Annotated in this window: 57 protein-coding genes (2 of these 57 cut by a window edge); 27 read left to right on the forward strand and 30 right to left on the reverse strand. The window is 46.5% G+C overall.

Annotated features, from left to right (window positions below; all coding sequences use genetic code 11):
* On the forward strand, window positions 1-62 hold the end of the coding sequence (locus tag QMA41_RS21815) for a LysR family transcriptional regulator (protein ID WP_281630606.1). The gene continues 820 nt to the left of window position 1, outside the view; 62 of the gene's 882 nt are visible here — the last part of the coding sequence; its start codon lies off the left edge, out of view; the stop codon is at window positions 60-62.
* 6 nt (window positions 63-68) lie between these two features.
* Here the strand turns inward: QMA41_RS21815 and QMA41_RS21820 are convergent, their stop codons facing one another.
* Window positions 69-680, reverse strand: a complete 612-nt coding sequence (locus QMA41_RS21820; protein ID WP_171750557.1) for a LysE family translocator — start codon at window positions 678-680, stop codon at window positions 69-71.
* A gap of 103 nt (window positions 681-783) precedes the next feature.
* On the opposite strand from QMA41_RS21820, the gene QMA41_RS21825 reads away from it, so the two are divergent.
* Window positions 784-1659, forward strand: coding sequence for a LysR substrate-binding domain-containing protein (locus QMA41_RS21825; protein ID WP_281630608.1), 876 nt, complete (start codon window positions 784-786; stop codon window positions 1657-1659).
* A gap of 8 nt (window positions 1660-1667) precedes the next feature.
* Here QMA41_RS21825 and QMA41_RS21830 read toward each other — a convergent pair whose 3' ends face one another.
* Window positions 1668-2228: a TetR/AcrR family transcriptional regulator gene (locus tag QMA41_RS21830; RefSeq protein ID WP_281630609.1), complete on the reverse strand. Its 561-nt coding sequence runs from the start codon at window positions 2226-2228 to the stop codon at window positions 1668-1670.
* Window positions 2229-2319: 91 nt separating this feature from the next.
* Between QMA41_RS21830 and QMA41_RS21835 the strand changes: the two genes are divergently transcribed.
* Together QMA41_RS21835 and QMA41_RS21840 are read left to right on the forward strand one after the other, a co-directional pair.
* On the forward strand, window positions 2320-2850 hold the full coding sequence (locus QMA41_RS21835) for a dihydrofolate reductase family protein (protein WP_281630610.1): 531 nt from the start codon (window positions 2320-2322) through the stop codon (window positions 2848-2850).
* Between the two features lie 205 nt (window positions 2851-3055).
* The gene (locus tag QMA41_RS21840; protein ID WP_281630612.1) at window positions 3056-4210 is read left to right on the forward strand and encodes a histidine decarboxylase; all 1155 of its coding nucleotides are present in this window, start codon (window positions 3056-3058) and stop codon (window positions 4208-4210) included.
* A gap of 43 nt (window positions 4211-4253) precedes the next feature.
* Here QMA41_RS21840 and QMA41_RS21845 read toward each other — a convergent pair whose 3' ends face one another.
* Window positions 4254-4577 (reverse strand): HdeA/HdeB family chaperone, encoded by a 324-nt coding sequence (locus QMA41_RS21845; protein ID WP_281630613.1) that lies wholly within the window; start codon window positions 4575-4577, stop codon window positions 4254-4256.
* A gap of 157 nt (window positions 4578-4734) precedes the next feature.
* Between QMA41_RS21845 and QMA41_RS21850 the strand changes: the two genes are divergently transcribed.
* The gene (locus QMA41_RS21850) at window positions 4735-4986 is read left to right on the forward strand and encodes a hypothetical protein (RefSeq protein ID WP_006960329.1); all 252 of its coding nucleotides are present in this window, start codon (window positions 4735-4737) and stop codon (window positions 4984-4986) included.
* A gap of 96 nt (window positions 4987-5082) precedes the next feature.
* The gene (locus QMA41_RS21855) at window positions 5083-6552 is read left to right on the forward strand and encodes a winged helix-turn-helix domain-containing protein (RefSeq protein WP_281630614.1); all 1470 of its coding nucleotides are present in this window, start codon (window positions 5083-5085) and stop codon (window positions 6550-6552) included.
* A 58-nt stretch (window positions 6553-6610) separates the two neighbouring features.
* Here the strand turns inward: QMA41_RS21855 and QMA41_RS21860 are convergent, their stop codons facing one another.
* Window positions 6611-7351 (reverse strand): TerC family protein, encoded by a 741-nt coding sequence (locus tag QMA41_RS21860; RefSeq protein WP_021455996.1) that lies wholly within the window; start codon window positions 7349-7351, stop codon window positions 6611-6613.
* A 580-nt stretch (window positions 7352-7931) separates the two neighbouring features.
* On the opposite strand from QMA41_RS21860, the gene QMA41_RS21865 reads away from it, so the two are divergent.
* Window positions 7932-8468 carry a mechanosensitive ion channel family protein gene (locus QMA41_RS21865; protein WP_045985231.1) on the forward strand — a complete coding sequence of 179 codons (537 nt, stop codon included), beginning with the start codon at window positions 7932-7934 and terminating at the stop codon, window positions 8466-8468.
* 67 nt (window positions 8469-8535) lie between these two features.
* On the forward strand, window positions 8536-8916 hold the full coding sequence (locus QMA41_RS21870; RefSeq protein WP_082314786.1) for a VOC family protein: 381 nt from the start codon (window positions 8536-8538) through the stop codon (window positions 8914-8916).
* 46 nt (window positions 8917-8962) lie between these two features.
* Here the strand turns inward: QMA41_RS21870 and QMA41_RS21875 are convergent, their stop codons facing one another.
* The 5 genes from QMA41_RS21875 to QMA41_RS21895 form a co-directional block, all read right to left on the reverse strand.
* The gene (locus tag QMA41_RS21875) at window positions 8963-9640 is read right to left on the reverse strand and encodes a hypothetical protein (RefSeq protein WP_006960338.1); all 678 of its coding nucleotides are present in this window, start codon (window positions 9638-9640) and stop codon (window positions 8963-8965) included.
* Entirely contained in the window at window positions 9627-10562 is a 936-nt protein-coding gene (locus tag QMA41_RS21880; protein ID WP_281630615.1) for a hypothetical protein, read from the reverse strand. The genes QMA41_RS21875 and QMA41_RS21880 overlap by 14 nt, the downstream gene beginning before the upstream one ends.
* Window positions 10563-10569: 7 nt before the next feature.
* Window positions 10570-11247, reverse strand: a complete 678-nt coding sequence (locus QMA41_RS21885) for a hypothetical protein (RefSeq protein ID WP_006960342.1) — start codon at window positions 11245-11247, stop codon at window positions 10570-10572.
* A 93-nt stretch (window positions 11248-11340) separates the two neighbouring features.
* Window positions 11341-12642, reverse strand: a complete 1302-nt coding sequence (locus tag QMA41_RS21890) for an alpha/beta fold hydrolase (protein ID WP_281630616.1) — start codon at window positions 12640-12642, stop codon at window positions 11341-11343.
* A 92-nt stretch (window positions 12643-12734) separates the two neighbouring features.
* Window positions 12735-13679 (reverse strand): LysR substrate-binding domain-containing protein, encoded by a 945-nt coding sequence (locus QMA41_RS21895; protein WP_171341445.1) that lies wholly within the window; start codon window positions 13677-13679, stop codon window positions 12735-12737.
* A 125-nt stretch (window positions 13680-13804) separates the two neighbouring features.
* On the opposite strand from QMA41_RS21895, the gene QMA41_RS21900 reads away from it, so the two are divergent.
* The 6 genes from QMA41_RS21900 (at window position 13805) to QMA41_RS21925 (ending at window position 20840) form a co-directional block, all read left to right on the forward strand.
* The gene (locus tag QMA41_RS21900) at window positions 13805-15241 is read left to right on the forward strand and encodes a UDP-N-acetylmuramoyl-L-alanyl-D-glutamate--2,6-diaminopimelate ligase (RefSeq protein ID WP_281630617.1); all 1437 of its coding nucleotides are present in this window, start codon (window positions 13805-13807) and stop codon (window positions 15239-15241) included.
* Entirely contained in the window at window positions 15238-16422 is a 1185-nt protein-coding gene (locus tag QMA41_RS21905; protein WP_281630618.1) for a D-alanyl-D-alanine carboxypeptidase family protein, read from the forward strand. Before QMA41_RS21900 ends, QMA41_RS21905 begins: the two co-directional genes overlap by 4 nt.
* Entirely contained in the window at window positions 16422-17639 is a 1218-nt protein-coding gene (locus QMA41_RS21910) for an MFS transporter (protein ID WP_281630619.1), read from the forward strand. The genes QMA41_RS21905 and QMA41_RS21910 overlap by 1 nt, the downstream gene beginning before the upstream one ends.
* Before the next feature lie 44 nt (window positions 17640-17683).
* The gene (catB, locus tag QMA41_RS21915; protein ID WP_281630620.1) at window positions 17684-18319 is read left to right on the forward strand and encodes a type B chloramphenicol O-acetyltransferase; all 636 of its coding nucleotides are present in this window, start codon (window positions 17684-17686) and stop codon (window positions 18317-18319) included.
* 162 nt (window positions 18320-18481) lie between these two features.
* Entirely contained in the window at window positions 18482-19330 is an 849-nt protein-coding gene (locus QMA41_RS21920) for a pirin family protein (protein WP_171353645.1), read from the forward strand.
* A 277-nt stretch (window positions 19331-19607) separates the two neighbouring features.
* The gene (locus QMA41_RS21925; protein ID WP_281630621.1) at window positions 19608-20840 is read left to right on the forward strand and encodes a hypothetical protein; all 1233 of its coding nucleotides are present in this window, start codon (window positions 19608-19610) and stop codon (window positions 20838-20840) included.
* A 42-nt stretch (window positions 20841-20882) separates the two neighbouring features.
* Here the strand turns inward: QMA41_RS21925 and QMA41_RS21930 are convergent, their stop codons facing one another.
* From QMA41_RS21930 to QMA41_RS21955, 6 genes are all read right to left on the reverse strand, one after another.
* Window positions 20883-21428 carry a cupredoxin family protein gene (locus QMA41_RS21930; RefSeq protein WP_019275418.1) on the reverse strand — a complete coding sequence of 182 codons (546 nt, stop codon included), beginning with the start codon at window positions 21426-21428 and terminating at the stop codon, window positions 20883-20885.
* 62 nt (window positions 21429-21490) lie between these two features.
* Window positions 21491-24619: an efflux RND transporter permease subunit gene (locus tag QMA41_RS21935; RefSeq protein WP_281630622.1), complete on the reverse strand. Its 3129-nt coding sequence runs from the start codon at window positions 24617-24619 to the stop codon at window positions 21491-21493.
* Between the two features lie 2 nt (window positions 24620-24621).
* Entirely contained in the window at window positions 24622-26328 is a 1707-nt protein-coding gene (locus QMA41_RS21940) for an efflux RND transporter periplasmic adaptor subunit (RefSeq protein WP_281630623.1), read from the reverse strand.
* A 10-nt stretch (window positions 26329-26338) separates the two neighbouring features.
* Window positions 26339-27730, reverse strand: coding sequence for a TolC family protein (locus QMA41_RS21945; protein ID WP_281630624.1), 1392 nt, complete (start codon window positions 27728-27730; stop codon window positions 26339-26341).
* Window positions 27731-27781: 51 nt separating this feature from the next.
* Complete coding sequence (locus tag QMA41_RS21950) at window positions 27782-28159, reverse strand: hypothetical protein (protein WP_019275422.1); 378 nt, start codon at window positions 28157-28159, stop codon at window positions 27782-27784.
* A 68-nt stretch (window positions 28160-28227) separates the two neighbouring features.
* Window positions 28228-28665: a thioesterase family protein gene (locus tag QMA41_RS21955; RefSeq protein ID WP_006960370.1), complete on the reverse strand. Its 438-nt coding sequence runs from the start codon at window positions 28663-28665 to the stop codon at window positions 28228-28230.
* Window positions 28666-28835: 170 nt separating this feature from the next.
* Between QMA41_RS21955 and QMA41_RS21960 the strand changes: the two genes are divergently transcribed.
* Window positions 28836-29600, forward strand: a complete 765-nt coding sequence (locus tag QMA41_RS21960; protein ID WP_281630625.1) for a ferredoxin--NADP reductase — start codon at window positions 28836-28838, stop codon at window positions 29598-29600.
* Between the two features lie 3 nt (window positions 29601-29603).
* On the opposite strand, the gene QMA41_RS21965 is transcribed toward QMA41_RS21960, so the two are convergent.
* The 3 genes from QMA41_RS21965 to ppsA all read right to left on the reverse strand — a co-directional run bounded on the left by QMA41_RS21965 (window position 29604) and on the right by ppsA (window position 34285).
* Window positions 29604-29939 (reverse strand): hypothetical protein, encoded by a 336-nt coding sequence (locus QMA41_RS21965; protein ID WP_019275425.1) that lies wholly within the window; start codon window positions 29937-29939, stop codon window positions 29604-29606.
* A gap of 131 nt (window positions 29940-30070) precedes the next feature.
* Window positions 30071-31441 carry a YjiH family protein gene (locus tag QMA41_RS21970; RefSeq protein ID WP_019275426.1) on the reverse strand — a complete coding sequence of 457 codons (1371 nt, stop codon included), beginning with the start codon at window positions 31439-31441 and terminating at the stop codon, window positions 30071-30073.
* A 471-nt stretch (window positions 31442-31912) separates the two neighbouring features.
* Window positions 31913-34285, reverse strand: a complete 2373-nt coding sequence (ppsA, locus tag QMA41_RS21975; protein ID WP_006960378.1) for a phosphoenolpyruvate synthase — start codon at window positions 34283-34285, stop codon at window positions 31913-31915.
* Window positions 34286-34459: 174 nt separating this feature from the next.
* On the opposite strand from ppsA, the gene QMA41_RS21980 reads away from it, so the two are divergent.
* On the forward strand, window positions 34460-35293 hold the full coding sequence (locus tag QMA41_RS21980) for a pyruvate, water dikinase regulatory protein (RefSeq protein ID WP_006960380.1): 834 nt from the start codon (window positions 34460-34462) through the stop codon (window positions 35291-35293).
* Between the two features lie 43 nt (window positions 35294-35336).
* Here the strand turns inward: QMA41_RS21980 and QMA41_RS21985 are convergent, their stop codons facing one another.
* The 4 genes from QMA41_RS21985 to QMA41_RS22000 all read right to left on the reverse strand — a co-directional run bounded on the left by QMA41_RS21985 (window position 35337) and on the right by QMA41_RS22000 (window position 39473).
* Window positions 35337-35741, reverse strand: a complete 405-nt coding sequence (locus tag QMA41_RS21985) for a hypothetical protein (protein ID WP_281630626.1) — start codon at window positions 35739-35741, stop codon at window positions 35337-35339.
* A 181-nt stretch (window positions 35742-35922) separates the two neighbouring features.
* Complete coding sequence (locus QMA41_RS21990) at window positions 35923-36654, reverse strand: transporter substrate-binding domain-containing protein (protein WP_281630627.1); 732 nt, start codon at window positions 36652-36654, stop codon at window positions 35923-35925.
* A gap of 61 nt (window positions 36655-36715) precedes the next feature.
* Window positions 36716-37615, reverse strand: a complete 900-nt coding sequence (locus tag QMA41_RS21995) for a DMT family transporter (protein ID WP_006960383.1) — start codon at window positions 37613-37615, stop codon at window positions 36716-36718.
* 148 nt (window positions 37616-37763) lie between these two features.
* Window positions 37764-39473 carry a phospho-sugar mutase gene (locus tag QMA41_RS22000; protein ID WP_045985248.1) on the reverse strand — a complete coding sequence of 570 codons (1710 nt, stop codon included), beginning with the start codon at window positions 39471-39473 and terminating at the stop codon, window positions 37764-37766.
* 357 nt (window positions 39474-39830) lie between these two features.
* Between QMA41_RS22000 and coxB the strand changes: the two genes are divergently transcribed.
* The 4 genes from coxB to QMA41_RS22020 are packed head-to-tail and all read left to right on the forward strand — an operon-like array spanning window position 39831 to window position 44134.
* Window positions 39831-40985 carry a cytochrome c oxidase subunit II gene (coxB, locus tag QMA41_RS22005; RefSeq protein WP_281630628.1) on the forward strand — a complete coding sequence of 385 codons (1155 nt, stop codon included), beginning with the start codon at window positions 39831-39833 and terminating at the stop codon, window positions 40983-40985.
* Entirely contained in the window at window positions 40982-42640 is a 1659-nt protein-coding gene (gene ctaD / locus QMA41_RS22010) for a cytochrome c oxidase subunit I (protein WP_038157542.1), read from the forward strand. Before coxB ends, ctaD begins: the two co-directional genes overlap by 4 nt.
* Window positions 42641-42650: 10 nt before the next feature.
* On the forward strand, window positions 42651-43253 hold the full coding sequence (locus tag QMA41_RS22015) for a cytochrome c oxidase assembly protein (protein WP_281630629.1): 603 nt from the start codon (window positions 42651-42653) through the stop codon (window positions 43251-43253).
* Window positions 43250-44134 (forward strand): cytochrome c oxidase subunit 3, encoded by an 885-nt coding sequence (locus tag QMA41_RS22020; protein ID WP_006960388.1) that lies wholly within the window; start codon window positions 43250-43252, stop codon window positions 44132-44134. Before QMA41_RS22015 ends, QMA41_RS22020 begins: the two co-directional genes overlap by 4 nt.
* 12 nt (window positions 44135-44146) lie before the next feature.
* On the opposite strand, the gene QMA41_RS22025 is transcribed toward QMA41_RS22020, so the two are convergent.
* A complete protein-coding gene (locus QMA41_RS22025; RefSeq protein ID WP_006960389.1) occupies window positions 44147-44386 on the reverse strand; it encodes a DUF2909 domain-containing protein in 240 nt (79 codons plus the stop codon).
* Between QMA41_RS22025 and QMA41_RS22030 the strand changes: the two genes are divergently transcribed.
* From QMA41_RS22030 to cyoE, 4 genes are read left to right on the forward strand one after another with little or no spacing between them, the layout of a single operon-like run.
* Window positions 44376-45125, forward strand: coding sequence for an SURF1 family protein (locus QMA41_RS22030; protein WP_281630630.1), 750 nt, complete (start codon window positions 44376-44378; stop codon window positions 45123-45125). The genes QMA41_RS22025 and QMA41_RS22030 overlap by 11 nt on opposite strands.
* Window positions 45118-45666 (forward strand): hypothetical protein, encoded by a 549-nt coding sequence (locus QMA41_RS22035; protein ID WP_038157550.1) that lies wholly within the window; start codon window positions 45118-45120, stop codon window positions 45664-45666. The genes QMA41_RS22030 and QMA41_RS22035 overlap by 8 nt, the downstream gene beginning before the upstream one ends.
* A 21-nt stretch (window positions 45667-45687) precedes the next feature.
* Window positions 45688-46722, forward strand: a complete 1035-nt coding sequence (locus QMA41_RS22040) for a COX15/CtaA family protein (protein WP_281630631.1) — start codon at window positions 45688-45690, stop codon at window positions 46720-46722.
* The gene (cyoE, locus tag QMA41_RS22045; RefSeq protein WP_281630632.1) at window positions 46719-47615 is read left to right on the forward strand and encodes a heme o synthase; all 897 of its coding nucleotides are present in this window, start codon (window positions 46719-46721) and stop codon (window positions 47613-47615) included. Before QMA41_RS22040 ends, cyoE begins: the two co-directional genes overlap by 4 nt.
* A 13-nt stretch (window positions 47616-47628) precedes the next feature.
* Here the strand turns inward: cyoE and QMA41_RS22050 are convergent, their stop codons facing one another.
* From QMA41_RS22050 to QMA41_RS22065, 4 genes are read right to left on the reverse strand one after another with little or no spacing between them, the layout of a single operon-like run.
* A complete protein-coding gene (locus QMA41_RS22050; protein WP_281630633.1) occupies window positions 47629-48543 on the reverse strand; it encodes an amino acid ABC transporter permease in 915 nt (304 codons plus the stop codon).
* 56 nt (window positions 48544-48599) lie between these two features.
* Window positions 48600-49409, reverse strand: coding sequence for a transporter substrate-binding domain-containing protein (locus QMA41_RS22055; protein WP_031343191.1), 810 nt, complete (start codon window positions 49407-49409; stop codon window positions 48600-48602).
* Window positions 49410-49451: 42 nt separating this feature from the next.
* Complete coding sequence (locus QMA41_RS22060; protein WP_281630634.1) at window positions 49452-50249, reverse strand: amino acid ABC transporter permease; 798 nt, start codon at window positions 50247-50249, stop codon at window positions 49452-49454.
* The gene (locus QMA41_RS22065) at window positions 50246-50965 is read right to left on the reverse strand and encodes an amino acid ABC transporter ATP-binding protein (RefSeq protein WP_281630635.1); all 720 of its coding nucleotides are present in this window, start codon (window positions 50963-50965) and stop codon (window positions 50246-50248) included. Before QMA41_RS22065 ends, QMA41_RS22060 begins: the two co-directional genes overlap by 4 nt.
* A 307-nt stretch (window positions 50966-51272) precedes the next feature.
* On the opposite strand from QMA41_RS22065, the gene aroG reads away from it, so the two are divergent.
* Together aroG and QMA41_RS22075 are read left to right on the forward strand one after the other, a co-directional pair.
* Window positions 51273-52325, forward strand: a complete 1053-nt coding sequence (gene aroG / locus QMA41_RS22070; RefSeq protein WP_006960398.1) for a 3-deoxy-7-phosphoheptulonate synthase AroG — start codon at window positions 51273-51275, stop codon at window positions 52323-52325.
* A gap of 202 nt (window positions 52326-52527) precedes the next feature.
* Complete coding sequence (locus QMA41_RS22075; protein ID WP_231115564.1) at window positions 52528-52767, forward strand: hypothetical protein; 240 nt, start codon at window positions 52528-52530, stop codon at window positions 52765-52767.
* Between the two features lie 46 nt (window positions 52768-52813).
* Here QMA41_RS22075 and QMA41_RS22080 read toward each other — a convergent pair whose 3' ends face one another.
* Both QMA41_RS22080 and QMA41_RS22085 read right to left on the reverse strand, forming a co-directional pair.
* Window positions 52814-54871: an alpha-amylase gene (locus tag QMA41_RS22080; protein ID WP_281630636.1), complete on the reverse strand. Its 2058-nt coding sequence runs from the start codon at window positions 54869-54871 to the stop codon at window positions 52814-52816.
* Between the two features lie 130 nt (window positions 54872-55001).
* Entirely contained in the window at window positions 55002-55400 is a 399-nt protein-coding gene (locus QMA41_RS22085; RefSeq protein WP_031343192.1) for a helix-turn-helix transcriptional regulator, read from the reverse strand.
* 95 nt (window positions 55401-55495) lie between these two features.
* On the opposite strand from QMA41_RS22085, the gene QMA41_RS22090 reads away from it, so the two are divergent.
* Window positions 55496-56404 (forward strand): aldo/keto reductase family oxidoreductase, encoded by a 909-nt coding sequence (locus QMA41_RS22090; RefSeq protein ID WP_038157571.1) that lies wholly within the window; start codon window positions 55496-55498, stop codon window positions 56402-56404.
* A gap of 47 nt (window positions 56405-56451) precedes the next feature.
* On the opposite strand, the gene QMA41_RS22095 is transcribed toward QMA41_RS22090, so the two are convergent.
* A protein-coding gene (locus QMA41_RS22095) for an EAL domain-containing protein (RefSeq protein WP_281630637.1) crosses the window boundary here: on the reverse strand, window positions 56452-57671 show its 3' portion. The gene runs 370 nt beyond the window's last position; only the last 1220 of its 1590 coding nucleotides appear in the window; the start codon falls outside the window, past its right edge — the gene reads right to left on this strand; it ends in the stop codon at window positions 56452-56454.

Genomic DNA, 57671 nt, shown 5'->3' on the forward strand with positions numbered 1-57671 from the left:
GTTCAGGTAAGGGGCCGGCACTCTTATGGTTGGAAGAGCACCTCAAGCAACTGCTTGACTGATTCTTATCACGCTTTGGTTGCCAATAAGGCGCCGAAAGAGACAAGCGCAATGCCGCAGGCTTGTTCTAGCCTTTTCTTCAATTTCAGCAAGCGCGTTTGAAGGGTTGGCGAGGTCAGCAGGACGGCCACTAAACCAAACCACAGCCCGTGGAGCAGAATCATATAGCCACCGTAAAACAGCGCTAGAGTCATTTCTTCGCCGTTGGGAGAAATGACTTGGCTAAAGATACTGACAAAGAACAACATGGTTTTTGGGTTCAATGCGTTACATAGCCAGCCTTGCAATGCATAGCGCCACTGAGCTTGATGGCTTTCCATACCTGCTTGTTGCTCTAGTTCGTGGCTGCTGGATAAAAATCCTTTTATACCTAGATAAATCAGATACGCAGCGCCGAGATATTTCAGGCATTGGAAAAGAAAAAGGTTTTGTGAAATTAAGTAACCAATACCTAGAATAGAGTAGGCGATGTGAACCGTAATCGCGGTACTAATGCCAATGGCTGTCCAAACACCTGCCGCTCTTCCTTGTTGAATACTGTTCCTCAACACTAAGACAAAATCCGCCCCGGGACTAATGACAATAAAGAAGCCGAGCACGGCTAAGCTAACAAATTCCATTGTAAACCTTTGTATATTGTTTATAAGATGCAGCTATTGTAGGAAGCTTTCCTCCTTTCTATAATCGAAACTATTGCCAAATAATTGTGAGATAATTTCACATATGCGCCACCTTAAAGCGTTTCACGCATTCCACATCGCCGCCTCGTCCAACAGTTATACGCAGGCTGCAGAGCAGCTCAATCTGACTCATGGGGCCGTCAGTAAGCAAATCAAGGCATTAGAGCAGTATTTGGATAAGCGCCTGTTTCATAAACAAGGCCGCAATGTGGTGCTAACGGAAGAAGGGCAACTGCTCAAGAGCTATACCGAGCAGGCGTTTGGCGCTTTATCGGCAGGTGTTGCCAAGCTCAACAGCCTCGATGCTCACTCTTTGGAAGTGTCTTGTGAACCCACGCTCACCATGCGCTGGCTGATGCCCAAGCTGGACGAATTCTATTCTCAAACAGGGACGGATGTCCGTTTATCCACGGCAGGCGGCCTAATCAATCTCGTCAATGCGGGGCTGGATGTCGCGATTCGTCGTGATGATTTCCCGATCCCGTCGCACTATCAGATAACTTCTCTGGTGGAAGAGTGGGCGGGGCCAGTGTGCACCAAAGAATACTGGGAGAGCATTCAAGGTGATATACAAAATGCCAAGGTGCTGCATTCTCAAACGCGTTTAACAGCGTGGCAAGAGTGGTTAAATGCTTCGTCTCTCTCAGGAGTCACAACAAAATCCCAGCAAAGCTTTGCTCATTTCTATTTTTGTTTGCAGGCGGCCAGTGACGGGCTTGGGATCGCTATAGGTTCTTACCCACTGGTACACCATGACATTCAGCAAGGGCGGTTAATTGCACCTATGGGGTTTTCTCTCACTGGGCACAATTATGTTGCCATCCAAACCGCCGATCATCATTCGCCACTGAGTACACCATTCGTCAGTTGGCTTAAATCGGAAATGAGTAACTGCTTACCCTGCCACTACGCAGCATAGCCCTTACGTTATTGACCAGACATTAAAGCTCGGCAATAGAGTGAAAGCGGCCCTTGCATCATGTTTTCATCGAGTTGGTCGGTGTTAGGGTTGCAGTTAAGGGCTAAAGCAAACCCGTGCAGGTAGTCCGCCAAAAGATCAATGGCATTACGCTCTTCCGCTTCGCTTAAAGACAATGGCGCGATAATAGATTTGAAACGCTCAATGAAGACCATCGCTGGGCTGACAGATTCCATGCTGAGCAACGTGGTCAATAAGCCTGGATAGCTCTTCAACAACTGGACATAGCTGGTTGCTAACTGCATGAGCTCATGCTGCCAGTTTTCGTTAGTTTTAGGCAGATAGATGTCTTCAATCAAGGAAACCGTGATGGCTTCCAGCAGCGCGTCTTTGTTTTTGAAATAGTAATAGATGGCCATCGCGTCGACATCTAACTCGCTGGCAAGTGCCCGTATGCTGGGAACTTTTCCTTGCTCTTTCATCATTGATTTTGCAACCGAAAGAATGCGTTCCTCACCTAATTGAGCTTTTTCTCCTGCTGGTCTTCCGCGTTTCTTCTTGACAGTCATTTTGTTATCTCGTTATAGTATTTTCATTAATTCTACATTGTAGAATTAATGGTGTCGAGTTCGTTTTACCTATAACTATCGGAGCTGTTTTATGTCTAACATCGTGTTTATTGCTACTAGTCTAGACGGGTATATCGCGGATAAAGAAGGTGGCCTTGATTGGCTGAATTCGGTCCCGAACCCAGACAATCATGACATGGGGTTCTCTGCAATCATGGAACGCGTCGATGCACTCGTGATGGGGCGAAACACATTGGATGTAGTTTTAGGCTTTGGCGGCGAGTGGCCTTATTCGAAACCTGTTTTTGTATTGAGCAATACAATGGACAAGGTGCCTGAAGGTTATGAAAACAAGGTCTTTCTGGCCAAAGGTGAGCTGAAGGATGTATTGAATGAACTGAATGCTCAGGGCTACAAAGATCTCTACATTGATGGTGGAAAAACAGTACAGAGCTTCCTCCAGCAAGACCTGATTGATGAGATGGTCCTAACTACCATTCCAGTATTACTTGGTGGTGGCGCGCCGCTGTTTGGTGACTTAGTGAAGCCATTGAATTTCCAGCTGCATAAGAGTGAAACTCATCTGGGCGCTATTGTTCAAAGTCACTATTTAAGAGCCTGAAAAAGCGCAGATACATCAATGCTTTTAACTAGAAATAATTGATATATATAATATTTTAACAACTACTCTCTTAGTCTTTCATCAGCTAAATATAGTGGTTTTCTATCGCCAGTCACACATCCGAATTTAGCGTTCGATTTAATGTTGTAATTGCTTGTCGAAAAGGGCATTTAGACGTCGATAAATCGGACGTAAAGGATTGAATATGCCACTTTCTTATGAAGATACTCAAAGACTTAGGGAGTTTTACAAAGTTTGCCTCGACAGCCAACATCAGATGTTGGGATATCCAGTTGCGACAGATTACGACTATCAGGACTTATCGTCTTTCTTCCAGTTTTCCATTAACAACGTTGGTGACTGGGCGGAAACGTCGAACTACCCAATGAATACCTTTCAGTTTGAACAAGATGTTGTTGAGTACTTTTGTCAGCTGTTTCATACCAATACAGAAAAAGCTTGGGGCTATGTCACCAATGGTGGCACTGAAGGCAATATGTACGGATGCTACCTAGCACGTGAACGCTTCCCTGACGGTGTAGTGTATTTCTCTAAGGATACTCACTATTCGGTGATGAAGATTGTTCGCTTTCTCAACGTCGAGCACTGTGTTGTAGAGTCTCAGGTGAATGGCGAAATGGATTATGACGCGCTAGAGTCCGCTCTTAAGGAAAATCCGAATAAACCACCAATTATCTTCGCCAATATTGGCACAACCATGTCCGGAGCAATAGATAACTTAGAGCAGATTCAGGCTCGATTGTATAACGCAGGTTTTAGCCGCGATCAGTACTACTTACATGCTGATGCCGCGTTTCACGGCATGATCATTCCTTACGTAGACAACCCGCCCAAGTTTTCATTCAGAGACGGCATTGACTCAATATCTGTGTCTGGCCATAAGATGCTGGGGTCACCGATTCCGTGTGGCATGGTGCTGGCCCTGAAAGAGCACACTGATAAGATTAGCCATCAGATTGAATACATTGCTGCACCAGATAAAACGCTGACGGGCTCGCGTAATGGCTTAACGCCTTTGTTTCTGTGGAAGTTTATTCGAAGCACCAGCGAACAAGAAAAAAGAGAGCGAATTCAAAGCTGTCTTGAACTGGCAGAAGAAACGGTTCAGGTACTTAACAAGCATAATATTCCAGCCTGGCGAAACGCCAATTCAACCATCGTAGTATTCCCTAAGCCTTCTGAAGCCATTTGGAGAAAGCACCATCTTGCCGTTGCAAATGGTATGGCTCACATCATTATCGCAGGTCAGACGGTGAGAAATCGAAGTAAGCTGAATCAGGTTTTGGATGACTTGATGAGTGAGCAAGCTTATACAGAGATGACACTCTCCGAAGAGTAAAAAATGAAAAGGGCCTGAGCGCCCTTTTCTGATAGCGGATAATCTATGAGTGATGCTCGTCGACAACAATATCATGCAACATGATATCTGGTGTGTCTCGGCATTGCTGCGCCAGTTCATCGATATACGCTTCAATTCCGTTGCTTTCAATAATAACGGCGACTTCATCCGCGTTGTAATTCCATGACAAGAGATATTCCATCACGACAGGTTGAGTCTGCATTTCCAGTTCGTTGAACTGCTCACAGGTCATTTTATCGACGGAGAGTATCTCCTGATCCTCGCACTCGGCATAGCTTTTCACGCTGCTGTAGCCAACAACACCGAATACCGCTGCAAGTATGAGAACGGTGAAAGGCTTTTTCACATCTATCTCCTTAGGACTATTTAATTAAGGCAACAGACTAGCGTGTAACAAGATAAAAAAGATAAAGCTAAGATAAACAAAACATCCAATTTTCGTCATATCCTTATGAATTATTTAATTATTCTATTTTTATGACATGCGTTAGTGGATGAATAGAATGCTTTCTCTTTTCGGTATTCGTGGAGCTTTGGTTCCGAACTTCGATGGTAATGAGATGCTAAATTTAACCGCTAAAACCTTGTCTGTTGTCGTTCTTGCCTTTGGTGTGAACGATGTTGGGCTGACCAGTGAACAGGATGAATTACTGAAGCTACCAAAACCTATTTATGGACTGGATATAGAAGATCTTCACATAGAATTGATTCGATCAGAGTCTGCTTTTGTGAGCCATTGGGTAGAACGACAATGAAGTCGATAAGAATTGATAATAAATCCAACAAAATCATCTAATTGTATACTATCTTTAATCTGAATTAACGAAACAATAGGGGCGAGATTTCCAAATATGTTAGAGAAAGGTACCTGTTTTATTGTTGATGAATGGCGCTTTGTTCCAAACGAAGGGCAGATTTTTTTTGCTGACGAAACGGTTAATATTGATAGAAGGCTATCTAAGTTGCTTGAGTTCTTTTGTCAGTATCCGGGGCAGACACATACTCGTGATGAATTGATCGAGCATGTCTGGAATGGAACAATCCTGACGGATCAGGTCGTGACCCAAGCAGTATTTGAGCTGCGTAAGGTCCTTAAAAACAAAACGGAATCTCACAAAAATTATGTTGTGACTGTGCCAAAGCGCGGTTACAAGTTTGACGCTGAAGTGACAGTCGAAAAGCTGGAAGTATCGTCGCCTTCAACAGCTAGTGACTTGGTAGAATCAGACGAAGAAGTTGTGGCACCGACGACTTTCGTCGCTGACAAACCTGCACGCTCCAAGCGTAGCTATCTTACCTGGGCTTTAGGTGTGGTTGTGGTGCTGCAAGCCGGCTTCATCGCAAATCACTGGGCAAACTCCAGTTCAGAAGCTGACCATCAACATCAAGCGGTCGATAACATTCAGCATTACGAATCACGTTATGTGGTGCTTAATCTCAGCCCTGAAATTGAAGAATCTCCGGAGCTTTATGGCATGGTCACCAAGTTCATGGAGTATCTCGACTATTACAGCAATATTCGTATTGTGAACGAAGAGCCTCATTCCAAACTGGCTGCGGTTGAACTGAGCTTCAAGTTAAAACAAGGTAAAGATGGCAAACAAAAGCTGGCGATGAAGTATTACAATCGCGTATCTCAGCAAACACATTTAAATCGACGCTATTCCACTGACCTATCTCTATTTCATGCGACCTTTTTGGCAATGCTGGATGACGTACTGAGCTCGATGTTCATTGAGGTGCCTAAGCGCGATATTTTACTCACTTTAGAAGAAATGCCACGTGACCCACAGACGCTCGAAAATATGATGAATGGCATTGGTTTGTTGTACAAAAATTTCGACTTTATGGGGTCTTTGAACCGATTCAGAGCCGCGAAAGAAACGTCACCTGATAGTTCTATGGTGATTGCGGTGAACTACATTGGTGAAGTTATGAATGTATTTTTTACCGATGTGGAAAACAAAAGTGCCAAAATTGTACAGCTCAATCAGCTTTATGAACCTGCATTGACGGAGAGACTTCAGGAAGGTGCTTCACCAAGAGTTTATGAAGCTAACGCGATTATGGCGCTCACTAAAGATGACCCTAGGCTGGCCTCGCGCATTTTGTTGTCTATGCCTTATCAGCAGCAATCCAATCTGACCTACATTTTGCTGGCAAAAGCAGAAGAAGCGAGAGGAAACATTGGAGGTGCGAGAGAGCTGTACTTGAAAGCGACCCAGGGTAATTCATCTATGAGAGCTCTCAACCTAGCAGGGCCACTGTTTTTTGACAGTAACTTAGACCCGATTCTCGAAGATATAAGCCCAGAGCAGTAAATGAAAAAACGCCGGAGTGATTCCGGCGTTTTTTTGTTTCTGTTCGATAGTCGAGGGCTTAGCCTAACTGATTCAAATCATTTGCACCATTAACCTGACTGTTGCTCGCTTTACGCTTGCTCAGCAAGATATGGCAACCTTCCAGAATCAATCCGAATGCCATCGCGACATAGACATAGCCTTTGTTGACCATAATACCTACCCCCTCGGCAATCAATAACCCACCAAGAAGTACCAAGAACAACAGCGCTAAAGTTTTTAGCCCAGGGTACTTCGATATTGCTCCCTGAATCTTATCGGCGAATACCATCATGATTAGTGCTGAGATGATGATTGCTGCGATCATGATATTGATGTCGTTAGTCAAGCCTACCGCGGTTATGATTGAGTCGATAGAGAATACGGCATCCACCGCAATGATTTGTAGAATGATGACGGCCACACCAGTGCTTAACGTACGCGAATGGGTTTGGGTCTTTGCCCCCAACCAGTGCCACAATTCGTGCAAACTTTTAAGCAGCAAAAACAGCCCACCTAACAGCAATATAAGCGCCTTACCTGTGAAGTCATATTCACTGATGGTGAGCAAAGGTTCTGTCAAAGACATCAACCAGCTGATTGAGAACACCAAGCCGATTCGTGAAACCACGGCGAGGCCGATACCAAGGTTTCGCACACGCCTGCGAAGGTGGATCGGGAGTCGTTCACACAAGATGGAAATGAAAACGATGTTGTCGACACCGAGGATAATTTCCAGTGCCAGCAAAGTGCCGAAGATAACGGCAATGTCTAAATTCATAGTGATAACCAGTTAACGATTAGTTAGAGGAGGTAGCAAACGTACGCAGCCCAATCAGAAGCATTACAACGTCAACAACCTAGTTGTTGTTGGCTGTGATATGTAGATCAGGACGGTACCGATAGGGTCGACGATTGCCCAGAGCATAAGAAATTGGGTGATCAAAAGGCTGAGCATTGTCGATTAAGCTTGCACGCGGCTAGCTCGATATTTTTTACGTAGCTGTGCGGCAAGGACAAAAAGCAATTTAATAGCGATAAAGGTCATAATAGATTCCTGATGTAGGTTGAACAGGAGTGCATTATTTCCTAATCCGAACGGGTTTTAATTACCGAATCGTTAGCAATATCTCATCAAGCTATTTGCTGGGAATAAAAATATAAATTCTTATATATCAGTGTTTTGACATTTATTTTATCGATGCTTTATCTGTTTAACCGACCTAAAGGTGGGCGCATTGAGCTTATGTGGGAGTCTTTGTTCCTCTTAGATAGTGATTTTATTAAATGGCTATCCGCCGTTGATAAATTTTCAGTGCAGTTCCGGCATGATTGAACCCAGAAATCGAGAGGAGATCATCATGCTGGAAAATGTGGCGAGGTTTTTTGCGGTGCTTAAGGAGTACGATATTCTGCTCGCACTGACATTTATCATTATCTATTGGATCATGGTTCGTTTTACGGACAAAGCGATTACGACGCTGGCGGTTGCTAAGAAAGTTGGCATGAGTCGTACCCTGTTTATTAAACGTTGCTTCAGCCTGATCTACTTCGGTTTCCTATTCGCTGTTTATCTAATTGCTAGTGGGATTGGCTATGGAAGTTTTTCAATTTTTCTTTCGTCTGTATTTACTGTTCTTGGTGTTGGCTTTATTGCTCAGTGGTCTATCTTGAGCAACATTACAGCCAGCTTTCTGATTTTCTTTGTTTTTCCATATCGGATTGGCGATGTGATTAAAATTGCCGACGGGGAAGATATTGAGGGGACCATTCTTGATATACGTATGTTCCATACCCTGATTAAACACCCTGAAGGCAACGTAATTACCTACCCTAACTCCCTCTTGCTGCAAAAGAGCGTCACTAAATGTTTCGATTGTGTGAATGAATCGTCGTAAGTCCACGCTATCAACTGGGATGGTCTACTTTTAACTGACCGGGCGGCGCACAAAAGGAGAACAGGCTATGCAAACAAATCCGGTAGGTTGGTTTGAGATTTATGTTGATGACATGGATCGAGCGAAGGCGTTTTATCAAACGGTTTTTGATGTCACGCTGGAGGAGATGAACGATGATGCCAAAATGGGTGTGGAGATGTGGCTATTTCCTGCTGTGATGGAACAGTATGGTGCGGCAGGCGCATTGGCGAAGATGGACGGTGTTTCAGCAGGCGGCAACAGCACCATGGTGTATTTCTCGTGCCAAGATTGCAGCGTTGAAGAGGCCAGAGTCGCTGGCGCTGGTGGGAAAGTTGAACACTCTAAATTTTCTATCGGTCCTCATGGCTTTATCGCCGTAGTGTCGGACACAGAAGGGAATATGATTGGCCTTCACTCAATGGCTTGATTGTCATTTGCTTCCCTCCGTTTTGCAGTGAGGGAAGCAAACCACCTTATTCCCATGAGTAAGTCGTTTTCTTGTTAGGCTTACGCTTCTTTTCAACCTCTGTTGCACAGAGGTAATCTTCACGGAAATCAGGGTTGTCTTTCATCTCCAATGGGACAAATAGTCGGATCTTCGTCCCTGCGACGACGACGGTTCGATTTCCCATCACGGCGATATCACCACGATGTAACCTGATGCCTTTCATGGTTTTCACCGATGCGCTAGATGAGGAAAGCACCACCGGATAGCCAAACAAGGTCAGTTCTTGATTGGTCAGAGTGACGGTCTCTTTGAATGTCACCTCAAAATACTGTTCTTCAGAACGGATAATACTTTCCAGTTCACGCACTTTATCTTCAACTGACGCGGAAAATACCCACTGACCGAGAATCGTTTCCCATTTGCCGCCGAGTCGCAGACATTTCTTGTAAAGAAATTGATTCTTACGGCCACTGCTGAGCGTGCAAATATCGATACTGCTTTGCTCTTCAAGGGGCAGTGTGAGCTTAAAAATGGCTTCGTTGGAGTAGTACTTGTATTTGTTCGAGACTTCTTCAACATGCAGCTCAACTTCACCGAGCGGCAAGTCACGACTGTAATCGTCAATGATGATTTTACAATGCGAACGCCCAGTGGAAGCGAGAAAGAAATCTCGCTCTTTCTTCAGAATATTAAAGGTTCTCATTGTCGCCGTTTGTTTTTCGTAGAATCTGTTCCATCAAAGCTTGTTGCTCACGATCGATCGTGTCTTGTTTAACTGGTTTCGCAGGTTCTGTCACCTCTTCCCATGTTGCTTCCGACGCGTTTTCTGCGGACGTGCTTTCACCCGCCCCACGCAGTTTATCAATACGAGAAAGAATGCTTCCGACTTTTCCGCTCGGCCTTATACCTTGCGTCATTCGACGCTCAATTTCACGATCAGTTTCTGTTGGCTCCACTTTGAGCACGTTCTGTTCGACGTCTTTTTCTCTTTGGTCGAGTGTCTGATCGAGGTTGTTCTGCACTTCTTGATACGCGTTGATGTATAGCACTTTGAATTCTTCTGCGAGATTTTTCTCAGACAGTGATTTCAGGTAGCTGTTCTTACGGTTAAAGATGTACTTTTCAACGCGAGTTTGCGGATCTTTTTTGATCAGGATGCGATGGCGAGCTTCAAGAATTTCGTTGTTGAGCGGAAGGTCTTTCAGCATAGAGAGCAGAGCCAATGCGGGTGGCCACTCTTTACCTGCCACCAAACGCTCACGTAGATGATGAACAATACGCTCAACATCATCGATGGAAAGCTCAGAGGCAAACGCCGCAAATTCATCATCCGGCTCTGAGCCGTACATGTGAGTGAACTGGGTGGAGAAGTTCTCCTGCATCTTGCCAAAGAAACCCATGATGTGCTTGCGTTGCTCTACAGAGTAAGGGCGAAGCACATCCTTCAAATCCTGATTGAACTCGCTGCTGACTTGCATTTGGTTCGAAGTAGTTGCAGGTGCAGCAGGCGTTTGAGTTTGCTGAACAACGGGGATGCTAGGTTTGGTAACCTGTTGAGTTGTTTGAGCGGGCTTATCCTGACTTTTTTGCTTCCAAGAAGAGGCGATCTCGTTGATATCTTTCATCTTTTACCTAGTCGTCAAAATCAAAGTTGAAGTTCGCCATCTTTTTCTTGAAGGCTTGGTTGGGTGACATTTTGGTCGCTGCAGGTTTTTTATTACTAAAGCCTTTACCTTGTCCGTAACTCTTTTCCGTGTGCAGGTGTGCGTGGAGGCGACTGTTAAGGTCGTCCTGACTCATCAGAGGCTGACCAATGGCCTGAACTTTTTCCACAAAGCTTGCCCAGACGTTGGTCTGATTGGCGAAACCCGTGCGGAACATAATGACTTCTGCCCACGACTCGATCACATTAGGTGACAGTTCAGCAAGATTGATCATTTTGCCATTGGAAGCCGATGGATTGAGTGGCTTCACCTGCGTTTTATGGAATTGTGGCACTTTGGCAATCGGCTCTGAGGTGGCATACACAGGAATAGAGTGCTGGTTGCCAACGTTGATTTTGCACTTGATGTTCCCCTGCTTACGGGTATACGTCTTACTTAGTGAGATAATGGCTTGCTCAACCGCCAGTTTGCCAAGGACATGGTCAATCGTGGATTCGGAACCGTTGGTCATTTCCTGCAACTCCGCCATGGTGGTAATCACTGCACCGCTGCGATCGGACAATTCTGCCAGAGCGAGCAAGATGAGCTTTTCTTCCATAGTGACACAAGCATGAGACCAAACTCGTTCAATAAATTTTGAAGACATGTTCTGAATCCAGAAATAACAGACTAATAAGGAAATTATACGATTTGACAGGGCGAACACCAACAATTGATCTCAGTGTTCGCCTTGATTTCGTTAAACCAGCGTGAGATTGGCGGCAGTTTGTTCACCCATCTCGAACAGTTTGTCGAAAATACGTTCGCCATCGGCTCTAAGACCGTTGTGCTCGTATTCGTTTGTTATCCACGCTTTAGCGTTGGGCATCATTGCCAGAGTTTCGCGACTGATGTCCATTTCAACAAACATATCATCGGCGTAAACCGCGCAGCTGACCGGTACTTTGTTGTTTGAAAGCTGCTCAGCACTGTATAGCGGTGCCCAGTCTTGCTTATCTGCCAGTAGGTCTGCGGCTTGCTTGAGCGGTTTTAACGTTACATATTGGTCAAACATCCAAGGGAATACCATTTCGCCAGTAAAGTAAAATGGCTGCCCCGACTGATAATTAAACGCCTGATGATCTTGACGAACGCGGTGCGCACTCCATTCTGAAGCAAAACCCTGACAGTAGATAGACTCGTGCAAAATGGCATAAATCGGATTGGTCTGGAAGTTCTGTTCCATCAGCATACTATTGAGGAATTCATAACGAAGCTGAGGCTTACCGTTCACTGTAATGAACGCGTTTTCAAGCAAGTAGTAAGTGGGTAGGAAAGTATCACTAACGCCAAAGTTAATCCCAATTTGCTGGAATTGTTCGACGGTAAAACGCTGGCCATTGGGCAGAAACTCTTCATTTTGCAAAAGATGATCAGCAATCTGCTGACATAGCTGCTGAGCTTTCGGGAACTGGTTGAAAAACGCTTGGTTCTTTTCCATCGTGCGTTTAAACGTCGCACGATAGACATCGTCTGGGTGACGGGAAACAGAAGGCACGCCGCCTGTGATGTAGCTACGCGACAAGCTGTCTGGGAACATAGACAGATAAGTCAGAGAGCAGAAACCACCAAAGCTCTGGCCTAGAATAGCCCATTTATCGACACCGAACTGTTCACGGATGAATTCCGAATCTCGCACTATGTTGTCAGCGCGAAAATGACTCAGATACTCTGCCTGCTGTTGTGGCTGTAAATGGGCCAATGTTTGGTGATTAACAACCGAGCTGTTACCAGTGCCCCGTTGATCAAGCAACAACACGCGGTAGTTTTGCAGCGCGCGTTTTATCCACCCGTTATTGCCGTTTTGGCGTGGTGACGCAAACCCTGGCCCACCCTGAAAATAAACCAGCCAAGGTTTAGACGAATTCTTATCTTCAACGAGAGACACTTCACGCGCAAAGATATCAATATGTCCTTGTACTGGGTCTGAGTAATCCAGTGGCACTGAGAATGTGTGGGGGATGTAATGCAGTCCTGCATCAATAAATGCTTGAGCGTTCATTATTATTTCCTTTTCTTGAGTCGGGCTACTTTACTCTGGTTGAAGCGGATAACCAATCCTATCGGGTCAATTCTGAGCAAAGGATAGTGCGCCTAATTGGACGTTGTCTGCAGGGCTGCCACTTTATGCTGGATGACCTCTTTGACCCAATCCGATAGCCATAGAATTCTCGGGTGGTGGCTGTCTCGGGTGAGTGTGACCATTTCGATATCAAAATCAGGAATATTGATAGGTGGTGGGCAAAGAGTGAGGTTGTCGTCGATCAGTTCAACCCTTCCCACCATTTCTGCCATGACAGCAAGCAAGCGACGGCCAGTGAGCATTCTTCGAATCGTGAGAAAACGGGTGCTACCCAACACTACATTTCGTTTGACCCCCATATTCGATAATGTGGTGTCAACCTTAGTAGTCAGCTCCTGACTGGCCGTTATGATCATTTGCGGTGTGGCTAGGTAGGTCTCTAGGGAGAGTGGGAGTTCGGAACCCAGCACTCTGTTATCAAAGATGCACAAATGTTTTTCTCGGTATAGAAAGGTCGAGGTGACTTTCGGAGGGAGATCTGAAAACACGCCAATACACAGGTCTACTTCTTGTTTCTCTAATGCCTCAACACAGTTGCTGACATCAACAGGTTTGAACAGCACCTTGGCGTTTGGTGCTAACTGCTGCAACTTATCAAACAGTTCTGGGCCATACACTTGCTCCGCATAATCGCTCAAGCCAATTTTGAAAGTGCCGTCGAAACTGTCAGCTTCAAACGCGGCTTTAGGCATGATGTCTTGACTGAATATAGATAGGATCTGACGAACTTTAGGTTCAATTTCCATCGCTCTCGTCGTCGGAGTCATGCTGCTGCCGCCTCGTTCAAACAAGGGGTCGTCCAGTAGCTCTCTTAGCCTTTTGAGGTTGTAACTTGTTGCAGGTTGACCAAGATGAAGATGTTTTGCCGCCGCCGAAACACTGCGGTGCTTGTATAGGGCGTCGAAGGTCAGAAGCAGATTAAGATCTACGCGTCGCCAGTTGATGTTGTCGCTCATTTCATTCAAAGCAGTGATTAACCATGAATATCAATGTAGTCGATGTGGATGATAAAATCATTCGATTTCACTGATTTTGTTTCACTTCCTATACTCGAAGTAATTTCGTTAATGGGAAGAATTCTATGCCAACCCCAGCCATCAACTCACAGATAGAAGTTTTAAAATCTCTGCCAGTCAACCAGTTCAAAACGAACAGTGCGCAGATTGAGGTTAATGATGTATTCGTATGTCGTGAAGGGATCTCCCATGACGGACACAGCTATGCACAACAAGCGGTCAGTCGAGGTGCTGTTGCGGTGATTGCGAATCGTCCGTTAGATATTGATATTCCGGTAATAATGACCGATAGCTACTATCAGAGTTTAGCGTTAGTGAAGGCTTACTATGGTCACCCCCACCAGAAAATAAAGCACATAGGCGTTACTGGGACCAATGGTAAAACCACCGTGTCTCACTGCCTTAACCAGATCCTGAACCAGACAACGACGAGTGCTTACATCGGAACGCTGGGCGCGAAGTTGGCGGGTAGTGATTACCCGCTTGAGAACACAACCCCCGATGGTGTGACGTTACTGAACCTCTTCCATCAGATGGCGCAACGCGAAACTGAATTCAATCTTATGGAGCTGAGTAGTCACGCTCTAGCACAGGACAGAGCCGGATTTGTGTCATTGCAGATTGGTATCATCACCAATATTGGCCGTGACCATCTCGATTACCACAAGACCAAAGATGCTTATGTCCAAGCCAAGTTGCAGTTGATTGATCGTATTGCACCCAATGGCACGGCGGTGATCAACCTTGATGACCCGCATGCAGCCGCGGCGATTGAGCGAGCGAGTGGGCGAGTGAACGTAGTGACTTTCGGTATTGAGAATGCTCAAGCGCATGTTTTCGCCACCAATGTGCGTACTACTCGTTTTGGTTCGTGTTTTGAACTCCGAATTGACGGCGAGTGTTTTGATGTGAACTCTCAAATGCCTTTCACGTTCAATGTCGAAAATGCTTTGGCGATTGCAGCGAGTTTACTTTCACTCGGTTGGCAACCTAGTCGGATAGCGGCCGCATTGCAAACCATAGTAGCGCCCGATGGTCGTGCTCAGTTCTTGTCGCTTAACAATGGAGCGACCGGATTGGTGGACTATGCCCACAATGCTGATGGGCTCAGTAAGCTGCTGGAAGACGTTCGGCCTTATACCAAGGGGCGTTTAATCGTAGTGACTGGAGTAACGGGAGATCGGATTCAGGATGCGAGTGGCATTGGCGTTCTGTGCTCACAACTGGCAGATACGGCAGTTTTTACCTCAGACAACCCCATGGGTGTCGATCAGGAAGACATATTTCGAGCACTCACATCGCAAGTGTCCAAAGTTCCTCACTTTGAAATCAGTGACAGAGCGGAAGCGATTGAATTTGCGAAGCAATTGAGTGTGGCCGGTGATTTGATAGTGGTGTGTGGAAAAGGCAGTGAAACTCACCAGTACATTTCAAATGGCAAGGGAGACAGACAACAATATATCGGCGATCTCGCTGCGCTGAGTAGTGAGGTGGCAAAATGATCAAATGGACTCAACTTTGTGTCTTGCTCTGTACTCTGGTGGCGGCATCCGCGGGGGCTGTCATTACACCTGATGCACCACAGATTAATGCTAAAGGTTATGTCGTAATGGATTACCACTCCGGTCAGGTAATTGCGTCACAAAACCCAGATACGCCTTTGGCTCCTGCGAGTTTAACCAAACTTATGACGGCGTATGTCGTTGGACAAGAGATAAACGCTGGTCGCCTTAACTGGGATGACAAAGCGACAATCAGCCGTAATGCCTGGTCGGTGAATTTTCCGGAGTCATCCAAAATGTTCATCAAACCGGGTGACGAAATCAGCATTCGTAACTTGATGCTGGGCGTGATTGTGCAATCGGGAAATGACGCTTCGGTTGCGCTAGCTGAGCACGTAGCAGGCAGTGAAAGTGCTTTTGTTAGCTTGATGAATGGTTGGACGCAGACGCTTGGCATGGAAAACACACAGTTTATCAATGCGCATGGCTTAGATGGCGACAATATTCAAACCACACCAAAGGATATGGCGAACCTGATGCGCGCGATCATCAAGGACGTGCCAGAGGTCTATAAGCTGTATCAGGAGAAGAAATTTACTTGGAATGACATCGAACAGTACAACCGAAATAAGCTGTTATGGGACCGCTCACTGAATGTCGATGGCGGTAAAACAGGTTATACCGAAAACGCGGGGTACAGCCTTGTCTCGTCTGCGACAGAGGGGCGGATGCGTTTAATTTCTGTGGTGATGGGTACACCAAGCCAGCAGGCAAGAACCAGCGCTTCACGCAACTTACTTGGTTACGGCTTTCGCTTTTTTGATACCGTCCAAGTGGCGAAAAAAGACGAAGTCATTATGCAAAGCCGAGTGTGGAAGGGCGCTGAGGAAAACGTCCCTGTAACGGTGGCAAAAAATGTGTACTTGACCTTTCCACGTGCCATGAAAGATGCGCTCAAGCAGGAGGTGGTCGTTGAATCCCAGTTACAAGCGCCGATTGCAGCAGGAGACTCTCTGGGGCAGGTCATCTGGAGTCTCAACGGTGAGCAAGTGTTTACTGCTCCCGCCGTAAGTCAGGTCGGGGTGGAACAAGGCTCATTTGCCAGTCGGCTGATGGATACCTTCCAACTCTGGCTACGTGCTCTGGTTTCAGGCATTAAAGCGTTTTGGGAGGGAGAGTAATGACCGTTGCTTTGAAGCCTTCTACCCTGTGGCAGAACGTGAATTATGTACGCTTACTGTCTGCGCAGGTGATATCCCTGATTGGCACAGGAGTGAGCTCGGTATGCTTAGCTTTACTTGCTTATGATTTAGCGGAAGAAAATGCAGGGGCAGTACTGAGCATCGCTTTCGCCCTCAAGATGCTGGCCTATATTGGCTTAGCACCAGTATTTGGTGTTTTGGCTCACAAGCTGCCCAAGCGCCAGACGCTGGTCGCTCTGGACATCATCCGTGCGCTCATGTTTGCTTGTCTCCCGTTCGTCACCGAAGTGTGGGAAGTGTACGTGTTGATGTTTGTCATCAATGCATGTTCGGCGGGGTTCACACCCATGTTTCAGTCCACCTTGCCACAGGTTTTACCGGATAAAGATGATTATGCTAGAGCGCTCTCATACAGTCGCTTAGCTTACGATTTAGAGCAGATTTTTAGCCCGATGCTCACTGCATTGTTGCTGAGTGTGATCAGTTTTCGTCAGCTGTTTATGCTTGATTCGATGACTTTCTTATTGTCTGGCGTACTGATCATTCTATGTACCTTACCCAAAAGGAAAGAACTGAATGTTCAGCCAAAAAAACTCTCATTTCGCTCAGTGTTAAGTGGAATTTCAGCGTATTTAGAGCAGCCGAGTTTGCGTGCACTTTGGTATGCCTATTTGGCAGCCGCGTCCGCTAGTGCCATGGTTTTGGTGAACACTGTGGTCTATGTACACGACATTTTGCATGGCAGTGAAACCCAAACGGCGATGGCCATGTTGGTGGTTGGGTTAGGGTCCATGCTGGTGGCGATTTTTCTTCCTCGATTCCTTAAACATCATCAACCACAGCGCTACCATTTACGCGGTTTAGTCTTTATCGCTCTGGCGTTTTTGGCCGGAACCTGGACACCTGGCTGGATTGGTTTTGGCTTGATGTGCTTTGCGTTGGGTATCGGAATGTCATGCATTCAAACGACATCTGGGCTCATTATCAATGCCGCAGCCGAAGGTAAAGAGAGTGGTGAATATTTTGCCGCGCATTTCTCGTTGACTCATTTTTGGTGGCTGGTCACATATTTGAGCGCAGGCCTGTCAGCGAAATGGCTGGGTTTAGCGGGCGCCTATTGGGTGATGCTTGGCCTATGCCTTGTCAGCGTTGCGTTATATCTGGCTCAGACGAGAAAGAATGCTTGGGGGCAATAGAGTGTTGGTGTAAATTGTCCGAAAAACAATCAGGTACCACCACAATGCAAAACTATTTTGACTCGCCTTTTGCGGGCAAACCGATTGCTGAACAAATTACTAACCCTAACATTGTCGTTGGCAGGCACAGTTACTATTCAGGCTACTACCATCAGCACAGTTTCGATGACTGTGCTCGATATCTTTCTGCTGAGCGTGACGATGTCGATAAACTGGTCATTGGCAGCTTTTGCTCTATCGGTTCCGGCGCAGTGTTTATGATGGCTGGCAATCAAGGGCATCGTACCGACTGGGCAAGTACTTTTCCTTTCTTTTATCAGGACGATTCAAATTTTGCTAAAGCAAAAGATGGCTTTCGTCCGGCTGGTGACACTGTCATCGGCAATGACGTGTGGATAGGCTCTGAGGCCATGATCATGGCAGGAGTCAAAATTGGCGATGGCGCGGTGATTGCCAGCCGAGCTGTGGTAACAAAAGATGTTGCGCCTTATGAGATTGTTGGCTCAAATCCAGCCAAGCACATCAAGTTTCGTTTTAGCCAAGAAGAAATCGCGCAGTTGTTAGAAATGCAATGGTGGCACTGGCATGACGAAGAGCTAAAGGGGGCGATGGAATGGTTGTGCTCTAAAGATATCGCTGCGCTTCATCGCTATTGGCAGCGTTACATTACTGCTTCGTGACAGTCAAAATCCAAATCTAAGTGGCTTCTCATTCGAATAGGTCTTGCAGAGTCAACGGCATTGAAGGCGTTCAAAAATTTTGAATAAGTAGCTCGAATCCTTGTGCTCAAGATTCAATTTGAGGGCGATAGACTGTAGTCATCGCTTTTGAGGAGAAAGAAAATGAGCCAGCTTCGCGAAATCCGTCAAATCATTCCAGCCCATGGCACGTCCGATGGCGATGGTGTCAAAATTAGCCGCGTGGCGGGGTTTAACAACGCAAGTTTCTCGCCGTTTCTGATGATGGATGAGCTGAAATCCGATCAGCGTTCTGACTATGTAGGCGGCTTTCCTCCTCATCCGCATCGCGGCATTGAAACGCTCACCTATATGCTCAAAGGTCATTTTCAACATAAAGATCATATGGGAAATGTGGGTGAGTTACGTTCTGGTGGCGCTCAATGGATGGCAGCAGGCCGTGGTGTGATTCATAGTGAAATGCCTATCATGCAGGATGGCGAGTTGCATGGATTCCAAATTTGGATAAATCAGCCAGCGCGCGACAAGATGAAACCCGCTCAGTATCATGACTTTCAGCCTGAAACCATCACAGAATATCAAGATGAGAGCGTTGGCGTATTACGCGTGCTAGCAGGTGAGGTATCCGTTGAAGGCAACGTACAACAAGGGCCTCTGAGCAAAACCGGAGTGCCGTTATCAGTTTCAGACTGGCGTTCTGAAACAGAGCAGAAGATTAAGTTACTTACGCCGCAGAAATTTAACATGATGCTTTATGTTTATCAGGGCGAAATTAGTGTTAAAGAACGCAGGGTGCAACAAGGTGAGATGGCACTTTTGTCTTCTGGAGAAGTCGCTGAGTTGAATGCAATCAGCACAAGCGGCGTGCTGATTTTCCAAGGTGAACCGATTGATGAACCTGTCGTTCACTATGGCCCGTTCGTGATGAACAGCATGCAAGAAATTGAACAGGCGATCAGCGACTACAACAACGGTGAGTTTGAAAAATATTGATATTAAACCGTATGAATAGATAGTTGCACTATTTCGTCTAAACTTTACGTATTAGCTCCTGAACTTGGGGGCTATAAAACGCAAGAAGCGAATAATCCACTGCCATTCACTTTTTGTTTTGCCACGTGTCTAAGATACGTGGTTTTTTCTTTATTTACTTCTTTTGATTTTTTAGAAAACCCCTTTGACCTACTTAAAGGTTAATCATTGTTAACTATTAATGATTACTCCGTTTTGTCTCTATGCTCAGAAGATCAACTTTGAACAGAGTTAAAGTATGTCTACCCCCTTCTCGTTTACGGTATTACGTCGAGCGTCTCTTTCCCTTATCACCACTTTGAGCCTGATAACCTGGCCATCTGCTTGGGCGGCGTGCACTGCGGGCTGTCGGGTTGGAGATGCGAATTGGCAGTTTGATATCAGCCAGTATGACCAACGATTTCCGCTGAGCCTAGAATGGGCAAAGGCTGGAGTCAGAGGGGGGATTCCGTGTTTTGATCCTGAACGAGTGGTTGCGAAGATAGCGCCTAAGGATGATATTCAAACGGCAATTGATAAAGTGGCGCGTGCTGGTGGAGGAATAGTAATACTGGAAGAAGGTGTTTATCGGCTGGCTAAAACGGTGGAAATGCGCTCAAACGTAGTATTGCGTGGCATCAGCAAAACAGAGACACAAGTTCTGGTAACCATGCGTAATACTTGGCAAGGCTATGGTACAGATAGATTTGCTTTCCAATTCTTGGATGTCTCTGGGGCGGGTTTGGAGAACATGACGATTCAGCTTGCGGTTGACGGATTTGAGCCTCTAGATAGAAACAATTTCGATGAGCCACATGTTGAAACTGCGTGGCCATTTACCAATGACGTCAAAGTGGCTCGAACCGGAGACAAAAACCAACCTGTATCAGATCCAAACCTCTATGTCGGCTTGGTTAAGTTTTCTGAAAAGAGTCATGATTCTTGGGTACAAGATACCCGCATGTTGGAAGCAGGGACGAATCCCATCTTTGCAGCTAGCAATACCTCACACCTGACATTTCGCGGTAATGACATCTACCGCTGCTACAACAAGGGAATCAACGGTCACTGCTATTACGATATACGCGGCCAGTACATTTTAGTGACGAACGAGAGGGTGCGAAAAATTCGCCATGTTACTCTGCATCAGCAAGCCAAATACAATGTGGTTTATGACAATCACCTTGAAGTGGATGTCAACTTTCACAATGGCGATGGTGGGAAAAATTTAGTTGAAAACAACCTGATTCAGTTACCGTGGAGCCATCATTGGCCTTTGATTGCGACAGGGGAGTCGGGCAAGCATCAAGCTCCGGGAGCTGACAATCTGATTTACCGTAACAACGTGGCACATCTAAGAGAAGGAAAGAATAATATTCCCAATTCCGAAAAAGTTTATACGTTAGCGGGTTTTGATGAGGTTATCGCGTTACCGAGTCACTTACAGCAACCCAAAGCTGGCACTTTATATCCGATGAAGCACTTTGACTGACATCATACGGCCTGCCAGCGACAGCTGGCAGGCTTGGGAGCGTTACAATACCGCTGATTTGACCATGCCAGCTTCAGCATGGCCTGGGATATTGCAGGCAAACTCAACGTTGTTGTCACCATGGAAATGCCACAGTAACTGCTTGGCTTTGCCCGGAGCAACCGTCACTGTACTGCCAGAATCATGAGCGTGGTTGCCCATTTTCTTCATCATCTCACGGTGCTTGAGTTGCTCTTGTGCTGAGCCAATGGAAAACTCATGGTCGATTTTCCCTTTGTTCATAACCACAAACTGGACCACGTCATTCGGCTCTATATCCACCTCTTTTTTGAATGTAATGCTCATATCATCGTCTAGGATCACGTGGACCACTTTGTCCGGTTTAGCTCCTTTGGCAGGCATACCGACATCGGACATCTCGTCCATATTCATTTGTGAGTGGTCCATCCCTTTCATATCGCCCATCATTTTCGAATGGTCCATACCTTCCATATTCATTTTGGAATGATCCATGGATGAGTGATCCATTTGAGCGAGAATTTGAGTGCTAGCCAAAGTGAGTGCAAGTGCCAGAATTGTTTTTTTCATCATTGTTTCCTTAAGTAGTAGGGTGCCCCGAAGCGCTGAGCTACGGGGACATGGTTCTATGGTTATGAGTGACGTGAGATTTCTCTTTGTTTCCACAATTTGAAAATGGCCGGTAGTACCAGAAGCGTGAGTAGCAGCGCCGATGCCATTCCACCAATCATAGGGGCGGCGATTCGTTGCATGACTTCAGAGCCCGTACCTTCGCCGTACATGATCGGTACAAGACCAATGATGACGGTCAGAACTGTCATCATCACAGGTCGAACTCTGAGGCCTGCGCCGTCTCGAATTGCCATCGACAGATCATCGGAAGTAATGGAGTGGTTCTGCTCTTGGGCATCCAGCTTTTTGTAGTGCCAGGCTTGGTTGAGATACACCAGCATGATGACGCCAATTTCGACGGCGACACCCGCGAGGGCAATAAAGCCGACCCCAACGGCAATCGAGAAGTTATAGCCGAGGTAGTGCATCAGCCATAAGCCACCCACCATCGCGAGAGGGAGAGTCATCATAATGATTAGCACTTCGCCAATGCGACGGAAGCTGAAGTAAAGCAGCAGCATAATGATCGCCAGAGTTATCGGTACCACGACACTTAAGCGTTCTTTCGCGCGTTCCATATATTCATACTGACCTGACCAAGCCAGAGAATAGCCAGCGGGCAGATTGAGCTGATCAGCCACGACTTGCTGTGCTTCGGCAACGTACGAACCGAGGTCTCGTCCATCGATATCAACGAATACCCAGCCATTAGGGCGAGCGTTTTCTGTTTTGATCATCGGTGGGCCGTCTTCGTAACGAATATCAGCCACATCAGCCAGTGCGATACGAGCACCATTTGGGGTAACCAGAGGTAGGTTCTGTAATTTCACCACTGAATCACGGTAGTCCTGTGGGTATCGAACATTAATCGGGTAGCGTTCCAGCCCTTCTATGGTTTCCCCAACGTTCATGCCTCCTACTGCAGTGGATATCACGCGTTGCACATCTTTTATATTGAGGCCATAGCGAGCGGCAGAGCGACGCTTAATATCGATAGTGACGTATCGTCCTCCTGCGACACGCTCGGCATAAACAGACGCCGTACCATTGACCTGATTGAGAATAGGCTCCAGTTCAGCACCGATCTGTTCAATGACGTTAAGGTCAGGGCCTGCGATTTTGATCCCAATTGGTGTTTTAATGCCGGTTGCCAGCATGTCGATGCGGGTTTTGATTGGCATGACCCACGCATTGGTTAGCCCGGGGAACTGCACTAGATCGTCAAACTCTTTGCGCAGCGATTCGGTGGTTACACCTTCACGCCATTGTTCGCGAGGTTTTAGCTGTATGACGGTTTCAATCATGGTCAGCGGTGCTGGGTCGGTTGCGGTTTCGGCGCGTCCGATTTTCCCCCATACCGTTTCAACTTCAGGGACGCTTTTAATCAGCTTATTGGTTTGCTGTAAAAGCTCGCGTGCTTTACCAATCGAGATGCCCGGATAGGTGGTCGGCATGTACATCAAATCACCCTCATCGAGTGGAGGAATGAATTCGCTGCCAAGCTTACTGGTTGGGTAGTAAGCCGATGCCATAAGTCCCATCGCAATGACGATCATGGTTTTAGGGTAGTTCAGGCTCAGGTTGAGCAAGGGTTTGTAAAGCGAGACTAACCCTTTGTTGACTGGGTTTTTGTGTTCTGGGAGCACTTTGCCACGAATGAAATAGCCCATCAGAACAGGCACTAGCGTAATCGCTAAGCCAGCAGACGCTGCCATGGCGTAGGTTTTGGTAAATGCCAGTGGCGAAAACATTTTGCCCTCCTGACCTTCCAAGGCGAAGACAGGGACAAAGCTCAACGTGATGATTAACAGAGAAAAGAACAGCGGTGCGCCAACTTCCTCTGCGGCCTTGCCAATGACTTGCCAGCGGTTTTTATCAGTGAACGGAGTCCGTTCAATGTGTTTGTGAACGTTTTCAATCATCACGATTGCGCCATCGACCATGGCTCCAATGGCGATGGCAATACCGCCCAATGACATGATGTTGGCGTTAATCCCTTGCCAGTGCATGATCACAAACGCAGTCAGAATACCCACTGGTAAGCTCAAAGCGATAACCAGAGATGAGCGGATATGGAACAGGAACAAAGCACAGACAATCGCAACCACGATGAACTCTTCAGCCAGTTTCTTCCATAAGTTTTCTACCGCAGAGTCGATCAACGTAGAGCGGTCATACGTTGGTACGATTTCGACTCCCTCAGGCAAGCTGCGTTGCAGCTCGGTCAGTTTGGCTTTGGTTTTGGCGATCACTTCACTGGCATTTTCTCCGAAGCGCATCACGATCACGCCACCAACGGCTTCCCCTTCCCCGTTGAGTTCAGAAATACCACGACGCATTTGTGGGCCAAGGTTAATATCCGCGACATCACCCAACAGAAGCGGGGTGCCTTTTTCGGTTACCTTAAGTGGCAGTGAGCGGATATCTTCGATGCTAGTCAGGTAGCCAGTAGTTCGCACCATATGTTCTGCTTCGGCGACCTCAATCACGGAGGCACCTGTCTCCTGATTGCCGTTTTGAATTGCGTTGTTTACCTGCTGTAATGTCAGGTTGTAAGCACGCAGTTTGGCGGGGTCAATCTGGACCTGATACTGCTTGACCATACCACCTACAGTGGCGACTTCCGATACTCCATCAACGGTTTGGAGTTCGTATTTGAGGAACCAATCCTGCAAGCTGCGTAGCTGGGCTAAATCGTGCTGTCCGGTTTTATCCTGAAGAACATAGCTGTAAACCCAGCCAACCCCAGTGGCATCGGGCCCCAGCGTTGGTTTAGCGTTTGATGGCAGGTTTGGTGCGACTTGGCTGAGATACTCCAGCACGCGCGAGCGGGCCCAGTACATATCGGTGTCATCATTAAAGATGATGTAGACATAGGAATCCCCAAAGAAAGAGTATCCCCTGACGGTTTCTGCACCGGGTACAGCCAACATGGCAGTGGTTAATGGATAAGTGACCTGATCCTCGACAACCTGAGGTGCTTGACCCGGATAGCTGGTTTTGATGATAACCTGAACATCCGATAAGTCAGGAATAGCGTCTACAGGTGTGTTTTTTACACTGTAAAGGCCAGCCAAAACAATAGCTAAGGTGGCAATCAATACTAGGAGTCTATTACTGATTGACCAACGGATAATTGCATTGATCATCGTTAACCCTCATCCGTTGCCAATTGCTTGAGCAGGTAATCTGCACCTTGTCGTTCCACTAGAAATCGAACGCGCTGACCTTCCTCAAAACCCGATAGATCCACTTCATCGCCAACGGAGAAGTTCATCTCACCGGCCTGCCAGTTCCACTCTGCGACAGGGAGATGGTTTAAGGTGATCATGCCAAAGTCGGCCATCAGCATAGAAATATCGCCTTGCAACCAAAGCTCGCCAGCAACAACAGAGTCATCCACTTTGTAGTCGACGATTTCGTACTGGCCAGACTCGGTTTTTTGCATTTCAAACTCTATGCTTTGACCTGTTGTGAATGCACTCGCATCGACTTCTTTAGCAAGAGTAAAATTCATGACCATGCCCGGCCAATCCCATTCTGGTACTGGCTGGTGGTTGATCGTCAACATGCCATGATCAGCCATGACGTCGGTGATCTCTCCCTTCGCCCAAACGGTCTCCTCATCTGGCTCAACACCATTAATGCGCGCAAGGTCGGCAGACTGGCTGGATTCAGAATCGAGCATAAAGTGTGCGGAAGTCACCACTTGATCGTCTTGGGTTAAGCCCTGCAAAACTTCAACCCGATCTCCGGCTTCGCGGCCTGTTTCGATGCGAGCAGAACGATATTTGCCTTCACCTTCTGACAGCACAATGCGAGCCATGCCGCCTGAACGTATCACTGCAGATTTAGGAATAGTCAGTACCGACTCTTCACTGACAGGTTGAAGAGCAATGTTGGCGAACATATTGGGTTTGAGCTCGCCATCCGGGTTAGGGAATTTAAGTCTGACGCGCAGAGTACGAGTATTAGGATCGAGAATCGGGTAGACGTAGTCGACGTTACCCTGCCATTCGTTGCCCGGAATGGCATCTAATGTCATCGAAGCTTCACTGCCAGCTTTAATCCATTGCGCCTGACGTTCGAACACTTCTGCGTCTACCCAAACATTGTTCAGTGGGCCAGCGCTGATCACTGCTTGCGCGGGTGACAAATAACCCCCTTCGCGAATGCTCAAACTTGCAATCACACCGTTAGCCGGGGCCTTTATTTCTATCGTCTGTGACGCTTTACCGCGTTTTAGAATCGCTTTAATCTGTGCACGGTCTACACCTAGTGTCACGAGTCGTTCAGTGGCACCTTTGACTAAGCCGGTTCGGCCTGTTCGGGAGGCATTAAGTAACTCTTCCTGCGCTTTCACCAACTCAGGTGAATAGAGCGTAAACAGCACATCGCCTTTGTTGACTTTTTCACCGATCGCATTGATGAACAGTTTTTCAACCCAACCCGCGACGCGTACGTTGGTTTGCCACAGCTGGCTTTCATCAAACGCGATGTAACCGACCGTTTCAATGCGAGGCGAGAGAGGTTCTAGGGTAACGGGTTCGGACTTGACGCCGAGGTTGTTTTCTACCGAAGGATCAATCGTAATGGTTCCGGGCTTATCTTGTTCTCCCGCCATGTCTTCGGCGTAAACTGGAATTAAGTCCATGCCCATTGGTGACTTACCGGGCTTATCTCGCTTGTAGTTCGGGTCCATCGGAGCAACCCAGTAGAGAGGTTCAGCAGAATCAGAAGAACCAGACTCAGCCTTGGCGTCCATTCCCATGCTAGATCCGGCTAGGAAATGATTAGCGGAATAGCCCAGCGCGCCTCCTACCAACAGAGCGATAGCAGCGATTTGTAATGTTTTCATGTCAGATACCTTATTCTTGTTCGCCTTGAGCCAAAGTGACTGGCTCAACTTGATAATCAAAACCGTCCAGTAGGGCAGCTAAGTTGCTGTTCACAATGTTTAAATCTGCAATCAGACGTTGCTGTTCGAGTTGCAGAGCAAGTTCATCGGCAGAGGCCGTAATGACATCGTTAAACTGAGACGTGTTGTTCTGATAACCTCGCTCAACCGCACGAATTCGTGCGTTGGCCTGAGGAAGAAGGGTGGACTGATACCGTTCTAGTCGTTGGGCTAAATTGGTTCGGTCGACAAGTAAGGCGTTGACTTTGGCATTCATCTGAGCCAGTAACGTGTCTTTCTGGGACTTGGCCGCGCCGACCTGATATTGGGCCGCAGCGAGATTTCTGTCCTGACGGTTTCCCGTGAACAGAGGAATGTCCATGGTTAGATAGGCACTAACTAGGTCTGATGCAGGTTCTCCCATCATGCCGTTGGCCTGACGGTAGGCGTACATGACTTCAACGCCAAACTGAGGTTGATAAGCCTGCTGTGCAATTTCAACCTCAGTTTCGGAAGTGGATATGGTTTGGCTGGCCATTTGTACCATTGGGTGCAGGCTGAGCTGCTGGTAATACTCGGAGTTTGCCAGGTTCTCGTTCAGCTGTTGGTCGAGCTTGGCCCAGTTAAGCTGATTGGATGCGCTGACGTTCTGAATCTGTTCAGACCAATTGGCTCCCAACCATTCTGAAAGCTGGGCCATCAAGCGCTGTTGCATCTGCTGATTAGCCTGAAGTTTTTCATCCAGTTTGCTTACTTGAAGCTGAGCATTGAGCAGATCCTGAGCTTCGCTTTTACCAATCGAATAGTTGGTCTGAATGAAGCTCTCCATTTCTTTAAGCAAACGACGATTTTCCAGCATGATGGTTTTCGCCTGCTGCTGATAACCCAGTTCAAGCCAGAGTTGGGTCATGCTGTTAATGACATCCAGTTCTCGGGCATCAATTTGTAAACCGACGCCATCCGCTTGTTGATTGCTTTTCTTTTGTTGTAACTCCAGTGTCGAACCACGCTCAAATTGTTGCATCAATCCGACGGAAATGTTCGTCATCGGATCTTCGTCGAATTTGAAGCTGTCTACAGTTAGGCCACCGAAGCCAACTTTGATTTTGGGGTCCATTAGCGTGGCACTGGCAACGCTGGTCTCGCGCAAAGCTTGTGACTGAGCAAAATATTGCTTTCGATTGCTGTCGTTGTTGAGTGCCATGCTGATCAATTGTGATAGCACGGCTTGCGGCTGGTGAGTCTGCTCTTGCAAGTTGCTTGCTGATACAGGCGCAAACCAGACCGCGGCGCTGACAGAAAGCGCCAGAATCCTTGGTTTGATTTTCACTTTATTGTCCGTTTCCGAGTGCCTGACAGGCACGAAAAACCATCTCCCAAAGCAATAGGCTGGGAGTCGATAACAGAGAACGGATTACGCTATCGGAGGGCGATAGAGTGAGCTTAAACGGGTAATGACCTGACCTTGGACATCTGAATGGATCAGAGCCAACTGAGTTGAGATTAGTAGAGGTTTATCAATTCGGGGAATGGGGGCAAAAACCGTTGCGCACATCACGCTACAACAGTTATGAACCATCTCTTCACTGGTTTCACAATGATCTGAAGGGATTGAAGAGTCTGTCAGCGCTGGGCTCATGTTCATTGCCATGCCACAGTGAGCCTGCTTGCTACCGGAATCGCTGAGCATTTCGAACGTCATTAGGGTTTCGCTAGTAGCAAAACTGGATACCAACATGGCGCTCATGCTGATAAATAGAATCCAGTACTTACGAATCGAAGGGAAGCCCATACGTAACCTAAAATGACGATAACTTGGCTAGCATAAAGCTTCCCCTAGGGGGAAGGTCAAGCGGTGTATTAGGATTCTGCCGTCGCTTCTAAATTTAAAATGGACTGTTTGATTTGCTCTGGTAAGTTTGCTTTGCAATTGTTTTTAAAATCAAACATCACACAGGTGGCGCGCCCTACGGTACTGACTTTACCGACTTTCTTGCTCACAACCTGATACTCCATAGTGAATCTGTCTTCCTGAATGTCGACGACTTTAGAGCCTATCATCAGAGTGTCTGGATAGGTAATGGGCATTTTATAGCGGCAGCTTGTTTCGCCCAATACAGGGCCGATATGGCTTTGGCTTAGGTTGACGAGAAGATTGATGTGCTCAAAGTAGTCGAGTCTTGCGGTTTCAAAGTAGCGAAAGTAAACCACATTATTGACGTGTTGGAGAGCATCCATTTCACCCCAAGCGACCGGAATTTCTGTGATGACCGGAAAGTCTTTCAGTAACGATTCCATGCGTGTTCCTTGCATTGGTTTTTAAAAGAGCTTTTATTCTAATGCTGAATCAAGTGGTTTTGTGAAAATGTTATCAAAATGTGATCTTTAATGACTAAGTAAAGGCCCGTCTTTACTTATAAAGATCAGAGGAGTAGGTTTTAAAGAGGTAACCTGATGGAGGATCTGCAATGACCGCACCCGATGGTTTTAATCTCGCCAAAGTAGATAAGCGCACTGACTGGACGTCAGAGCTATTCAGTTTACGTCTTACCGGCGCGCCTCTCACCTTTAAAGCGGGCCAATTTACTAAGCTGGCCCTGTATGACGACGACGGCCAATTGATCAGCCGAGCGTATTCAGTCGTCAACGCACCACTCAACAGCAGCGATATGCTGGAATTTCTGATTGTTTCGAACCCTGAAGGCAAACTGACGCCAAAACTGCAGTACTTGAAAGAGGGAGACTCGGTATACGTAGGCGCTGCCGCCTATGGTGATTTGATTTTGAGTTCTATTCCTAAATCGACTCAGGACTTATGGTTGCTTTCAACGGGGACGGGTATTGGTCCTTTCCTATCGCTACTTGATGACATTAATGTTCGCCCCGGATATGAAAAAATTGTTTTAGTACATGGCGTTAGGCATGAGAAAGATTTGGTCTACCGCTACTTGATTGAGCAGTTAGTTGACCAATATGAAGGTCGCCTGAGTTATGTGCCTGTTGTGTCGAGAGAGCAACATCCAAATACGTTATATGGCCGCATTCCTCAGCTGTTGGATCAACGTGAGATTCAAGAAAGAGCACAGGCAGAGCTCACTCGGGAGAACAGCTTTGTCATGCTGTGCGGAAACCCAGAAATGATCAAAGAGACCACCAAGACTCTGCAAGGGTTTGGGTTAGAAAAATTCCGTCGAGCGACGGGAGGCAACATCACCTTTGAGCGCTACTGGTAGGGCTCAATTATCGTAGGGAACTTGTTTGAGTTTCCACATTTCAACCGTGTGCTTGGTTTTATCACATAATCCAAGCAGGATTTGATATTTAGGATCGTAAGGTTCGCCAATGTAGGTTGTTCTGATCAACTCATTGGTTTTTAAATCCACTTGAGTGACAACCCGGCCTTTAAAGTTTTGGAAGATCACAAACTGATCGCTTTCATACACCATCTGCTCGCGATAAAACCAAAAGTTGTCAGCAGTATGGAGTAGGCGACATTTCAAAGGCAAAGAGCTCGCATCGACTGTTGGTGCGGGCGTTGTCAGCAATAGCACGTGCAAAAGTAAAGGGCTCATCTCTCCCTCCTTTACCACCTCTCAAATTAACTTAAGTATAGGTAAGAGACTTTATTTTGCTGATCTAGGTTGGCAGGTAAAACAAAGGCCCTGAAAGGGCCTTCGAAAAAAGATTGATTCGTAATCTGAAATTAGAAAATCAGATGAGCAATACCAGCAATCACAGGCAGTGTGATCAAGGTACGTAGAATGAAGATGGCAAACAGTTCAAAGATGTTCACTGGGATTCGGCTACCAAGTAGCAGCGCGCCAACTTCAGACATGTAAATCAGCTGAGTGACAGACATAGCAGCGATGACGAAACGTGTCATTTCGTTATCAATAGACGACGCTAGAATCGCTGGGATAAACATGTCAGCAAAACCAACCACGATAGTTTCAGAGGCCGCTGCTGCTTCTGGGATGCCTAATAGCTCAAGGAATGGGATGAATGGTTGACCTAGGAAGCTAAACACCGACGTGTACTCAGCAATCACTAGAGCAATCGTACCTAGGCCCATTACTACAGGCAGCACGCCAAATACCATGTCTACTGCGTTACGCACGCCTTCACCAAAGACATCTTTAAATGATTTTACTTGGCTCGCTTTCGCTAGTGCCAGCTCCATACCCCAAGACACGCTTGTGTGACCAGCAGGAACAGCATCGGCATCTTTTGCTGGTTCGGTACCATCGATGAAAGTGTCTTTCTTCATGCTTAGAGGAGGTAAGCGAGGGATGATGATCGCCGCGACAATACCTGCCAGACAGATTGCACCGTAGAAAGGTAAGAACAAGTGTTCCAGTTCAACTTGAGCAAGAACAACCAAGCTGAACGTGATGGATACTGCTGAGAACGTGGTACCTACGACAGCCGCTTCACGCTGTGTGTAGAATTTGTTTTCGTATTGCTTGCTGGTCAGCAGGATACCGACTGAGCCATCGCCAAGCCAAGAAGCCATACAGTCGATAGCACTGCGGCCAGGTAAGTTAAATACTGGACGCATCACTTTACTTAGCAACGTGCCAAACAGCTCTAGCAAGCCAAAGTTAAGTAGCAGTGGGAGTAGTAGACCCGCAAAGATAAATACTGAGAATAGCGTTGGTAACAAGCCTTCTAGTACTAGGCCGCCAGTATTTTCTTCCCATACAGCTTCAGGGCCGACCTGGAAGAAGGTCATCGCAACAGCAAGACCACCAATAACACGCACTGCCAACCAAAGAGGGCTTGGGTTAAACAGGCTGTTCAAAAACGGACTGTTAGCAATAAATGCAGGGTTCTTAATACGACATAGCAATGATGTTGCCGCCATAAATAAGATGATAGAGGTGACCATGCCTACAAGGTGATCACCAAATACAGCTTGGATGGATTTTGCCAGAACGGCAACTGGGATGGTGATATCACCGTCATAGCTAATCGGCGCCATGAAAAGAAACAGACCCAGTAAAGAAGGGATAAAGAACATCCAAAAGTTGCCTTTACCTTTCGTCTGTTTGATAGATTGAGCGTTATTCTGCATTACAATTCTCGTGTTACTACTAGTCAATATGATAGGCCAATCCACCTGGCATATATATTCACTATACATCTGCATTTAATCATCGGGCGCAAGCCTACTGTCTTTCGAATACCTTTGCAATACTATTCAATAAAAACCGCTAAATATTCATGATTAAATGTGCTATTTTCGTTCAATGGTGGATTTTTGTTTTGCTGATGTTAATTTGATTGAAATTATGTTGCAACCGTGAACTGTGTGTGGTCTTTATTTTTATTTTGAATAATAGAGGTAGGACTCATAAATTCAGTATTGAGTCGCTAGGCAGGGCAAGGCGTTGAGCGTTTTTAGGTGTAATAAAGTGGGTAGAGAGAAAAATGTCGAAATCGGATAAATAGACATTTTGAGAGAATAAAGTCAGCGATTTAATCGTGAAAACAAAAAAACCGCCCAGTCAGACTAGGCGGTTTTTACTCAGTTATCGCGCCGCTTTTATTTGCCGCTTACCTGACCAAGTTTCAGCCAAGTATCAATCACAGTATCTGGGTTAAGTGACACAGAGCTGATACCTTGCTCCATTAGCCATTCAGCCAGATCATCATGGTCAGATGGACCCTGACCACAAATACCGACGTATTTACCAGCTTTAGTCGCAGCATCGATAGCCATTTGCAGCATGGCTTTAACAGCAGGGTTACGCTCGTCAAACAGGTGAGCTACGTCGCCGGAATCTCGGTCTAGGCCCAGCGTTAGCTGAGTCATATCGTTAGAACCGATTGAGAAACCGTCAAAGTACTTGAGGAACTCGTCTGCCAGCACGGCATTAGACGGTAGTTCACACATCATGATGACTTTCAGACCCTGATCACCACGGCGCAGGTCGAACTTCGCAAGAAGATCGATAACCGATGCCGCTTCGCTCGGAGTACGCACAAATGGGATCATGATTTCAACGTTCTTCAGACCCATCTCATTACGAACACGCTTAATCGCCTGAGTTTCTAGCTCGAAGCAGTCTTCAAAAACAGGTGAGATATAACGTGACGCACCACGGAAGCCCAGCATAGGGTTTTCTTCGTGCGGTTCGTATCCTTTGCCGCCAACCAGGTTGCTGTACTCATTGGACTTAAAGTCAGACATACGAACGATGACACGTTTTGGCCAGAATGCCGCAGCGATAGTCGCGATACCTTCAGTCAGCTTGCTGACGTAGAAATCGATAGGATCTTTGTAGCCACGGATACGCTGAGTGATTTCTGCTTTTAGCTCGTCACTTTGTGCATCGAAGTTCAGCAGTGCTTTCGGATGAATACCAATCATCTTGTTGATGATGAATTCCAGACGCGCCAAGCCAACACCTTCGTTTGGAATCTGCGCGAAGTCGAATGCACGATCTGGGTTACCGACGTTCATCATCACTTTAGTTGGTAGAAGTGGTAGTTCATCAACCGCAGAACGCTTCACTTCGAAGTCCAACTCACCTTGATAAACGTAACCTGTCTCACCTTCAGAACAAGAGACAGTAACGGTAGCTCCGTCTGTCAGCTTTGATGTGGCATCGCCACAACCAACGATTGCTGGAATGCCGAGCTCACGCGCGATGATGGCTGCGTGACAAGTACGGCCACCACGGTTAGTGACGATTGCCGAGGCCTTCTTCATCACTGGTTCCCAATCTGGGTCAGTCATGTCAGTGACCAGTACATCGCCATCTTGAACCAAAGACATTTGGTCTAACGAGTCAACCAGACGTACTGGGCCAGAGCCGATACGCTGACCGATAGCACGGCCTTCGACCAAAACTTCTGCTTTGTTGTTCAGCTCGTAACGCTCAATCACGTTCTGTTCGCTTTGAGAACATACTGTTTCTGGGCGAGCTTGAACAATGTAAAGCTTGCCATCAATGCCATCTTTCGCCCACTCGATATCCATCGGACGCTGGTAGTGCTTTTCGATGATCATCGCTTGTTTTGCCAGTTCTTTGATCTCTTCGTCATTAAGAGAGAACTGCTCACGCTCTTGTGCTGAGGTATCAATAATATCGACTTGCTTACCAATTTCTTGATTGGTCGAGTAGATCATCTTGATAAGTTTAGAACCGAACGTCTTCTTAACAATCGGATGCTGACCCGCTTCAAGCATTGGCTTGTGAACGTAGAACTCGTCCGGGTTTACTGCACCCTGAACGACCATTTCCCCTAGACCCCAAGAGGAAGTGATGAACACAACCTGATCAAAGCCAGATTCAGTGTCTAAGGTGAACATAACACCTGAAGAGGCTTTATCTGAGCGCACCATGCGTTGGATACCCGCAGACAGCGAGATACCACGGTGGTCAAAACCTTGGTGCACACGGTAGGAGATAGCGCGGTCATTAAACAGAGATGCGTAAACGTGTTTCGTTGCTTCAAGTACAGCATCGATACCTTTTACGTTAAGAAACGTTTCTTGCTGGCCCGCGAATGAGGCATCCGGCAAGTCCTCAGCAGTTGCTGAAGATCGAACGGCGACTGAAAGCTCGGTATTACCTTCAATCAGTTCTTGGTAGTCGTTACGAATATCCTGCTCTAGGTCAGCAGGGAAGGGAGCTTCTAAAACCCATTGACGGATGGTGGCACCTGTCTTGCGCAGAGCTTCTACATCCTCAACGTCTAGTTCATCGAGCAGTTGGTGGATTCGTTCATCCAGACCTTCATAATCAAGGAATTGGTTAAACGCGTAAGAAGTAGTCGCAAAACCATTCGGTACTGAAACGCCAGCATTCGATAGATTTGAAACCATTTCTCCAAGTGAAGCGTTTTTACCGCCGACCTTGTCGACATCTTCCATGGATAGGCTATTGAACCAGAGGGTGTTCTTTTGCATGTCTTTCTCCAGAAACATTGCAGCTTTGTAGGGATAGGCAAACGATTACGCATGGGCTCAAAAAAATTCTCAACAAATTTTCAAAGCTGTGGGGGGCGTAATTGTCAGCCGGGTTTTATTATCGATATTATGGTGTCCATCCTACTCAAAAGAATTTTAAAGTTTAAATAAAAGATGCAAATTGATATTCAAAGTCGTGATGTATTCTATGTTTCTGACGGTACAGCCATAACATGTGAGACATTAGGCCATGTTGTTTTGGGTCAATTCCCGTTTAACGCCAACGAAAAAACGTTTCCGTTTGTCGAAAGTGAAGACAAATTAGCTGATCTACTGAAAGAGATTGAACAGTCTTACCAAGAGAGCGGTGTGAAGCCTTTAGTGTTTTTTTCCATCGTTATACCGGAGATCAAACAGAAACTATTGGAAGCCCCTGCATTCAGTTACGATGTGTTGGCGAGTATCGTCCAACAGGTTAAAGATGATATCCAGATGGAGCCAAAACCGAAGTTGCAGCGATCGCGCAGTGTAGGCAAAGATTCTGACACCTACTTTGACCGCATTGCAGCAATTGAATACACCTTAGCGCATGATGATGGCATTACGCTCAAGGGAATGGACGAGGCTGACATTATATTGTTGGGCGTTTCTCGAAGTGGTAAAACGCCAACCAGCCTTTACATGGCGATGCAATTTGGCCTGCGAGTTGTGAACTACCCATTCATTGAGGAAGATATTCGTCGTCTGAGACTGCTGCCAGAATTCGAAATCCATCGCCATAAATTGTTTGGTCTGACGATCGATCCTGAAAGATTGACGGAAATTCGCGAGAACCGTTTGGCGGGCAGTGAATATGCAAGTACAGAACAGTGTATCAACGAGTTGGAAAGTGTTGAGGCTTTATTCCGACGTGAAGCCATTCCATATATCAATACTTCATCGTTGTCGGTAGAAGAGATTTCAACCCGCATCCTTGAAAAAGCCGGTCTGAGAAGACGGCTACTGTAAATCAAAGAAGCCGGGGCAGTGAATGCAGGCTGCCCCGAACGACTTATTTGAATGAGTACGTGACGCCAAATGAAGCTCCGACACCGAAATCCAAGCCGTCACTAATACCTAACTCTGGGTGCACCTGCGCATAGATTTCCCATTTGTCTGCAAAGTGAACTTCAACACCTAGTGGTAGGCGTGCACCAAAGTCATCATCCCATTCGTAGTAACCACCAGCGCCTAAAAACCAGTTGATATCGGTTTCTGATTCTATGCCACCACGCTTAAATACGTAGTCCATGGCCATGCCATCATTTCCTGCCGTCATTCTAAAAGTGCTATTAAGATCGAAGATGACGCTCAGGTCTTGATCATAACCAAGGCCGACGGAGATGTTTGGGTCTTCAGCGGCAATACTGTTTGACGATACTGCGGCCAGCGCCAGTATAGGTAATAACTTTTTCACTAATCTGTTCCTGTTGTTGAGTAAAAGCGCCGCATGCTGCTGCATGGGCTGTGGTGAGCAGATTAGTGAGCTGGATGAAAAAAGTTATCAAAGTTCAGTCAGTTATATATTTTTGATAATAATTTTATATATCACTTGTTGGGATTATTGGTGGGCTAAGTGCGAAAGTTCGGGTCGATATTTATTTGGTTTGGAATCTTCTCAAGCCTTTATCGAGGATATTCCGCAGAGCTGGACCATGTTCATATTGTTTGGAAATCAACATGTAAAATTTATGCTTAGGCATATTTGGAATCGGCTTAGATTCGATCTCTTCACTTACGTAAGTAATACCCCAAATGCTTTTAATTCCTTCGAGTATCTCCTGCCAAGATAGAATAACGTCGCATCTTTGTTCTTTGAGTTCTGTAACAAGTTCATGCATGTTGTGAGAGTATTGGTCAACATTTTTAAGCCAGAAATCGCCATAGTTGTAGCCGTGGATCCCACAGACCTTGTATTGATCTAACTCCGCGACGCCATCAATGTTTAGCCCTTGAGGAAATCTCGACTTTTTATATAAGTAGTGGGGAGTGACGTGATAGTACCAAGTTGTATACAGGTAGTGCTTGGCACGCTCTTCTGAGTGTGAAGCGCTGACTGCAATTTGGAATTCACCGCTCTTCGCACCTTTAAGGCAGCGGGTCCATGATGTCATGGTGAAATTGAAGGTGATGTTTTTAGGTATCAACACCTCGTTAAGAACCTCGAGATCGAAGCCTTTAACGTCTTCTCCATCTAGGTATGTATAGGGAGGCCAGTCGATAGAGTCGCCGCAGATACTAAGATGTTCGTCACGGAGTTCTATCTCCGTGGTGAGGGCTTTAGAGCTGGTTAGCAGAATCAAAAAGCAAAAACATACTCGTAAATTCATTGCGGGGTGTTTTCATTATCATCGTTAATGACAAGTATAGACACCCTGAGAGGGTTTGAAGCTATTTCGCCCGTTGGAACGGTGGCTTCAAATGTTGCCCAAAGACGTTGATTAATGCGCCAATGACAATCAACGAGCCACCCAAATATGTCCAATAGGATGGGATTTCGTTGAACACCCAAGCACCAAGTAGGGCTGAAAATACAATTTGCACATAGGAATAGGCTGAGGCTTTGCCTGCGGCTTGAGTCTGCATCGCTTTGGTTAGCCCGTATTGGCCTATCTGAGTAAAGACGCCAACTAGGATCAGCATCAAGGTCAAAAATAGACTTGGCCACACAAAATCATCGCCTATCAACATCATAGAGGTTGGTAGTGCCATCAGTGGAAAATAGAAAATAATCACTGAGCTATCTTCTGTCTGGCTTAATCGACGGACAATCACATAAGCAATAGAGCTACCAAAGGCACCAAGTAGTGCCATCATCACGCTAAACAGCGGTAAGTCTGAGCTGGAGCCTGTTTGCATGCTTGGCTGAACCATCACACCTAAACCCACTAAACAAAGCGCGATGCAGATCATAGTCGAAAACTGAATGCGCTCTTTGAGAAATAGCACACCAAGTAAAGCAGTAAACACAGGGTGCACATATTGGAGGATAGTTGCTTCTGCTAGTGGAAGTGTTGTCACTGAATAGTAAACACACATGAGAGCGACCGTGCCGACTGCGCCGCGAAGCATTAACAAGGGCTTATTGTGCCCCCATACTGAAATGCGCTTGCGTTTGACATCTAGGTAACTGATCACCAGCGAAACTAATGCCCTTGCGGCAACAATTTCAAACACAGGAATACCATAGTTGCTCACGTATTTGACGCAGGCCGACATCAAGGCAAAGCCAAGCGCCGAAAGCAGCATAAAACGCACCCCAACAGGGATGACAGATAAAACGGTATTCATGACGATTCAATCACTAGAGGAAAGTGGAAGCCAAACTTTAACATATTTGTCAGTTTGAAGGTGTTTGGGGATTGAAATAAGAGTAGAGATATAGAAAAAGCGGCTAACCAGCCGCTTTGTAAACAGGTACTTTCGAGACGATGACTCGTTAGTGATCCAAACTTGTTTGGTGCTCACTGATCAGCATATCCAGCGCTAGCTCAGCTTTTTCTTCCGCGACGGAAAAGCTATCTGCTGCATCAAATGCTTCGACGACTTCGTAATAGCACTTCAGCTTAGGCTCCGTGCCTGATGGACGAACGATGACACGTGCACCGCCAGATAGGTGATAGATCAAAACGTCACTGGCTGGTAAGTCAATAGATTCAGTTTTTCCGTCTGCAAAGGTGCGTGTTGAAGACTTCAAATCTTCAATCACTTCGACTTTACGGCCCGCGATTTGATTTGGCTGCGCAGCTCGTAGCTTGTCTCCAACAGGTGGTGCTTTTGGATCGAGCGCGGTGCTATGCTGAGCATTGATGTACATACCGTGCTCGCGATAAATGCTTTCCAATTGATCCCACACCGTTTTCCCCTGACTCTTTAGCTCGGCGGTTAGCTGAGAGAAAGCGACCAAAGCAGACAAGCCATCTTTATCCCACACTTTATTACCCACGGTGTAGCCTAATGCTTCTTCATAAGCGAACAAGAATTGCTTCTCTGCGGTTTGTTTTTGCATGGCGATATTAGTCAGCCATTTGAAACCCGTCAGAGTTTGGTAGTACTCAGCGCCATGAGAAAGTGCAATCTTCTTAAGCAATGTTGAAGAAACGATAGTATTACCAATCAACTGTTTGGTTGCATCAGTATGGCTAAGTAGGTAGTTGCCAAATAGAGAACCCACCTGATCGCCCGTTAGCATCTGGTATTCGCCATCAGGTCGACGAGCAGCGACCGCAAAACGGTCTGCGTCTGGATCATTGGCACACGCGATGTCGGCGTCATTAGCTTTCGCCAGCGCGACCACCATATCCATAGCACCAGCTTCCTCAGGGTTAGGGAAGTTCACTGTCGGGAAAGAGCCATCTGGCTCACGTTGTTCGGCAACGCTGTAGATTTTGGTGAAGCCTGCATCTTTTAGCAGTGTTTCTGCCATGTCAGCACCCACGCCATGCATTGCGGTATAGGCTACGCCAACCGCTTCTGGCTGTTGATGATTAGCCAGCAGTGGGTTGCCATTCATCGTTTGGCGATAAGTCTCGTAGTAGTCTTCTTTAAGCCACACGAGAAGATCATGCTTTTCTGCATCATCAAGATTCATCAGAGGGATGGGTTTTGTGGCGGCTTCGTCGATTTCTCCCGCAATACCAGAGTCATGAGGAGGAATGATTTGAGCGCCATTTTCCCAATACACTTTAAAGCCGTTGTACTCTGGTGGGTTGTGGCTGGCCGTGACGACAACAGCAGCGGCGGCATTAAAATGACGAACACCAAATGCAGCGATAGGTGTCGCAGCAACATCGTGTGTCAGGTATACCTTGATGCCTAAAGAGGTCAATACAGAAGCGGTATCATGAGCGAATTGCTTTGAATCTGGGCGCCCATCATACCCAATGACAACGCCACGTTTTACTGCATCTTGAACGTGCTTAATAAGATAATGACCAAGCCCGGTAGCCGTTTCCTGAATAACAAGTCGGTTCATTCGATTTGGACCACAGCCAACTTTTCCTCGTAAACCAGCAGTACCAAACTCCAACCTCTGGCTAAATCGGTCAGCTAATTCTTGATATTGCTCTTTATCAATCAAGTGTTGAAGTTCTTCACGAGTACGTGGATCCGGATCTTTTTCCAACCAACGAGTAACTTGTTCCATCATAACTTATTTCTACCTTTAACTATCGTTATCCCAAGTGTATGACATTTGGGAAATAATGGATGGATATTAAGTGATATTGATTATCATTTGCGAGAGCGCAATCGCTAAACCAATTATTGTGATCAATCTTCAATTTAACCTGCTCAAATTAGCGACATTTCCATTAGCACTTTCTTGCACAATTAGTAAACGCCAACTAGCTTTTATTAACATAACTATAACAAATTACATCGAATTTGCTGTTTACAAGGAATTTTCCGCACCCTTTGGCCCACTAGGACTTTTTTGCGTCATTCAGGCTAAAGGGCGCCTTGGATAAATCATCAGAGATGATGCCTCAGGCAGAGGAGAGGTCTTTTGAAAAGATTACAGGTTTCACTGTGGCAACTGATCAATGTGTTGTTTGTTGGCTTTGCTACTTCAGTCAACGCTGAAGAGAACACCTTGAACATGACCAGAGGTGTGACAGGCATCAGTAATGAAGTTTATGACTTACACATGCTGATTTTCTATATCTGTTGCGCTATCGCCGTCGTGGTATTCGGGGCGATGTTCTATTCCATGTACCATCACAGAAAATCAAAAGGGGCAGTGGCGGCTAACTTCCATGAAAGTACCAAAGTGGAAGTGATCTGGACGGTCATCCCCATCATCATTCTGGTTCTCATGGCAATTCCGGCGACTCGTACGCTTGTCGCCATGGAAGATACGTCCCAATCCGATCTGACGATTAAGGTCACAGGCTCCCAGTGGAAGTGGCACTACAGCTACTTCGGAGAAGACGTTGAGTTTTTCAGCTTGTTAGCAACCAGCCAAAAAGCCATTGATGGTATAGAAGAAAAAGGCGCACATTATCTTCTTGAAGTTGATAACCCTCTCGTGTTGCCAATCAACCGAAAAGTACGATTCCTCCTGACTTCCGATGATGTAATTCACTCTTGGTGGGTACCTGACTTTGCAGTGAAGAAAGACACTATCCCAGGATTTATCAACGAAGCGTGGACGCGCATTGATGAGCCCGGTGTTTACCGCGGCCAGTGTGCAGAGCTATGTGGTCGAGCACATGGGTTCATGCCCGTCGTTGTTCATGCCATGGAAGAAGATAAATACGATGCTTGGCTATTGGCGAAAAAAGCCGAAATAGAACAAGCGAAGCAAGAAGCGGCGGCATCTCTAACCGCGTCACTATCGCAAGAAGAACTGATGACGATAGGTGAGAAGGTTTATGTCGACCGATGTGCCGTCTGTCATCAGGTGAACGGCGCGGGTATTCCGGGAGCTTTCCCTGCGATTACAGGCAGTAAGATCGCGACGGGCGATGTTGATACTCATATTGATGTGGTGGTTAACGGCCGGGCAGGGACTGCAATGCAGGCTTTTGCTAATCAGCTTTCGGACAAAGAAATTGCGGCTGTGGTGACGTACCAACGTAACGGTTTAGGAAACAGTACGGGTGATGTGGTGCAGGCATCCGATGTGAATGCATTTAAGGCATCCAAGGAGGGGCAATGAAAACGTCCAAACCTGAGTCAATGAATTCTGAGTCAGTCAAATCAGCACCAGCGGCTGATGCCGAGTTAGGCAGAGCAAACAGTGCGATTGCCATTGATGATCATGAGCATCACGAAGCGCCTTCTGGCATAGCTCGCTGGATTTATTCCACCAACCACAAAGATATCGGGACGCTTTACCTTTGGTTCAGTTTCATTATGTTCTTGACCGGTGGAGCCATGGCGATGATCATTCGCGCTGAGTTGTTCCAACCTGGCCTGCAATTGGTCGAGCCCCAATTCTTCAACCAGATGACGACCGTGCATGGCTTGATCATGGTGTTTGGTGCGGTCATGCCTGCCTTTACTGGTTTAGCCAACTGGATGATTCCGATGATGATTGGTGCGCCAGACATGGCGTTACCACGGATGAACAACCTCAGTTTTTGGATCTTACCTTTTGCGTTCTTAATCCTGATAGCTTCGTTATTTACGGAAGGTGGGGGCCCTGATTTCGGCTGGACTTTCTACGCGCCGCTTTCTACGACTTATGGGCCTGACAGTACGGCGCTGTTTGTGTTCTCAGTACACATCATGGGGATTAGCTCGATCATGGGGGCGATCAACGTGATCGTGACTATCGTCAATATGAGAGCGCCGGGGATGACATGGTTCAAGATGCCGATGTTTGTCTGGACTTGGTTGATTACTGCTTTCTTGTTGATTGCCGTTATGCCTGTGCTGGCTGGGGCCGTGACAATGGTCCTCACCGACAAGTATTTTGGCACATCATTCTTTGATGCCGCGGGTGGTGGTGACCCTGTGATGTTCCAGCATATCTTCTGGTTCTTCGGTCACCCCGAAGTGTACATCATGATCTTGCCTTCGTTTGGTATTGTGTCGGCCATCATCCCAGCGTTCAGTGGTAAAAAATTGTTTGGTTACCACTCTATGGTGTACGCCACTTGTAGTATCGCGCTGTTGTCCTTCTTGGTTTGGGCACACCATATGTTTACAACAGGGATGCCCGTATTCGCCGAACTCTTCTTTATGTATTGCACCATGCTGATTGCAGTGCCCACTGGGGTCAAAGTGTTCAACTGGGTGGCTACGATGTGGCGGGGTGCGATGACATTCGAGACACCGATGTTGTTTGCCATTGCTTTCATTATTCTGTTTACCATCGGTGGGTTTTCCGGTCTTATGCTGGCGATTGTTCCTGCAGACTTCCAGTATCACGATACGTATTTTGTGGTCGCGCATTTCCATTATGTGTTGGTCTCAGGAGCGGTATTCTCGATTATGGCCGCTGCTTACTATTGGTTACCGAAATGGACAGGGCATATGTATGACCATAAGTTGAGCTTGTGGCATTTCTGGTGCTCAGTGATTTCGGTCAATGTCTTATTCTTCCCGATGCATTTTCTTGGCTTAGCTGGGATGCCACGACGCATTCCTGACTATGCGATTCAGTTTGCCGACATCAATCAGATAGTGTCGATTGGTGGTTTTGCCTTTGGTTTGTCTCAGCTCATTTTCCTCTGGTTAGTGATTAAATGTATCCGTGGAGGAGAAAAAGCTGAGGCAAAACCGTGGGATCGTGCTGAAGGGTTGGAGTGGACAGTTCCAAGCCCAGCACCGCACCATACATTCTCTACCCCACCGAAAGTGGATTGAGGGATGCGCTATGGATGGACAACAGCAATCCAATAACAGATTAACCTTAAAGCTGCTGGCAGCAGTGGTGGCGATGTTTGGCTTTGGTTTTGCGCTTGTCCCGTTATATGACGTGATGTGCGAGGCTTTAGGAATCAACGGAAAAACAAATACTGAGTCTGCGCTACAGCCACAGGGTATGGTTCCTGACACATCACGTCTTATTCGAGTTGAGTTTATGGCACACAGAAATCAGGGTATGTCTTGGTTGTTTGAACCTAAGCAACAGTCAATGGATGTGCATCCCGGAGAAGTGATTCAGACGGCCTACGTAGCAACAAACCAGTCATCCATAGCTACTATCGGTCAAGCCGTCCCTTCGGTATCACCGGGTATGGGCGCGTCATATTTCAACAAAATTGAATGTTTCTGCTTTAATCACCAACCACTGGAAAGCCTGGCGACGGCCGAGATGCCTTTGATCTTCTACATTGAGCCAGATATTCCGGATTCGATTCATACATTAACGCTGTCGTATACCCTCTACGACATTACGGATAAGGTTCCACAACCCGTTGAAGTAGCACGAATGGAACCGAGTGGCGACCTCACACAGCAAGGAGCTAAGCCATGAGTTCAAAACATCAATCATATTATGTTCCCGCTCAAAGCAGCTGGCCAATTGTCGGAGCGGTTGCGCTGTTTCTTATCGCGGTTGGCGCGGGGATCACGGTGCAAAACATGGCCGAAGGTGGAGAAGGCAGTATCTTCGGTAAGTTGATTCTTCTGGCTGGATTCCTGTTCCTGCTCTACATGTTTGCGGGTTGGTTTAGCAATGTGATTACCGAGTCGATGACAGGTAAGTATTCTGAGCAAATCTCGCGCTCTTTTAGGCAAGGGATGAGCTGGTTTATCTTCTCTGAAGTGATGTTCTTTGGTGCCTTTTTCGGAGCACTGTTTTATGCGCGCATGATCTCAGTGCCTTGGTTGGGTGGCGCGAGCAATAATGCGATGACTCATGAGGTTTTGTGGCCCGCGTTTGAAGCACTTTGGCCGCTGACGACCACCCCCGATGGTGTCACAACGACAGCGATGGGATGGCAGGGAATTCCGTTGATTAACACCCTGATTCTTCTAACTTCCTCTATTACTTTGCATATGGCCCATACGAGTCTTGAGCAGAACAAACGTATGGCGCTCATTGTATGGCTAGAAATTACGATTGTTCTGGCTGGTTTTTTCCTTTATTACCAAGGTGTTGAGTATGCCCATGCCTATCAGGACCTGAATCTTACTCTGCAATCCGGAATATATGGCAACACTTTCTTCTTATTGACTGGCTTCCACGGCATGCACGTTTTCTTAGGGACGACATTCCTAATCATACTGCTCGCCCGTGTGGCAAAAGATCATTTTACTCCTAAGGATCACTTCGCGTTTCAGGCAGGCAGCTGGTACTGGCACTTTGTCGATGTGGTTTGGCTATGTCTGTTTGTCTTTGTTTATGTGCTGTAGGTGTGTGCGCCCTTAGTAAGGGCGGACATTAGGTTCAATAAAACCTGTAAGAAGGGCGGCGATCAATAACACAACGGCGAGTGCAGAGAGGAACACCCGTCGGCCAAGGTAATAACTCATAGGCTTATCTTGGCGAGGCTCCTCATCACTTTCAGGTTGAGGCCCTTTCACCATTTCGAGCATCGCTCTTGCGAGGTTTACGATGATAAACAGTAGTAACACTACCAACAGCGATTTGAAGATGAATACCATAAAGTCTTCCTTATCAGTTCAGATGAAGTCGTACTCGTTTTGGGTTGGTCTGTTATTAACTGTGGTTGCCTTTTCTATTTTGGTCAACTTAGGCTTGTGGCAACTATCGAGAGCCGAAGAAAAGCAGCAAATGGAGCGGTTTCTGGATGTAAGAGAACAGGCCCCTGCAATCGATGTTACTCAGCTAAACGTTACCGAGACCCGCTACCTTACAGGCATTCGGGTTACCGCTGAACTAAGGCCTATCGAGGGAAAGTACCTATTGCTAGATAATCAAACCTATCAAGGTGAGGTTGGTTATTTGGCTTATCAGCTTATGGAGTTTGGGGTTGATAGCGCGGTTTTGGTGGAGCGTGGTTTTATTCCTTCACAGGGTCAACGAGATACCCTGCCCAACGTTGATTGGCTGAACAGCCCACTAAAATCAGACGCGAGAGTTTACCAGCGCTCTTCGAACCCGCTGAGTGATGAGCTGTATATTGAGCCGGGTGTTCCGCATCGAATTCAAAATCTCAATATTGCTGAACTTGAACAATATTGGCAGCACCCAATAGAGCCATACATTTTACAGCCCCGTACGTCAGATTGGCCCTATGGACAGCCTTGGAAACCTGTCCCGCTGGGGTCTGCTAAACACACAGGATATGCCGTTCAGTGGTTTAGTATGGCCGCGGCTCTAGTGATGTTGAGTGGCTGGGTTTTTATCAGAGCATTAAAACAAGGAGGTCAGGATGGCTAATCCAGTTACAAGAGGCAGAATCATTCTGGTTGCCTTGGTACTAATGTTTGCTTTGCCCGCAGTCATTGCCAAGACATTTCTCGCCAATCATTGGTATGAGTCTGGCGTGACAAACAAAGGCCAATTGATTGAACCAAAACAAAGCTTTGATGGGCTTGGAATCAGCAATCCTTATGCAAGCGAGCAATGGCAGTTGGGGTATTTGATTCCGCAGCAATGTGATGAATTCTGCCTTAAGCAGGTGTACTTGCTGGGTCAAAGTCATTTAGCGCTGGGTAAATATCAGAGCCGCGTCGCGCCTGTGCTGCTTGTCTCTGAGCTCAGTGATACATCGGTATTGGAAAAGGGTGGGTTTGAAGCCATCAAAGTGAATCAAGCCTTCCACCAGGTTGTGTCTGACTTTGAGTACGTCATTGTCGACCCATTGGGCCAATTGGTGATGCGTTATCCCAAAGTGGAATCACAAGACGATTTGGTTCGCCAAAGCAAAGATGTACTAGCGGACTTAAGGAAACTACTTAAGTTATCAAGAGTAGGCTAACAGCAGGGAAGGAGTTTGGTTATGGGATTGACCAATTTAGTTCGCCTAAGTCTCGTATTGACGTTCATCGTCATCATGCTTGGTGCCTATACTCGACTGGCTGACGCTGGACTAGGATGTCCCGATTGGCCGGGATGTTATGGCCAGTTGACCGTACCTAGCGATCAACAAGAAATCGCACTGGCAAAATCCTTGTATCCAGAGCTCACTGTTGAAGCGAATAAAGCTTGGCTGGAAATGATCCACCGTTATTTTGCGGGCACGCTGGGTTTATTGGTGTTTGCTATTTCATTTCGAGTGATTAAAGAGAAGTCGTTGCCTTATGGCTTACCGATTGTCATCTCTTTAGTGGTGGTTTTTCAGGCGCTCTTGGGTATGTGGACGGTAACCATGAAATTGATGCCACTGGTGGTGATGGGGCACCTTCTTGGTGGGTTTACGCTATTTTGTTTACTTGCGCTTCTGTATTGGCGGCTACTTGATCGAAAGTCACCCATTGAAGCCGTCCCTCATGTATCAGGTTGGTTAAAGTTTCTTGCGCCTGTCACTTTGTGTTTTGTTGTTATTCAAATAGCCTTGGGCGGCTGGACGTCGTCCAACTACGCTGCCCTAATGTGTACAAGTTTACCAGTATGTGAAGGGAACTGGACGGGGCATCTGGATTTTGACCGCGCTTTTCAGTTGATACAACCCAAGCAGGAAACCTACGAGTTTGGCACGTTAGACTATGGCGCTCGCATGACGATTCATGTGACGCACCGATTCGGTGCTGTGCTGGTGGCTCTGTTGTCCATCAGTTTACTTTGTGCGTTGCTCTGTGCCAGAAACCCTAAGCTAACAAGTGCCGCTTTCAAAGTGGGTGTGTTGCTAATTCTACAAATCAGTTTAGGTATTGCTAATGTCTTACTTAGCTTACCTCTTGTGGTGGCGGTTGCGCATAACCTAGTCGCTGCTTTGTTGCTGCTTTCAGTCCTCCATGTCAATTATCTGCTGCGACAGAAAGTCACTGCTAATGCCCATTCCACTCGATTTTTTCGTAAGGAGAGTTCGCGATGAGTAATTCTATCAGTCACATTTCTGAACAAGACCGATCGTTATGGCGAACCTACCTCACTCTGACTAAGCCGAAGGTGGTTGCTTTAATGCTGCTTACCGCTCTGGTCGGAATGTGCTTAGCGGTGCCAGGATCGCTACCTGTTCAACAATCAACTCTTGGTATGTTGGGGATTGCTTTGATGGCAGGCTCTGCTGCAGCATTTAACCACCTGATTGACAGACGAATTGATGCGGTTATGGCTCGAACATACAAGCGACCTCTACCGTCGGGTGAACTCAATGTGCGCAATGTGTTTGCGTTTGCCGCTGGAATTGGACTCGCTGGATTTGTGGTCTTGTATGTCTGGGTGAATGCGTTGACGGCTTGGCTGACTTTTGCCAGTTTGCTGGGCTATGCCGTTATCTACACCATGTACTTAAAGCGCGCTACGCCACAAAATATCGTCATTGCGGGGATTGCTGGTGCGATGCCGCCGTTACTTGGTTGGACGGCTGTCACAGGTGAAATGCATGCCAATGCCTGGCTGCTTGTGATGATTATCTTTATATGGACCCCTCCGCATTTTTGGGCATTAGCGATTCATCGCAAAGAGGATTATGCCAAAGCCGATATACCAATGCTGCCTGTCACGCACGGTGAGGAATATACAAAAACATCAATACTGCTTTACACTGTATTATTACTTATCGTTTGCCTATTCCCTGTGTTGGTTGGGATGGCAGGAGTCTTCTACTTAGCCTCAGTAACAATACTGTCTGCGTTGTTTGTCTATCACGCTTGGAAGTTGAAATTTGGTACTGACGAGAAGCAAGCCATCAAAACATTTAAGTTCTCTATTTGGCATCTGATGTTGCTATTTTCAGCACTATTAGCCGAGCATTATTTGATTTGAGAGAAGTACCTGTCTAGCCATTTGCTTTATGTTTCAAGGAGTGGCGCTCAAGCCTTTTAAACAAGGTAGAAAGCGTCAGGCAAAATATTAGGTAAGTAGCGCCTACAATTAGCCAAATTTCAAAGATAAGGCCGGAGGAATTTGCCATCTCTGTGCCAACGAAAGTCATTTCTTGAATCGAAATCAGTGACACAATCGAGGTATCTTTGACCAGTGAGATGGCTTGTCCGGCAAGTGCAGGAGTAATTGCGGCTAATACCTGAGGGGCAATTACCAAGCGGTACTTAGCCCAAGTGGAGAGCCCTAATGCGTCTGCCGCTTCCCATTGTCCTTTTGCTATTCCAGCCAAACCTGAACGTACTATTTCAGCCACATAGGAAGAGGAAAGGATCCCGACACAAAGTACGCCAGACAGTAGATTTTCCCATAGGGACTTAGGCCCGAACAACATCGACTGCAACGCATTCGCCTCTCTGGAGTACTCCCTTAGAATTCCTTCCAACCCGATAGCGGGAATGAGCTGATTTGAGATAAAAAAGTAGAAGATAAACACAAAGACCAGCGGGGGAATATTTCGGATTAACTGGATATACACATTGGCCAGTGAACGAAATACGTAAATGGAAGAATGCCTAGCTACACCAATGAGTGTTCCCAAGGTTAGTGCCAGTAGCATTCCCCAAACACTGAGCCGTAATGTCGAGATCACACCCTGAATGAAGTAGGGCAACGACCCATCAGAGCGTGAAGTAAAGATCAGCGTGAATACTTCGCTCCATCGCCAAGTGTAATTCACTCCGATAGAAGCACGTTGGTAAAGCCAGAACCCAAATCCAGCTAAAACAAGCAATAAAACTACATCAAGTTTATTGAAGTTCCAGCTGGGTTTTCTGTCCTGGCTGGCGGTCAGTAAATTCGATTTATTCACCTAACGTCCTGCTAATCTTTATGTCTCATCAATCATTCTGGGTTTAAGAAACGTGGTTATTGGCCCGTTGCAACTTGCTGCTGCCAGTCGAGCGTCGCGAACCAGTACTCGTATCTTTGCTCAAGCCAGCCATCCTCGGTACGGGCTTGTATCCACTGGTCGAAGAAGGCTTGTTTGTCGCTTTCACCAAGACGAACGGCGAAAGCCTCGTTGCCCTTAGACAGGCGCTCATTAAACGGGATAAACAGTTTGTCGGCATTCTTCACAGCTTCATGTTCAGGTTTAGGGCTAGAAGCAATCACAGCGTGAGCGTTACCATTGAGGACTTCCTGAAATGCTTGAGCATCATCGTCGAACTGAAGAATCTTAGCTTTCGGAAAAGCCTCTCGAGCGACTTGTACCGTGAAGGCGCCACGGCGTGCAGCGATTTTAACGCGTCGAGAATTGAAATCGCTCATTTCAGAAAAGCCTGAAGCCAGTTCTTTATTGGCAGCCACCTGAACACCAGAGTGTGAATAAGGAGTGGTAAATAAGACACTCTTAGAGCGTTCGGGAGTCACGCTCATGCCGCCAATAATGACATCAAATTTTTTCGCCAGAAGCGCTGGAATAATGCCATCCCAAGCGGTGGGTACAAATTCGACTTTCCAGCCAGAATCCGCGGCAAGACGTTCAGCTACATCGATTTCGAAGCCAATTAAATCCCCTTGCTTGTCGCGCATTGCCCATGGGACAAAGGTCGACATTCCGACGCGTAAGGTGCCGCGCTCGTTAATCTTATCCAAATTTGGGGTTTCACTGGCAAGTGTTGGTAGCGCTACTGCTAGCCCAAGCAAAGCGGTAATCGCTTGCTTGAAAGCTCTCAACGAACGAATCTTTTGTCCTAAGTGTTTCATTTGATTTCCTTATTATTGAGCACGCCATTGGGCGCCAAGTTTGTGTTCTAGCCAAGCGGAGATTCCCGAGAGTGACAGTGTGAGCAAAAGATATATCGCTGCCACGCTAAACCAAATTTCAAATGGCATAGCGGTTTCTGAAACAATGTTTCTTCCTTCTGTCGTCAGGTCGAATATGGCCATTACGCTGACAATTGATGAATTCTTAACCAGAGAAACCACTTCATTGGTCAAAGGCGGTAACGTTCTTTGCAGTAACTGCGGGAAGATAACGTCGTAGTAGGTAGAGAAAGGGCTTAGCCCAAGGGAGCGAGCAGCCTCAAACTGACCTTTAGGGATGCTGTTTAGGCCTCCACGAAAAATCTCAGCGGTGTAGGCACCCTGGAAAAGTGAGAGCGCCAAAATCGCAGTCGCGAATCTATCAAGGCCGATCACAGGCCCAAAGACGAAATATAAAAGGTATATCTGAACCAGAAGCGGCGTATTGCGAATCAGCTCAATATAAGTATTTGCGATGGTTCGGCCTACAACAGACTGAGAAAGCTTAAGCAAAGCCGTCAGCATTCCAATCAGCAGAGTAAACAATAGGCTCCATGCCGATATCTTGATAGTGACCCACAAGCCTTCGAGCAGTTCAGCAGGCCACCACTCACCATCTTCATAGAAGGCGATATAGTCAGGTACTCGGTGCCATTGCCATTGGTAATCTATTGCTTTCGCACCCGAATCCAGCAGCCACAACAGCCCTAAACCTAGTATTAGGATTTGAGCGAAGGCGGATAAAACGGGCTTTAAAATTCGGCTAATCATTGGTGGCTCAGGATTTGCTCCAGAAACTGTTGTGTTCTAGGGTGTTGCGGCGCACTAAATAATTGCTCAGGAGTAGCCATTTCGAGTATTTCTCCTTGATCCATAAATATCACTCTATCGGCCACCTTTCTGGCAAAGCCCATTTCATGTGTTACGCAAACCATCGTCATGCCATCTGTGGCTAAATCTGTCATCACTTCCAAAACCTCTTTGATGGTCTCAGGATCCAAAGCAGAGGTTGGCTCGTCAAACAACAAAATCTCGGGCTTCATACACAAAGAGCGTGCAATGGCGACACGCTGCTGCTGCCCGCCAGACAATTGAACGGGATATTTGCTTGCCTGCTCCGTGATGTTGACGCGATCTAGAAAGTGCATGGCTGTATCGATGGCTTGTTGTTTCGATTGCTTCAATGTGCGCATCGGTGCCAGCGTCAGGTTTTCTAATACGGTTAAGTGAGGAAAAAGATTAAAATGCTGAAAAACCATGCCGACTTTTCCCGGTGAGACAGAGGACAAAGGCTGGCCGAGCACCTGAATACTGCCTTTTGAGATGGTTTCCAACCCGTTGACGGTTCGAATTAAGGTCGATTTTCCAGAACCAGAGGGGCCACAAACGACTAACCTCTCCCCTTTTTGTACTGAGAGGCTAATATTCTTCAGTGCCTGAAAATGGCCGTACCACTTGCTGACGTGTGTAAAATCGATGGCGCTCATGCCGATTCTTTATATGCATTTATTTGTATTTCTACCTTAACAATATCAAAGAGATATTGCATCTCATGCGGTTCAAATAGAGCTAGAAAGCCTGATATTGCTCACTCTTTATCGTATGTAAGTTAAATTTTACATACGGTGTAAAATGTAAAAATAGAAGAAATATTGCCTTTTGGTTCAAAAAATGGTTGCAAGCATCGTTTTTGATAGATAAGTTACAGGGAAGATGAAAAACAAAATAGAGCATTTATGCACCACTAATTTTTGGTGCAGTGTTCAAGCCAAGAGAAATAGGAAGACGTAAGCAATGTTCCAGACTGATGATGTACGAATTAGCAAAGTAAAAGAATTATTACCGCCAGTAGCTGTTTTAGAGAAGTTTCCGGCGACTGAAACTGCGTCTTCAACGACTTTTCGCTCTCGTGAAGCAATATCTAAGATTTTAAACGGCGATGATGACCGTCTGCTGGTTATCGTTGGTCCTTGTTCTATTCACGATCCTGAAGCAGCAATCGAATACGGTAAGCGTTTGAAAGTATTGCGTGATGAGCTGGGTGACCGCCTAGAAGTCGTGATGCGAGTTTACTTTGAGAAGCCACGTACAACTGTGGGTTGGAAAGGTCTGATTAACGACCCATACCTGAATGACACGTTTAAGATCAACGACGGTTTGCGCATGGGTCGTAAGTTGCTGCTGGATCTAACTGATCTTGGCCTACCAACGGCAAGTGAATTCCTTGATATGATCACTCCGCAGTACGTTGCAGACTTAATCAGCTGGGGTGCTATCGGCGCACGTACTACTGAGTCTCAGGTACACCGTGAGCTGGCTTCTGGTATCTCTTGCCCAGTCGGCTTCAAAAACGGCACTGATGGCAACATCAAAATTGCATCAGATGCAATCCGCAGTGCGAGTGCTTCTCACCACTTCTTGTCAGTCACGAAGTACGGTCACTCTGCAATCGTTGAAACTGCTGGTAACCCAGACTGTCACATCATCCTACGTGGTGGTAAAGAGCCTAACTACAGCGCTGAACATGTTGGTGCTATTAAATCTGAACTTGAAGCATCAGGTCTGCCTCAAAAGGTGATGATCGACTTTAGCCATGCTAACAGCTCGAAGCAGTACCAGCGCCAGATGTTGGTTTCGGAAGATGTAGCGGGTCAAATTTCTGCAGGTGAAGATGCTATTTTTGGTGTAATGATTGAGTCGCATCTTGTTGAAGGTCGTCAAGATCTTGTTGATGGTCAAGCTCCAACTTACGGTCAGTCTATCACTGATGCGTGTATTGGTTGGGAAGATACTGAAAAGGTTCTTCGTCAGTTAGCCGATGCTGTAGAAGCGCGTCGTAACAAATAACCTATTTCTTATTTGTAAGAAAAGCTCCCAAGTCGGGAGCTTTTTTCGTTTTAGGGGTTTAATTGAACACTGTTTAATATATTATGGAAATCAAACTTATCGACCCCAATGATTCATGAAGCGAACGTCAAAGATTATCTGGACTGTCATACTATGCTTGGCTTTATCCCCATGGACTCATGCGGCCCAAAACGAGAGTGATTTGTTTATTTACACTCTGCCCAAGTACGATGACTCGCGCAATGAGATGAACCAAGACCCGATTGATGTAAAGATCGATAGTACATCGCCTCCACCAGCTTTGAAGCTAGATTATGAGGTCCCTTGCGATCTCAAGTGTGGCATCGGTCATACAGGACTGTTCTTACTTTATATTGCAGCGGAAGGACAGAAAGATCAGCAATACCGGTATTCATTAATGAATCCAAACTACGAACCTTAATCTGACTAATTTGAACAAGGGCTCTCGGTAGAGAGCCCTTGTATATTTATTTACCAACGAAACCTACAACAACCGTGTCGCCTTCCAAACTCCGAGAGAAAACATAGGCTGAATTGTTGCCAATTTCTTTGTGTACACCAGCTCCTATTGCAGGATGGGATTGACGGAACTGGCCTAACGTTTGCCAGTGTTTGAGAAGTTGTTGGCGCTCTTTACTTAGCTCCCACAGCATGTCAGAGCGAGTGCCTTGATGGAAGTCATCAGCATAGGGGCCTAAATCTCGTCCCACTTCATCACCGTAGTAAACCTGAACAGCGCCGGGGCTAAGTAATAAAGCGTTGGCGGCGTTACGCTGCATCTCAAACGAGTTGAAGCGGCTGAAAAACAGTTCTGTGTCGTGTGAAGACATGTAGCTGACAGGGGTAAAATCTGGCGTTTCTTGCATTGAATCGGCGTAGTTTTGATAGGTTTCCTGCATTTGGCTCAGGCAAGCGGCACCTTTGTCGAGCTTCTTCTGCATATCAAAGTTGATTAGCGCATCGAAACCTTGGTCAGCATAAGGTGAACGGTAAGCCGAATGTCCCCAGACTTCACCCATCATCCAGAAAGGTTGCCCAGTCTGATTATTATTGACACGCCATTGCTCAAGGCTCTTTGTTGCCTCGCTTTTCAACCGTTTCCACACATCTCCTTCAACGTGTTTAACGGTATCAACTCGAAAGCCATCAACACCAAATCGCTTGACCCAGTCGGTTTGCCACTCGATGAGGTAGTCAGATACGGTGTAGCTCTCACGCGCTTGAACGCGGGTTCCTGGATTGTTGAGTAACCATTCTGGTGGCGTAACGTGCTGCTCAGACTCGGTCAAAAAATCAGGTAAGCCGGCTAGTGTCATGGTGATGTCGCTTGAGCCGGGTTTGCTGTAGCCTGGCAGACCTGCACGAACCCAGTCTTTACCCCACCACTGATGCCAGTTAGAACTCGTGTAATCAACGGAATCATTAAAGCTATGCCAGTTCTGCCCTGATTTGGGTGCCCAGTCTTGCCATTTATCGGGCATATTTTCGGTGTTAACAACGTTTATGTTGTCGAACTGTAAGTCTGCCAGTGTCGAGTAACCTGAATGATTGACCACGGCGTCAAGGAAGATACGCATACCGCGTTTGTGCACCTCTGTGACCAGCTGCTTTAGATCCTCTTCATTACCAAAGTTCTGATCGATTTTGGTGAAATCACGAGTCCAGTAACCGTGGTAGCTATAGAATGGAAAACTGCCTTTCTCTCCACCACCGACAAAGCCGTGGACTTGCTCTACGATAGGAGAAAGCCAGATCACGTCAGTGCCAAGGCTTTGAATATAGTCGAGCTTTTCGGTTAGTCCTTTAAGATCCCCTCCATGAAAGGTGCCGATCTCTTGTTTGCCATCTTTCTTTCGGCCATAGCTGTGGTCATTGGATGTATCTCCGTTGTTGAATCGATCCACCATGGCGAAATAGATATTGGCGTTTCGATAGTCGAATTGCGCAGAGGAGGCGCTGGCGTCGGCCTGTTCAAGTAGAACAAGTCCACCACTGTTCGGGGAGGGGGTTAATCTTACTTGGTTGTTTTGCACGGTAACGAGTTGATTTGAAAATGCCTCTCTGAGCTGAGTGCCGTCACTGAAGGTGTCACCTAAAGAAAGTGTCACTTCTCCACCTTTGTATTGCTCGCAAACGACATCAGGGATAGGGCGGGTAAACTTCTTGGCTGCCATTTTCTTAGCTTCTCGAGCTATCGTGATCGTGTTTTGGCCCTCATCGTAGGCAAATGAGTAATCACCACTGAAGCGAATTTTGACCGATAATTCAGTGTCGCTGCTGCAATTGAGGCTCAGTGGCTTACGAAACTTAACTTTCTGTTCTGCTACTGATGGGCATGTACCATCAATCCCAGATATATTAACTTGATAAGTTTCTTTTTTGAGTGGCAGGACCAATGGATCCGATGTGCTTAAAGGGAAATCCCGACTTGTGGTGGTAGTTGAAATGGTGAGAGTCGGCGCGGCTATACTTGCCGAACTGATTAGTGCAGTCAGCGCAGCAAGAGATACATGTGTTTGCTTCACGTTCATTCCTTGATTGTTTTTTAAACAAGGTTAAACCGATTTCCTTAAGCTGACATCATTCCCCTAATCTACGCCCCAAAATTTGCTCAAAATCACAGCAGTCATCCTTTATGTTATACGAATGACAGTTTCAGCGTTGTGTCTTTATCTGGAGGTTTAAAAATTGCACCATGGCAGATTCATCTAGGTAGCCATCGGCTTTCTTGTGGCCTCGTAGATATTGATAGCCTGCAATGACATGGCGGTGTTGTTCGTGGTCTTTTGGTTCAAAGCCATGGACGTGTCGATAGGCCATTATATAGGCGTCCATGTCGACCACTTCAGCTTGTCTATATAGATACCCGCAGCCAGTAGCCAGCCATTCAAGTGAACAGTTGGCTTTCATGGCTATCTGATTAGCTTTGGACAAACTCGGTTCACTCCCGTTGAGGTATTTGCGAATCAGGGCTTCTGAAAGTTCTACTCGGCGAGCAAAACCAGAAACCGACTCCTCACCAATCAATTGTTTTAGCCGTTCGGAGAAACTCAATTTTTCGTACTCTGGTTCGAATTTGTTGTCAGTATACGTTGAGCATTGAATTAAACAAGAATACTGTAAAGGCAGTTTTTATTAGGAGGTAAGTGATGGTGTCTAAAGTCACAATTGCGCCGCAAGGCCCGGAGTTTTCTCAACTGGTTCAGGGTTACTGGCGCCTTGCAGAATGGGGTATGACGCCTCAGCAAAGATTATCGTTTCTCAAGCAACATATTGAGTTAGGTGTTACAACAGTAGACCATGCCGATATCTACGGCAATTACGAATGTGAAGCTCTATTTGGTGAAGCGCTAAAGTTAGATCCTGCCGTCCGTGATGAAATCGAGATCGTCACTAAGTGTGATATTAAGCTTTGTACCGACAAATTTCCTCAACGCAAGGTGAACCATTATGACACCAGTGCGGGGCATATTTATGAATCTGTTAACAATTCGCTTGCACGTCTGAACATCGAGCAAATTGATGTCTTGCTTATCCATAGACCTGATGTACTGATGGATGCGGATGAAGTGGCTGATGCGTTTAATGAATTACACAAAGTTGGCAAAGTGAAGCACTTTGGCGTGTCTAACTTCACTCCAAGTCAGTTTGATCTTCTACAATCTCGTGTGGCCAAACCGCTCGTTACTAACCAGGTTGAAATCAATCCATTGAATTTTGAAGTTGCCCATGATGGTACGTTAGATCAGCTTCAAATGAAGCGCGTGCGACCAATGGCGTGGTCTTGTCTCGGCGGTGGAAGCATCTTTACTGGTGCAACCGAGCAGGCACAACGTGTTCGTGATGAGCTAGAAGCAATCCGATGTGAAGTAGGTGCGCAGAGTATTGATCAAGTCATCTACGCATGGGTAAATAGGCTGCCATCGCGACCTCTGCCTATTATTGGTTCAGGAAAAATTGAACGCGTGAAAAGCGCTGTTGAAGCGATGGACATTGAGCTCACTCGTGAGCAATGGTATCGCGTTTGGGTAGCCTCTAAAGGTCATGGTGTGCCATAGGCCATTCAAAAGGACGACAAAAAGGAGCCAGCTTAGCTGGCTCCTTTTTAGTAACAGATAGAACGATTGGCAAAACGAACACTAAACGGTGTGACCGTATATTCGACAAGTGCCTCCGGCTTTATCGGCCTCGAATAGTAAAAACCTTGGATGTAGCGGACGCCAAGCTCATTCAACTGGCTGATCTGAAGTTCGTTTTCTACACCCTCAGCAATAACCTTCATGTTCAGTTCTTTTGCTAAGCTCACCATAGACTGAATAACAGGTTTAATATGAGTGTCTGCGCCTAAGCTGTTAATGAAAACCTTATCTATTTTCATCACATTAAACTTGTGCTGTCTTATCAAATTTAACCCGGAATATCCGGTACCAAAATCATCCACAGCGACTTCAAATCCAAGCTGGCTTATACGTTGCAAAGAACTGAGAGCGTCTTTAAGTTGATCGACAGGGAAATCAAGGTTTTCCGTCACCTCTATTAGAATGTGCTGCACGTAAGCTGGGTTTTCTTTGGCGTAAGACTGTAGAAAAGCCATGAAGTCAGGCTTGAGTAATGATGTACGGCTTAAGTTTATACTAATGTAATGATTACCCAGGTTATGGCCATTCTGTGTTAGAAACTCTGTCACCGATTGAAAGGTGTGGCGAGTCAAATCATCAATGAGATCCAACTTCTCTGCGAGTGGAATAAATATTTCAGGAGAAATGCGGCCTTTCAGCGGGTGATTCCAACGCAGCAAGGCTTCACTACCGACCACATTGCGTGTTTCGATATCCACAATCGGTTGCAAATACAGTTCGATCTGACGCTCGCTAATGGCTTTATTCAAACAGAATTCGATCGAATGCCTGACAAGAGTGTGATGGCGCAGCAGAATATAAATCAGTGACAAGGCGAAAGCGAACAACACGACCTGCCAAATGTTTTGTTGGTAGTGGTGAAGATAGGCGGCGGTATCAAGCTGGATTTTGACCGACAACGGATAGAGTTGTGATGAGAAGTTGAAAGGCGTGGTCATATATTCAGAAATCTGATGTTGTCCCTGAATACTGCGGCTGAGAACTTGAATCTGATACCCATAGTGTTGATTGTCTAACAGAGAAGACGTTTGTTGCAGAAACTGATTAGGTGGAAGCAGCGCGTTAATACCTGTTCCGTCATCGGAAGAGACATAAATGAAAAATGAATTGAGTTTGCTTTTTGATTTGGTCAGCGAAATGGTGATGTTATTTGATGACTCTGAAATGCGTTGCAACACAGAAGAAA

The sequence above is a fragment of the Vibrio sp. St2 genome (assembly GCF_947311885.1).
GTDB lineage: Bacteria > Pseudomonadota > Gammaproteobacteria > Enterobacterales > Vibrionaceae > Vibrio > Vibrio coralliilyticus.

Coding starts and splice junctions, on each gene's coding strand:
- QMA41_RS21850 (WP_006960329.1), top strand. CDS start 4,735: ATGCTTTCTCTTTTCGGTATTCGTGGAGCTTTGGTTCCGAACTTCGAT.
- QMA41_RS22000 (WP_045985248.1), bottom strand. CDS start 39,473: ATGATGGAACAAGTTACTCGTTGGTTGGAAAAAGATCCGGATCCACGT.
- QMA41_RS21905 (WP_281630618.1), top strand. CDS start 15,238: ATGATCAAATGGACTCAACTTTGTGTCTTGCTCTGTACTCTGGTGGCG.
- QMA41_RS21965 (WP_019275425.1), bottom strand. CDS start 29,939: ATGAGCCCTTTACTTTTGCACGTGCTATTGCTGACAACGCCCGCACCA.
- QMA41_RS21960 (WP_281630625.1), top strand. CDS start 28,836: ATGACCGCACCCGATGGTTTTAATCTCGCCAAAGTAGATAAGCGCACT.
- QMA41_RS21835 (WP_281630610.1), top strand. CDS start 2,320: ATGTCTAACATCGTGTTTATTGCTACTAGTCTAGACGGGTATATCGCG.
- QMA41_RS22060 (WP_281630634.1), bottom strand. CDS start 50,249: ATGATTAGCCGAATTTTAAAGCCCGTTTTATCCGCCTTCGCTCAAATC.
- QMA41_RS21820 (WP_171750557.1), bottom strand. CDS start 680: ATGGAATTTGTTAGCTTAGCCGTGCTCGGCTTCTTTATTGTCATTAGT.
- QMA41_RS21870 (WP_082314786.1), top strand. CDS start 8,536: ATGCAAACAAATCCGGTAGGTTGGTTTGAGATTTATGTTGATGACATG.
- QMA41_RS21990 (WP_281630627.1), bottom strand. CDS start 36,654: ATGAATTTACGAGTATGTTTTTGCTTTTTGATTCTGCTAACCAGCTCT.
- QMA41_RS21910 (WP_281630619.1), top strand. CDS start 16,422: ATGACCGTTGCTTTGAAGCCTTCTACCCTGTGGCAGAACGTGAATTAT.
- QMA41_RS21955 (WP_006960370.1), bottom strand. CDS start 28,665: ATGGAATCGTTACTGAAAGACTTTCCGGTCATCACAGAAATTCCGGTC.
- QMA41_RS22030 (WP_281630630.1), top strand. CDS start 44,376: ATGAATACCATAAAGTCTTCCTTATCAGTTCAGATGAAGTCGTACTCG.
- aroG (WP_006960398.1), top strand. CDS start 51,273: ATGTTCCAGACTGATGATGTACGAATTAGCAAAGTAAAAGAATTATTA.
- QMA41_RS21995 (WP_006960383.1), bottom strand. CDS start 37,615: ATGAATACCGTTTTATCTGTCATCCCTGTTGGGGTGCGTTTTATGCTG.
- QMA41_RS21885 (WP_006960342.1), bottom strand. CDS start 11,247: ATGTCTTCAAAATTTATTGAACGAGTTTGGTCTCATGCTTGTGTCACT.
- QMA41_RS21875 (WP_006960338.1), bottom strand. CDS start 9,640: ATGAGAACCTTTAATATTCTGAAGAAAGAGCGAGATTTCTTTCTCGCT.
- QMA41_RS21925 (WP_281630621.1), top strand. CDS start 19,608: ATGTCTACCCCCTTCTCGTTTACGGTATTACGTCGAGCGTCTCTTTCC.
- cyoE (WP_281630632.1), top strand. CDS start 46,719: ATGAGTAATTCTATCAGTCACATTTCTGAACAAGACCGATCGTTATGG.
- QMA41_RS22015 (WP_281630629.1), top strand. CDS start 42,651: ATGGATGGACAACAGCAATCCAATAACAGATTAACCTTAAAGCTGCTG.
- QMA41_RS21900 (WP_281630617.1), top strand. CDS start 13,805: ATGCCAACCCCAGCCATCAACTCACAGATAGAAGTTTTAAAATCTCTG.
- QMA41_RS21895 (WP_171341445.1), bottom strand. CDS start 13,679: ATGAGCGACAACATCAACTGGCGACGCGTAGATCTTAATCTGCTTCTG.
- catB (WP_281630620.1), top strand. CDS start 17,684: ATGCAAAACTATTTTGACTCGCCTTTTGCGGGCAAACCGATTGCTGAA.
- ppsA (WP_006960378.1), bottom strand. CDS start 34,285: ATGCAAAAGAACACCCTCTGGTTCAATAGCCTATCCATGGAAGATGTC.
- QMA41_RS21920 (WP_171353645.1), top strand. CDS start 18,482: ATGAGCCAGCTTCGCGAAATCCGTCAAATCATTCCAGCCCATGGCACG.
- QMA41_RS21935 (WP_281630622.1), bottom strand. CDS start 24,619: ATGATCAATGCAATTATCCGTTGGTCAATCAGTAATAGACTCCTAGTA.
- QMA41_RS22035 (WP_038157550.1), top strand. CDS start 45,118: ATGGCTAATCCAGTTACAAGAGGCAGAATCATTCTGGTTGCCTTGGTA.
- ctaD (WP_038157542.1), top strand. CDS start 40,982: ATGAAAACGTCCAAACCTGAGTCAATGAATTCTGAGTCAGTCAAATCA.
- QMA41_RS22020 (WP_006960388.1), top strand. CDS start 43,250: ATGAGTTCAAAACATCAATCATATTATGTTCCCGCTCAAAGCAGCTGG.
- QMA41_RS22090 (WP_038157571.1), top strand. CDS start 55,496: ATGGTGTCTAAAGTCACAATTGCGCCGCAAGGCCCGGAGTTTTCTCAA.
- QMA41_RS21865 (WP_045985231.1), top strand. CDS start 7,932: ATGCTGGAAAATGTGGCGAGGTTTTTTGCGGTGCTTAAGGAGTACGAT.
- QMA41_RS21980 (WP_006960380.1), top strand. CDS start 34,460: ATGCAAATTGATATTCAAAGTCGTGATGTATTCTATGTTTCTGACGGT.
- QMA41_RS22025 (WP_006960389.1), bottom strand. CDS start 44,386: ATGGTATTCATCTTCAAATCGCTGTTGGTAGTGTTACTACTGTTTATC.
- QMA41_RS22040 (WP_281630631.1), top strand. CDS start 45,688: ATGGGATTGACCAATTTAGTTCGCCTAAGTCTCGTATTGACGTTCATC.
- QMA41_RS21825 (WP_281630608.1), top strand. CDS start 784: ATGCGCCACCTTAAAGCGTTTCACGCATTCCACATCGCCGCCTCGTCC.
- QMA41_RS21880 (WP_281630615.1), bottom strand. CDS start 10,562: ATGAAAGATATCAACGAGATCGCCTCTTCTTGGAAGCAAAAAAGTCAG.
- QMA41_RS22065 (WP_281630635.1), bottom strand. CDS start 50,965: ATGAGCGCCATCGATTTTACACACGTCAGCAAGTGGTACGGCCATTTT.
- QMA41_RS21855 (WP_281630614.1), top strand. CDS start 5,083: ATGTTAGAGAAAGGTACCTGTTTTATTGTTGATGAATGGCGCTTTGTT.
- QMA41_RS21890 (WP_281630616.1), bottom strand. CDS start 12,642: ATGAACGCTCAAGCATTTATTGATGCAGGACTGCATTACATCCCCCAC.
- QMA41_RS21940 (WP_281630623.1), bottom strand. CDS start 26,328: ATGAAAACATTACAAATCGCTGCTATCGCTCTGTTGGTAGGAGGCGCG.
- QMA41_RS21930 (WP_019275418.1), bottom strand. CDS start 21,428: ATGAAAAAAACAATTCTGGCACTTGCACTCACTTTGGCTAGCACTCAA.
- QMA41_RS21840 (WP_281630612.1), top strand. CDS start 3,056: ATGCCACTTTCTTATGAAGATACTCAAAGACTTAGGGAGTTTTACAAA.
- QMA41_RS21950 (WP_019275422.1), bottom strand. CDS start 28,159: ATGGGCTTCCCTTCGATTCGTAAGTACTGGATTCTATTTATCAGCATG.
- QMA41_RS21830 (WP_281630609.1), bottom strand. CDS start 2,228: ATGACTGTCAAGAAGAAACGCGGAAGACCAGCAGGAGAAAAAGCTCAA.
- QMA41_RS21970 (WP_019275426.1), bottom strand. CDS start 31,441: ATGCAGAATAACGCTCAATCTATCAAACAGACGAAAGGTAAAGGCAAC.
- QMA41_RS21860 (WP_021455996.1), bottom strand. CDS start 7,351: ATGAATTTAGACATTGCCGTTATCTTCGGCACTTTGCTGGCACTGGAA.